Raw genomic sequence first — 57,671 nt, forward strand, 5'->3', positions numbered from 1 at the left:
CGACCTGGTCGACCTCGACGGCGCGTACCTGTCCTGGCTGGGCGGCGCGGACGCCGCCCTGATCCGTCCGGACTTCTACCTCTTCGGCGCGGCGACCGGGCCCGACGCCGCGGCGACAGTGGTGGCCGACCTGCGCCGGCAGGTCTCCGCCCCCGCCCTGCAGCCCTGACCATCCCCTTCCAGCCCTGAGGAGCTGACATGCTGGAGAACCTCCGCACCCTCGGCCGGGTCGTCCGGACCCTGGCCACCAAGGACCCGGTGACCCGGGTCCGCCGGTTCTACGAGATCCAGTCGCCGGACGTCGAGTTCGCCGCCCGCACCTCCCGCTACATGAACGTCGGCTACTGGGAGGAGGGCGTCACCAGCATCGACGTGGCCGGCGAGGCGCTGGCGAACAAGCTCGCCGACGCCGCCGGGTTCAAGCCCGACGACACCGTCCTGGACGTCGGCTTCGGCTACGGCGACCAGGACTTCGCCTGGCTGCGGGACCGCCGGGTGGCCCGGGTGCACGGCATCAACGTCACCCCCCGGCACGTCGAGCACGCCCAGGAGCGGGCCCGCCGCGAGGGTCTGGCCGACCGGGCCGACTTCCGGCTCGGCACCGCCACCGCCCTGCCGTTCCCGGACGCCAGCGTGGACCGGGTGGTGGCGCTGGAGTCGGCGTTCCACTTCCACCCGCGCAGCGCGTTCTTCGCCGAGGCGCTGCGGGTGCTGCGGCCGGGCGGCACGCTGGCCACCGCCGACATCATCCCGCTGAGCAACGACACGCCGCGCATGTCGATCAACTCGGGTCCGTTGAGCTTCGTCAAGTTCAGCCTGCCGGACGAGAACTGGCACGACCGCCGGACCTACGGCGAGCAGCTCACCGAGGCCGGGTTCGGCAACGTCGAGGTCCACTCCATCGCCGACCGCACCTGGGAGGGCTGGCGGCGGTTCCAGGCCGCCCGCCCCGCCGACCCGGCGTTCCGCGCCGCCGTCGACGGCAGCGCGGTCAAGGGCATGGCCAACCACTGGCGCGACGCCGACCTGATCAAGAAGGAGCTGGGGCTGCTCGACTACGTCATCGCGGTGGCGCAGAAGCCCTGACCGACCGCGGCCCCCGCCGCCCGGGCCGGGCGGCGGGGGCCGGCGCCGGTCGCGGCCCGCCTTGTCAGCCGACCGCCGTGCGGGTCAGCGCCGCCGAGAGGGTACGCAGGATCGCCGGCTGGTGCTGTGCCAGGAAGAAGTGGCCGCCCGGGAAGACGTGCAGGTCGAAGGGGCCGGTGGTGTGCTGCGCCCACGCCTTCGCCTCGTCCACCGTGGTCTTCGGGTCGGCGTCGCCGGTGAACACCGTGACCGGGCAGGTGAGCTTCGGGCCGTCGGCGTACGTGTAGGTCTCCGCCGCCCGGTAGTCGCTGCGGATCGCCGGCAGCGCCGCCCGCAGCATCTCCGGGTCACCGAGGATCGCCGAGTTCGTGCCGCTGAGCTTCCGCACGTCGGCCAGCAGGCCCTCGTCGTCGAGCAGGTGCACGGTCTCGTGCCGGTGGCACGACGGCGCCCGCCGGCCGGACGGGAACAGGTGCGCCACCGGCGCACCGGTCGCCGCCTCCAGCAACCGTGCCACCTCGAAGCCCAGCGTCGCGCCCATGCTGTGCCCGAAGATCGCCAGTGGACGGTCCGTCCACGGGCGCAGCACGTCGGTCACCTGCCGGGCCAGCTCGCCGATGGTCGGCACGCAGGGCTCCTGGCGGCGGTCCTGCCGGCCCGGGTACTGCACGCTGAGCACCTCCACGGCGGGCGACAGCGCCCGGGACACCGGGAAGAAGAAGCTCGCGGACCCGCCGGCGTGCGGCAGGCACACCAGGCGCGGGGCGCCCGCCGGGGCCGGGTGGAACCGGCGTACCCACAGGCCGTTGTCGTGGTCGGTCATCGTCACGCGGTCCTTCCGGCGGTGGCGCCCGCGACGGGCGCCAGGGCGGTCCACCGGACGCTAGCCGCGTCGCCGCCGGCCCGGCCACCCCTAGCCGACCGGCCGTACGGGTTAGGGGTTGTCGCAGCTCAGCGCGACGCCATAGCTTCCCCGCAGAGGGGACCCGTGGCTCCCGGATGACGTGTGCGCGCCGGACAACGGCCGGTCCCCGCCGACCAAGGGCCAGGTTGATGGACACCGAAGAGAAGCTCCGGGAGTATCTGAAGAGGGTCACCACCGACCTGCGGCGGACCCGGCAACGGCTCCGCGACGTCGAGGACTCCGCCCACGAGCCGATCGCCGTGGTCGGCATGGCGTGCCGCTTCCCCGGCGGGATCACCTCGCCGGACGCGCTCTGGGACCTGGTCGCCGCCGGCGGCGACGCGATCGGCCCGTTCCCCGACGACCGGGGCTGGGACCTGGCCACCCTCTACGACCCGGACCGGGAACGCCCCGGCACCTCGTGCGTGCGGGAGGGCGGCTTCCTGACCGACGCCGCCGACTTCGACCCGGCGTTCTTCGGCATCTCGCCCCGGGAGGCCCTCGCCATGGACCCGCAGCAGCGGCTGCTGCTGGAGGTGTCCTGGGAGGCGTTCGAGGCCGCCGGCGTGGATCCCACCGCGCTGCGCGGCGGGCGGGTCGGTGTCTTCGCCGGCCTCACCCACGCCGACTACGCCGCCGGCGCCGCCGACGTGCCCGACGGCGTCGCCGACTACCTCGGGCTGGGCAGCGCCGGCAGCGTCAGCTCCGGCCGGGTGTCCTACGCCCTCGGTTTCGAGGGGCCGGCCGTCACGGTGGACACCGCCTGCTCGTCGTCGCTGGTCGCGCTGCACCTGGCCGTGCGGTCGCTGCGGTCCGGCGAATCCGACCTGGCCCTGGCCGGCGGCGTGACCGTGCTGCCCACGCCGTCGATCTTCGTGGACTTCACCCGGCAGAACAACCTTTCCCGCGGCGCCCGGTGCCGGGCGTTCGCCGACGCCGCCGACGGCACCGCCCTCGGCGAGGGCGTCGGCGTGCTCCTGGTCGAGCGCCTCGCCGACGCCCACCGGCACGGCCACCGCGTCCTCGCGGTGGTACGCGGTTCGGCGGTCAACTCCGACGGCGCGTCGAACGGCCTGACCGCGCCGAACGGGCCGTCGCAGCAGCGGGTGATCCGGGCCGCGCTCGCCGACGCCCGGCTCTCCGCCGCGGAGGTGGACGTGGTGGAGGCGCACGGCACCGGCACCACGTTGGGTGATCCGATCGAGGCGCAGGCACTGCTGGCCACGTACGGGCAGGACCGGTCCACGCCGTTGCTGCTCGGCTCGGTGAAGTCGAACATCGGCCACGTCCAGACCGCCGCCGGCGTGGCCGGTGTGATCAAGATGGTCCAGGCCATGCGGCACGGCACGGTCCCGGCGACGCTGCACGTCGACGCGCCGTCGTCGAAGGTGGACTGGTCGGCGGGAGCGGTGGAGCTGGCCACGTCGGCGCGGCCCTGGCCAGCGGCGACCGACCGGCCCCGCCGGGCCGCCGTGTCCTCGTTCAGCATCTCCGGCACCAACGCCCACGTGATCCTGGAGGCGCCCGAGCCGGTCGCGGACGACGCGGCCGTGGGCACGGCACCGCCGGTCCTGTCGTGGACGGTGTCGGCGCGTTCGGCGCCGGCCCTCGCCGCCCAGGCCGCGCGGCTGGTCGACCACCTCCGGGACCGGGACGACGTGTCGCCGGTCGAGGTCGGCTGGTCCCTGGCGGCCGGGCGTGCGGCGCTGGAGCATCGGGCCGCGGTGGTCGGCGTGGACCGGGACGCGTTGCTGGCGGGCCTGTTGGCGCTGGCCGAGGGCGGGACGGCGCCGGGTGTGGTGTCGGGCGAGGTGGTGTCGGGTCGGCGGGCGGTGGTGTTCACCGGTCAGGGCTCGCAGCGCGCCGGGATGGGCCGGGGGTTGTACGCGGCGTTTCCGGTGTTCGCTGAGGCGTTCGACCGGGTGTGCGGGGCGTTCGAGGGTCGCCTGGATCGGTCGTTGCGGGAGGTGGTGTTCGAGGGCGGGGACCTGCTGGATCGGACGGTCTACGCGCAGGCGGGGTTGTTCGCGGTCGAGGTTGCTCTGTGGGAGTTGCTGTCGTCGTGGGGTGTGCGGGTCGACTACCTCGCCGGGCATTCGATCGGTGAGGTGACCGCCGCGCATGTGGCGGGGGTGCTGTCGCTGGACGACGCGGTCGGGTTGGTGGCGGCGCGCGGTGCGTTGATGCAGGCGCTGCCGGCCGGCGGCGGGATGCTGGCGGTCGGGGCGTCGGAGGAACAGGTTCGCGCGCTGCTGCGCTCGGGTGACGCCACGGCGGGCTCCGCCGCCTCGGCGGGTGGGCCGCTGCGGGCAGCCGAGGGTGTCGGCGCGCAGCCGATTGTGGGCGGCACGGGTGGTGGTGTCGACGTGGCGGCGGTGAACGGTCCGTCGTCGGTGGTGCTGTCGGGCGCTCTGGTGGATCTGGACCGGGTGGCGGGGGAGTGCGTCGCGCGGGGTTGGCGGGTGAAGCGGTTGGCGGTGAGTCACGCGTTCCACTCGCGTCTGATGGAGCCGATGCTGGACGACTTCCGGGCCGCGATCGCCGACCTGGACTGGCGGTCGCCGACGCTGCCGATCGTGTCGAACCTGACCGGGCGGCTCGCCGAGCCCGACGACATCGCGACACCCGAGTACTGGGTGCGGCACGTCCGCGAGGCGGTCCGCTTCGCCGACGGCGTCACCACCCTGCACGACCTCGGCGTGACCACGGTCCTGGAGGTCGGGCCGGACGCCACGCTGACCGCGATGGCCGCCGACGTGCCCGCCGACCGGGTCGTGCACCACGTTCCGGCGCTGCGCAGGGACCAGAGCGAACCGCTGGCGCTGACCACCGCGCTGGCCCGGCTGCACGTCACCGGCACCCCCGTCGACTGGGCCGCCTGGTACACCGTGGACGGCGACCGGCCCGCCACCGTCGACCTGCCCACCTACGCCTTCCAGCACCAGCGGTACTGGATCGACGCCCGCGCCTCCGGACACGACACCGCCGGTCTGGGCGCCCGCGCCACCGGGCACCCGCTGCTCGACACCGCGCTCGTCACCGCCGCCGGCGACGTCCGCGTCCACGGCGGCCGGCTGTCCGTGCGTACCCAGCCCTGGCTCGCCGACCACGTGGTCCGCGGCCGGGTCGTCGTCCCCGGCACCGCGCTCGTCGAACTGGCCCTGCACGCCGGCGCGCAGGCCGCCTGCGACACCGTCGAGGAACTGACCCTCGCCGCGCCGCTCGTGCTGCCCGACGACGGCGCCCGGGCCCTCCAACTGCACCTGGCCGCCGCCGACGAGCAGGGCCGGCGTCGCATCACCGTCCACTCCCGGCCCGCCGACGACCCGCACGCCGACTGGACCGCCCACGCCGACGGGATCCTCGCCCCCGGCGCCGGCGAGACCGCCGAACCGCTGACCGGGTGGCCGCCATCCGACGCCACCCCCGTGCCGGTCGAACCGGTCTACGCCCGCCTGCGTGACCTCGGCGTCGAACACGGGCCCACGTTCCGGGGGCTGCGCGCCGCCTGGCGTACCCCCGACGGGGCCGCCGCGGAGGTGGAACTGCCCGACGACGCCGACACCGCCGGGTACGCGCTGCACCCGGCGCTGCTCGACGCCGCGCTGCACGTCGTCGGCCTCACCGACGACGACGCCACCGACGACGCCGGGGCCCGCCTGCCGTGGGCGTGGAGCGGCGTCAGCCTCGCCGCCGAGGGTGCCACCCACCTGCGGGTACGCCTCACCCGCAGCGGTCCCGCCACCACGCTCACCCTCGCCGACGCCACCGGCGCGCCGGTGGCCCGCGTCGACTCCCTGGTGTCCCGACCGCTCGCCGCCGAACAGCTCGACGCCGGCGCCGCCGACCTGCCCCTCTACGACCTGCGCTGGAACCCGGTGCCGCCGCCGGCCCGACCGGCCGCCGGGATCGTGCCGCTGGACCCGGCGACGGGCCTGGCCGCGCTGGACGACGACGCCCGGCTGGTGCTCGTGCCCGCCGGTGACGCCCCGGCAAGCGACCCGCTCGCCGCCACCCGCGCCCGGCTGGCCGCCACCCTCGCCCTGCTCCAGGAATGGCTCGCCGACGACCGGTTCGCCGGCCGCCGGCTCGTGGTGTGCACCCGGGGCGCGGTACCCGCCGACGGCACGGTCACCGACCTCGCCGGCGCCGCCGTGTGGGGGCTGGTCCGCGCCGCCCAGCTCGAACACCCCGGCCGGCTCGTCCTCGCCGACCTCGACGGCGACGACCCCGAGCTGCTGGGCCGCGCGCTCGCCGCCGACGAGCCGCAGGTCGCGCTCCGCGACGGCCGGCTGCTCGTGCCGCGCCTCGCCCCGGCCGAACCCGACCCGACCGGCGCCGTCGACCTCGTCCCCGACGGGACGGTCCTGGTCACCGGCGCCACCGGCGCGCTCGGCGGCCTCGTCGCCCGGCACCTCGTCACCCACCACAAGGTCCGCCACCTGCTGCTGGTCGGCCGCCGCGGCGCCGACGCGCCCGGCGCCGCGGACCTGCTCGCCGACCTCACCCGTCTCGGCGCCCGGGCCCGCCTGGCCGCCGCCGACGTGGCCGACCGCGCGCAGCTCGCCGACCTGCTCGCCGGCGTCCCCGCCGAACACCCGCTCGCCGGTGTGGTGCACGCCGCCGGCACGCTCGACGACGCGGTGGTCACCGCGCTCACCCCGGAGCGGGTCGACGCCGTGCTGCGGCCCAAGGCCGACGCCGCCTGGCACCTGCACGACCTCACCCGCCACCTCGACCTGCCCATGTTCGTGCTGTTCTCCTCGATCGCCGGTCCGCTCGGCGCGCCCGGGCAGGGCAACTACGCGGCCGCCAACGCCTTCCTCGACGGTCTCGCCCACCAGCGGCGCGCCGCCGGACTCGCCGCCACCTCGCTGGCCTGGGGACCGTGGGCCGAAGCCGGCGGGATGACCCGGGACCTGGGCGCCGCCGGCCGGGACCGCCTCACCCGCCAGGGCATCGTCGCGCTCACCACCGACCGGGCGCTCGCCCTCCTCGACGCCAGCCGGCGCGGCCGGCGTCCGCTGCTGCTCCCCGTCCACCTCGACCTGGCGACGCTGCGTACCCGCGTCGGCCGCGACCAGCTGCCGGCGCCGCTGCACGGCCTCGCCGGCGGGCCCGCGCGCCGCGTCGCCGCGGCCGGCGGCGGCCTGCGCGACCGGCTCGCCGGGGCGTCCGCCGAGGACCGCGCCCGCCTGGTCGCCGAGCTGGTCGCCGGCCAGGTCGCCGACGTGCTCGGGTACGCCTCGGCAGCGGCGGTCGGCCCCGAGCGTTCCTTCACCGAACTCGGCTTCGACTCCCTCACCGCGGTCGACCTGCGTAACCGGCTCACCACCCGGACCGGTCTCGCGCTGCCGGCCACGCTGGTCTTCGACCACCCCACCCCGGCCGCCCTCACCGGGCACCTGCTGACGCGGCTCGGACCGGCCCCGGCCGCGCCCACCCTCCTCGACGAGCTGGACCGCCTCGAGGCGGCGTTCGCCGCCACCCCGGCCGACACGCTCGCCGAGCTGACCGCCGACGAGGAGACCCGCGCCGCCGTGGCGGCGCGCCTGCGGGCCCTGCTCACCCGCTGGGACGGCGACGGCGGCGAGGTCGCCGCCACCCTCGACGACGCCAGCGACGACGAACTGTTCGACTTCATCGACAGCCGCTTCGGCCGGTCCTGACCCGCGACAGGTGAATCCCGATGGCGAACGAAGCCAAGCTCCGTGAGTACCTCAAACGCGTCACCGCCGACCTGCACGAGACCAGCGAACGGCTGAGGGCCGCCGACGCCAAGGACCACGAGCCGATCGCGATCGTCGGGATGAGCTGCCGCTACCCCGGCGGTGTCCGGTCGCCCCAGGAGTTGTGGGACCTCGTGGCCGGCGCCGGCGACGGCATCACCGGGTTCCCCACCGACCGGGGCTGGGACACCGAGCGGGCGTACGACCCGACGGGGGAGCGGCGGGGCAGCACGTACGCCCGGGAGGGCGGCTTCCTGCATGACGCCGGGAACTTCGACCCGGAGCTGTTCACCATCTCCCCGTACGAGGCGCTGGCGATGGACCCGCAGCAGCGGCTCATGCTGGAGGCGTCCTGGGCGGCGATCGAGGACGCCCGGATCGACCCGCTGTCGTTGCGGGGCAGCCGGGTCGGCGTCTTCGCCGGCATGATGTACCACAACTACGCGGCGACCCTCGACGACGTCCCGGACACCCTGGACGGTTTCATCGGCGGCGGCACCGCCAGCAGCGTCCTGTCCGGCCGGGTCGCCTACACCCTCGGCCTGGAGGGCCCGGCGCTCACCGTCGACACCGCCTGCTCGTCCTCGTTGGTCGCGCTGCACCTGGCCGTGCGGTCGCTGCGCGCCGGCGAGTCCGTTCTCGCGCTCGCCGGTGGCGTCACCGTGATGACCACGCTGGAGACGTTCGTCGACTTCAGCCGGCAGCGCGGCCTGGCCCCCGACGGTCGGTGCAAGTCGTTCGCCGAGGGCGCCGACGGCACCGGCTGGTCCGAGGGCGTCGGCGTGCTGCTCCTGGAACGACTCACCGACGCCCGCCGGCACGGCCACCGCGTCCTCGCCGTGGTGCGCGGTACGGCGGTCAACCAGGACGGGGCGTCGAACGGGCTCACCGCACCGAACGGCCCGGCGCAGCAGCGGGTGATCCGGGCGGCCCTCGCCTCGGCGCGGCTGTCGCCCGTCGAGGTGGACGTGGTGGAGGCGCACGGCACCGGCACCACGTTGGGTGATCCGATCGAGGCGCAGGCACTGCTGGCCACGTACGGGCAGGACCGGTCCACGCCGTTGCTGCTCGGCTCGGTGAAGTCGAACCTGGGCCACACGCAGGCCGCCGCCGGGGTGGCCGGGATCGTCAAGATGGTCCTCGCCATGCGGCACGGGGTGGTGCCGCCGACGCTGCACGTGGACGCGCCGTCGTCGAAGGTGGACTGGTCGGCCGGGGCGGTGGAGCTGGTGACGTCGGCGCGGCCGTGGCCGGCGACCGATCGGCCCCGGCGGGCGGCGGTGTCGTCGTTCGGCATCTCCGGCACCAACGCCCACGTGATCCTGGAGGCGCCCGAGCCGGTCGCGGACGACGCGGCCGTGGGCACGGCACCGCCGGTCCTGTCGTGGACGGTGTCGGCGCGTTCGGCGTCGGCGCTCGTGAACCAGGCGGCCCGGCTGGTCGATCACCTGCGGGGCCGGGACGACGTGTCGCCGGTCGAGGTGGGCTGGTCCCTGGCGACGACCCGCGCCGCGTTGGAGCATCGCGCGGCGGTGGTGGGTGCGGATCGGGACGCGTTGCTGGCCGGGTTGTCGGCCCTCGCGCAGGGCAGGTCCGCTGCCGGTCTGGTATCGGGTGAGGTGGTGTCGGGTCGGCGGGCGGTGGTGTTCACCGGTCAGGGCTCGCAGCGCGCCGGGATGGGCCGGGGGTTGTATTCCGCGTTTCCGGTGTTCGCGGCGGCGTTCGACCGGGTGTGCGCGGCGTTCGAGGGTCGCCTGGATCGGTCGTTGCGGGAGGTGGTGTTCGCGGGCGGGGACCTGCTGGATCGGACGGTCTACGCGCAGGCGGGGTTGTTCGCGGTCGAGGTCGCTCTGTGGGAGTTGCTGTCGTCGTGGGGTGTGCGGGTCGACTACCTCGCCGGGCATTCGATCGGTGAGGTGACCGCCGCGCATGTGGCGGGGGTGCTGTCCCTGGACGACGCGGTCGCGTTGGTGGCGGCGCGCGGTGCGTTGATGCAGGCGCTGCCGGCCGGCGGCGGGATGCTGGCGGTCGGCGCGTCCGAAGACCAGGTGCGGGCGCTGCTGCGGCCGGGTGTCGCTACGGCTGCGGGCGCCGATCCGGCGGACGGGCCGCTGCGAGGACCCGACGGTGCCGTGGCGGAGCCGGTGGTGGCCGGCGCGGGTCCGGGTGGCGGCGTCGACATCGCGGCGGTGAACGGCCCGTCCTCGGTGGTGCTGTCCGGCGCCGTCGCCGACCTGGACCGGGTGGCGGGGGAGTGCGCGGAGCGGGGTTGGCGGGTGAAGCGGTTGGCGGTGAGTCACGCGTTCCACTCGCGTCTGATGGAGCCGATGCTGGACGGGTTCCGGGCCGCGATCGCCGACCTGGACTGGCGGACGCCGACGCTGCCGATCGTGTCCAACCTGACCGGGCGGCTCGCCGAGCCCGACGACATCGCGACACCCGAGTACTGGGTGCGGCACGTCCGCGAGGCGGTCCGCTTCGCCGACGGCGTCACCACGCTGCACGACCTCGGGGTGGGCACGGTCCTGGAGGTCGGGCCGGACGCCACGTTGACCGCGATGGCCGCCGACGTTCCCACCGACCGGACCGTGCACCAGATCCCGGCGCTGCGCCGCGACCAGGACGAGGTGACCGCGCTGACCACCGCGTTGGCGCGGCTGCACGTCGCCGGCACCCCCGTCGACTGGACGGCCTGGTACAGCGTCGACGGCCGCCGGCCCGCCACCGTCGACCTGCCCACCTATGCCTTCCACCACCGGCGCTACTGGCTCGACGCCCGCACCCGCCACCCCGACGCGGACCCGGACGACGCCGCGTTCTGGCGGGTCGTCGACGACGAGGACGTGGACGGCCTGGCCACCGCGCTCGCCGTCGACCCCGACGCGCCCCTCGCCACCGTGCTCCCCGCCCTCTCCGCCTGGCGCCGCCGCCAGGAGGACGACGCCACCCTCGACTCCTGGCACTACCGCGTCACCTGGCAACCGCTCGCCGAGACCGGTCGCGCCGACGACGGCGACCTGCTGCTCGTCGTACCGCAAGGGGCGGACGGACCGGCCCGGCAGTGGGCCGACGCGCTGGCCGGGCCCGGCGTCCGGACACTGACCGTGCCCGCCGGCCACGGCCGCGCCGACCTCGCCCGCGACCTCGGCGCGCTCGCCGCCCCCGGCGCCGTGCTGTCCCTGCTCGGCCTGACGTCCGGAACACACCCGGACAGCCCCTCCGTGCCGGTGGGGCTCGCCGACACCGTCACGCTCGCCCAGGCGCTCGGCGACGCCGGCGCCGCCGCGCGGCTCTGGGTCGCCACCCGCGCCGCCGTCGCCGCCGACCCCGACGACACCGCGGTCGACCCCGACCAGGCGCTGCTCTGGGGCCTCGGCGGCGCACTGCGCGCCGAACACCCGCACCGCTGGGGTGGGCTCGTCGACCTGCCCCCGACGGCCGACCCGCCCGCCGCCACCCGGGTGCGCCGGCTGCTCGACGGCGACCCGGCCGAGGACCAACTCGCGGTACGCGGCACCGGGGCGTACGCCCGGCGGCTGGTCCGGGCCGGACGGCCGGCCGGCGCCGGGCGGAGCTGGACGCCGCGCGGCACCGCGCTGGTCACCGGCGGCACCGGCGCGCTCGGCGCGCACGTCGCCCGGGCCCTGGCCGCCGCCGGCGTCGACCATCTCCTGCTGGTCAGCCGGCGTGGACCCGACGCGCCCGGCGCCGCCGACCTGGTCGACGAGCTGACCGCGCACGGCACCCGGGTCACGGTCGCGGCCTGCGACGTCGCCGACCGCGACGCGGTACGCGACCTGCTCGCGACCGTCCCCGCCGACGCGCCGCTGCGCACCGTCGTGCACACCGCCGCCGCCCTGGACGACACCGTCACCGACGCGCTCACCGTCGGCCGGATGGCCACCGCGCTGCGGGCCAAGGTCGACGCCGCCCGCCACCTCGACGAGCTGACCCGCGAGCACGACCTGACCGCGTTCGTGCTCTTCTCCTCCCTCGCCGGCACCATGGCCGGACCCGGGCAGGGCAACTACGCGCCCGGCAACGCCTGGCTCGACGCGCTCGCCCGACGCCGCCGCGCCGACGGGCTGCCCGCCACCTCCCTCGGCTGGGGACTCTGGGCCGACGGCGGGGTCAGCGCCGGCGAGTTCGAACGTCGGATGGCGCGCGGCGGCGTCCGGGCCATGGACCCCGCCCGCGCCGTCCGTTCCCTGCACCGGGCGTTGGACCGGGACGAGACCCACGTCGTCGTCGCCGACGCCGACTGGGACCGGATCGCCGCCACCGCCGGCCCCCGGCCCGACCCGCTGATCCGCGACCTGCTGACCGCGCCGGCCGTCGCCGGCACCGACCGGGCCACCAGGCTGCGCGGACGGCTGGCCGCACTCACCCCGGCCGAGCGGCGGGACACGCTCGGCGACCTGGTCCGCGCCGAGATCGCCGCCGTGCTCGGCCACGACGACGCCGACGCGGTGCCGGCCCGGCGCGCGTTCCGCGACCTCGGTTTCACCTCGCTCAGCGCCGTCGAACTGCGCAACCGGCTCGCCGCCGCCACCGGCCTCACCCTGCCGGCCACGCTCGCCTTCGACCATCCCAACCCCGAGGCCCTGGCCGCCCACCTCGTGACCGAACTGTCCGGCGGGTCGGCCGCCACCACCGACACACCGGTACGTCCCGTCGACGACGACCCGATCGCCGTCGTCGGCGTGGCGTGCCGCTTCCCCGGCGGGGCGGACTCCCCGGACGCGTTCTGGCGGCTGCTCGCCGACGGCGTCGACGCCATGTCCGACCTGCCGACCGACCGGCACTGGGACCTGGGCGCGCTGCCACCCGACGTGACCCGCGGCGCGTTCCTGGCCGACGCCGCCGCGTTCGACGCCCACTTCTTCGGCATCTCGCCCCGCGAGGCGGTCGCCATGGACCCGCAGCAGCGGCTGCTGCTGGAGACCGCCTGGGCGGCGATCGAGGACGCCCGGATCGACCCGGCCGGCCTGGCCGGCCAGCGCGTCGGTGTCTTCGCCGGCACCAACGGGCAGGACTTCGACCACCTCATCCGCTACGGCGGCGAACACCTCGCCGGCTACGGCGCCACCGGGGCCTCCGCCAGCGTGCTCTCCGGCCGGGTGTCGTACGCGTTCGGCTTCGAAGGGCCGGCGGTCACCGTGGACACCGCCTGCTCCTCCTCCCTGGTGGCGCTGCACCTGGCCGCCCAGTCGCTGCGCGCCGGGGAGTGCGACCTGGCCCTGGCCGGTGGCGTGACCGTGATGGCGACCCCGGGCGCGTTCGTCGAGTTCTCCCGGCAGGGCGGCCTCGCCGCCGACGGCCGGTGCCGGTCGTTCGCCGAGGGCGCGGACGGCACCGGCTGGGGTGAGGGCGTCGGCGTGCTGCTGGTGCAGCGTCTCTCCGACGCCCGCCGTGACGGCCGGCGGATCCTCGCCGTGGTGGCCGGCTCCGCGATCAACTCCGACGGCGCGTCGAACGGCCTGACCGCGCCGAACGGGCCGGCGCAGCAGCGCGTCATCCGCGCCGCGTTGGCCGACGCGCGCCTGTCCCCGGGCGACGTGGACGTGGTGGAGGCGCACGGCACCGGCACGACGCTGGGTGATCCGATCGAGGCGCAGGCGCTGCTGGCCACGTACGGGCAGGAGCGGGCCGAACCGTTGCTGCTCGGGTCGGTGAAGTCGAACGTCGGCCACACCCAGGCCGCCGCGGGCGTGGCCGGTCTGGTCAAGATGGTCCTCGCGATGCGGCACGGGGTGGTGCCGCCGACGCTGCACGTGGACGCGCCGTCGTCGAAGGTGGACTGGTCGGCCGGAGCGGTGGAGCTGGTGACGTCCGCGCGGCCATGGCCCGTGACCGGCCGGCCGCGGCGGGCGGCGGTGTCGTCGTTCGGCATCTCCGGCACCAACGCCCACGTGATCCTCGAAGCACCCGAGCCGACCGTGCCCCGGCTGACGCCGACATCGGGTTCGTTCCCCGTCACGCCGTGGCTGCTCTCGGCCCGGACGGCCCCCGCCCTCGCCGACCAGGCCGCCCGGCTGGCCGACCACCTGCGGGCGAACGACGACCTCCCACCGGCCGAGGTCGGCTGGTCCCTGCTCACCTCGCGCACCGCGATGGAACACCGCGCCGCCGTGCTCGGCGCGGACCGGGACGCATTGCTGGCCGGTCTGTCCGCCCTCGCCCAGGGCGGGACGGTGCCGGGTGTGCTGACCGGTGAGGTGGCGTCCGGCCGTCGGGCCGTGCTGTTCACGGGTCAGGGTTCGCAGCGCGCCGGCATGGGCCGGGGGCTGTACGAGGCGTTTCCGGTGTTCGCTGAGGCGTTCGACCGGGTGTGCGGGGCGTTCGAGGGTCGCCTGGACCGGCCGTTGCGGGAGGTGGTGTTCGACGGCGGGGAGCTGCTGGACCGGACGGTCTATGCGCAGGCCGGGTTGTTCGCGGTCGAGGTTGCTCTGTGGGAGTTGCTGTCGTCGTGGGGTGTCGGTGCCGACTTCGTCGCGGGGCATTCGATCGGTGAGGTGACGGCCGCGTACGTGGCGGGGGTGTTGTCGCTGGAGGACGCGGTCGCGTTGGTGGCGGCGCGGGGGTCGTTGATGCAGGCGTTGCCCGGCGGTGGCGGGATGCTGGCGGTGGGCGCGTCGGAGGATGAGGTTCGCGCGCTGCTGCGGTCCGGTGACGCCACGGCGGAGGTTGCCGAGTCGGCGGACGGGCGGCTGTGGGGAGTCGACGGTGCCGGGGCAGAGCCGGTCGTGGGTGGCCCGCCGGTCGTCGCCGGCACCGGCAGCCAGTCGGCGAGCGTGGCCGGGTTGGGTGGCGTCGACGTGGCGGCGGTGAACGGTCCGTCGTCGGTGGTGCTGTCGGGCGCTCTGGTGGATCTGGACCGGGTGGCGGGGGAGTGTGTCGCGCGGGGTTGGCGGGTGAAGCGGTTGGCGGTGAGTCACGCGTTCCACTCGCGGTTGATGGAGCCGATGCTGGACGGGTTCCGGGCCGCGATCGCCGGCCTGGACTGGCGGTCGCCGACGCTGCCGATCGTGTCCAACCTGACCGGGCGGCTCGCCGACCCTGACGACATCGCGGGCCCGGACTACTGGGTGCGGCACGTCCGGGAGGCGGTCCGCTTCGCCGACGGCGTGGCCACGCTGCACGACCTCGGGGTGAGCACGGTCCTGGAAGTCGGGCCGGACGCCACGTTGACCGCGATGGCCGCCGACGTCCCGGCCGACCGGACCGTGCACCACATCCCGGCGTTGCGCCGTGACCAGGACGAGGTGACCGCATTGACCACCGCGTTGGCGCGGCTGCACGTCGCCGGCACCCCGGTCGACTGGACGGCCTGGTACAGCGTGGACGGCCGCCGGCCCGCCACCGTGGACCTGCCCACGTACGCCTTCCAACGCACCCGGTACTGGCCGGAGCCCACACCCACGACACGAACCGGCACCGACCTCGACGACCGGTTCTGGGCGGCCGTCGAGCAGGAGGACCTCAGCGGCCTCGGCGCCGAGCTGCGGCTCACCCCGGACCAGCCGCTGCGGGACCTGCTGCCGGCGCTGGCGCGCTGGCGGCGGACGGGACGGGAGCACGCCGCCGCCGACTCGTGGCGCTACCGGGTGCGGTGGCGGCCGCTCACCTCCGTACCCCGGCCGGCCCTGACCGGGACGTGGCTGGTGCTGGCCGGGCCCGGCCGGACCGACCCCCCGCTGGTCGACCGGATGACCGGGTACGGCGCCCACGTCGTGCCGGTGACCCTCGACGGTGCCACCGACCGGCAGAGCCTCGCCGACCGGCTCCGCGCCGCCGCCGTCGGCGGTGCCGTCGCCGGGGTGCTGTCGCTGCTCGACGCGGCCCCGGAGACGGCGCTGACGGTCGCGCAGGCCCACACCGACAGCGGCGTCGGCGGACGGCTGTGGTGGCTGACCCGCAACGCCGTGGCCGTCAGCGCCACGGACACCCCCGCCGAGCCCGCCGCGGCGGCGACCTGGGGCCTGGGCCGGGTGGCCGCGCTGGAGGAGCCGGGCCGGTGGGGTGGCCTGGTCGACCTGCCGGCCGAGGTCGACGAGCAGGCCGTGCGGCGGGTGTGCGCCGTGCTGGGCGGTGTCGAGGATCAGGTGGCGGTGCGGTCGTCGGGGGTGTTCGGGCGGCGGTTGGTCCGGGCGTCCGGGGATCCGGTGCGGCGGGAGTTCCGGTTCGCCGGGACGGTGCTGGTGACCGGTGGTACTGGTGCGCTGGGCGGTCGGGTTGCCGAGTGGGCGGCCGGCGTCGGTGCGGAGCATCTGGTGCTGACCAGCCGGCGCGGCGAAGACGCCCCCGGCGCGACCGAACTGGCGGAGCGGCTGCGGAAGCGCGGTGTGCGGGTGACGGTGGCCGCGTGTGACGTGGCGGACCGGGACGCGTTGGCCGGGCTGCTGGACGGGCTGGCCGCGGCCGGCGATCCGGTCCGGGCCGTCGTGCACGCCGCCGGCGCGCCGCAGTTCACCCCGCTCGCCGCCGTCACCACCGACGAACTGCGGGACGTGCTGCGCGCCAAGGTCGACGGCGCCGGCCACCTCGACGCGTTGCTGCCCGACGGGCTGGACGCGTTCGTGGTGTTCACCTCCATCGCCGGGGTGTGGGGCTCCGCCGGCCAGGCCGGCTACGCCGCCGCCAACGCGTACGCCGACGCGTTGGTGGCCCGCCGCCGCGCGCGCGGCGCCGCCGGTACCGCCGTGGCCTGGGGACCCTGGGCCGGCGGCGGCATGGCCGCGCGGGGCGAGGCGCGGGAGGCGCTGGCCCGGCGCGGCCTGCCCGCGATGGACCCGGACCTCGCGGTCACCGCGCTGCACCGCGCGCTCGACCGCGACGACACGACGGTGGTCGTCGCCGACGTCGCCTGGGACCGGTTCGCCGCCACGTTCACCGCCCTGCGGTCCAGCCCACTGCTGGACGACCTGCCCGAGGCCCGACCCGCGCCGGTCGCGCCCGGCGAGCGGACCACCCCACTCGCCCGCCGGCTCGCCGCCCTCACCCCGAGCCGGCGCGACGGCCACCTGCTCGACCTGGTCCGCGCCCAGGCCGCGGCCGTGCTCGGCCACCCGAGCGCCGACGCGGTGGCCGCCGACCGTGCGTTCCAACGGCAGGGCTTCGACTCGCTGACCGCCGTCGAGCTGCGCAACCGGCTCGCCACCGAGACGGGCCTGGCGCTGCCCAGCACGCTCGTGTTCGACCAGCCGACCCCGGCGGCCCTCGCCGCCTACCTCGCCGCCACGCTGACCGGCGAGCCGGCGGCGGCGGACGGACCGGCGGCCCGTGTCGCCGTCGACGACGACCCGATCGTGGTCGTCGGCATGGCCTGTCGCCTGCCCGGCGGCGTCACCAATCCCGACGAGCTGTGGGACCTGCTCGCGGCCGGACGCGACGGCATCTCCGACTTCCCCCTCGACCGCGGCTGGGACCGGTTCCTCGCCGGCCGGCTCACCGACACCTCGTTCCCCCGGCAGGGCGGATTCGTCTACGACGCGGGCGCCTTCGACGCCGACTTCTTCGGCATCTCTCCACGCGAGGCCCTCGCGATGGACCCGCAGCAACGGCTGCTGCTCGAAGCCGCCTGGGAGGCGGTCGAAAACGCCGGCATCGACCCCGCCCGGCTCCGCGGGGAACGCGTCGGCGTCTTCGCCGGCGCCGGCTTCCAGGGGTACGCCTCGACGGCGATGGGCCGCGACCAAGAGGTCGGCGGGCACCTGCTCACCGGCACCGCCACCAGCGTGCTCTCCGGTCGGGTCGCCTACACGCTCGGCTTCGAGGGGCCCGCGCTGACCGTGGACTCGGCCTGCTCGTCGTCGCTGGTCGCGCTGCACCTGGCCGCCCAGTCGCTGCGCAGCGGCGAGTGCACGCTCGCGCTCGCCGGTGGCGTGACCGTGATGGCCTCACCGGCCACCTTCGTCGAGTTCTCCCGGCAGGGCGGCCTCGCCGCCGACGGTCGATGCCGGTCGTTCGCCGAGGGCGCGGACGGCACCGGCTGGGGTGAGGGCGTCGGCGTGCTGCTGGTGCAGCGTCTCTCCGACGCCCGCCGCGACGGCCGGCGGATCCTCGCCGTGCTGCGCGGCTCGGCGGTGAACTCCGACGGCGCGTCGAACGGGCTCACCGCCCCCAACGGACCGGCGCAGCAGCGCGTCATCCGCGCGGCGCTGGCGAACGCCGGGCTGTCCCCGTCCGACGTGGACATGGTGGAGGCGCACGGCACCGGCACCACGCTGGGCGACCCGATCGAGGCGCAGGCGCTGCTGGCCACGTACGGGCAGGAGCGCGCCGGCACGCCGCTGCTGCTCTCCTCGATCAAGTCCAACATCGGCCACGTCCAGGCGGCCGCCGGAGCGGCCGGTGTCATCAAGGCGGTCCTCGCGCTGCGGCACGGCCTCGTCCCGGCCACCCTGCACGTCGACCGGCCGTCGTCGAAGGTGGACTGGTCGGCCGGCGCGGTCGACCTGGTCACCTCCGCGCGGCCGTGGCCGGCGGTGGACCGGCCCCGCCGGGCGGCGGTGTCCTCGTTCGGCATCTCCGGCACCAACGCCCACGTGATCCTCGAAGCACCCGAGCCGGCCGGCGACGGCGGCTGGGCCGGCGCGATGGAGACGGCCGTCCCGTGGCTGGTGTCGGCGCGATCGACGGAGGCCCTGGCCGCCCAGGCGGCCCGGCTGGCCGCCCACCTCCGGGACCGGGACGTGTCGCCGGTCGAGGTCGGCTGGTCCCTGGCGACCGGCCGTGCGGCGCTGGAGCATCGGGCCGCGGTGGTCGGCGTGGACCGGGACGCGTTGCTGGCCGGGCTGTCCGCGCTGGCCGAGGGCGGGACGGCGCCGGGTGTGGTGTCGGGTGAGGTGGTCTCCGGCCGGCGGGCGGTGCTGTTCACCGGTCAGGGCTCGCAGCGCGCCGGCATGGGCCGGGGGCTGTACGCCGCGTTCCCCGTGTTCGCGGACGCGTTCGACCGGGTGTGTGCGCTGTTCGACGGTCGGCTCGACAGGCCGTTGGGGAAGGTGGTGTCCGAGGGCGGGGACCTGCTGGACCGGACCGTCTACGCGCAGGCCGGGTTGTTCGCGGTCGAGGTGGCGTTGTGGGAGTTGTTGTCCTCGTGGGGCGTCGGCGCGGACTTCGTGGCGGGGCATTCGATCGGTGAGGTGACCGCCGCGCACGTGGCCGGCGTCCTGACCCTGGACGATGCGTGCGCGTTGGTGGCGGCGCGGGGGTCGTTGATGCAGGCGTTGCCGTCCGGCGGCGGGATGCTGGCGGTCGGGGCGTCGGAGGATCAGGTCCACGAGCTGCTCCGGTTGGGCGGGGCCGCTCGACGGGCGTCCGCTCCCGTCGACGCGGTGGACATCGCGGCGGTGAACGGCCCGTCGTCGGTGGTGCTGTCCGGTGCCGTCGCTGACCTGGACCGGGTGGCGGGGGAGTGCGTGGAGCGGGGTTGGCGGGTGAAGCGGTTGGCGGTGAGTCACGCGTTCCACTCGCGTCTGATGGAGCCTATGCTGGACGGGTTCCGGGCCGCGATCGCCGACCTGGACTGGCGGTCGCCGACGCTGCCGATCGTGTCGAACCTGACCGGGCGGCTCGCCGAGCCCGACGACATCGCGACACCCGAGTACTGGGTGCGGCACGTCCGGGAGGCGGTCCGCTTCGCCGACGGCGTCACCACCCTGCACGACCTCGGCGTGACCACGGTCCTGGAAGTCGGGCCGGACGCCACGCTGACCGCGATGGCCGCCGACGTTCCCACCGACCGGACCGTGCACCAGATCCCGGCGCTGCGCCGCGACCAGGACGAGGTGACCGCGCTGACCACCGCGTTGGCGCGGCTGCACGTCGCCGGCACCCCGGTCGACTGGACGGCCTGGTACAGCGTCGACGGCCGCCGGCCCGCCACCGTCGACCTGCCCACCTACGCGTTCCAGCACCGGCGCTACTGGCTGATCGACCAGGACGGCCCGGTGGGCGGCACCGCCGAGGCGGCCGACGACGGCTTCTGGGCCGCCGTCGAACGGGCCGACCTCACCCCGCTCGATCCCCGGTTCCGCACCGACCAGCCCGTCGCCGACCTGCTGCCGGCGCTCGCCCGGTGGCGGCGGGCCGGCCGGCGACGCGCCACCGCCGACGCCTGGCGGTACCGCGTCGACTGGCAGCCCGTACCGGAGACGACCACGCCGGCGCTGGCCGGCACGTGGCTGCTGCTCGTGCCGTACGCCGGGGTCGACGACGCGGTGGTCGCGGCTTTGACCGACGGGATGACGACGGCCGGCGCGACCGTACGGCCGGTGCCGGTCCACGGGCCGGCGGACGACCGGGACCTGCTCGCCAAGGCGCTGCGCGACGGCGACGTGGCCGCCGGGGTGGTGTCCCTGCTCGCGCTCGCCGGCGCGGGCCCCGGCGCCGCGCTGGCCACCGTCCAGGCCGTCGCGGACGCCGGCCTGTCCGGGCCGGTGTGGTGGCTGACCCGGGGCGCGGTCGCGGTCGGCGCGTCCGACCGCCCGGTCGACCCGGTCGCCGCCGGCACCTGGGGCCTCGGCCGGGTGGCCGCGCTGGAGGAGCCCGGTCGCTGGGGTGGCCTGATCGACCTGCCGGCCGAGGTCGACGAGCAGGCCGTGCGGCGGGTGTGCGCCGTGCTGGGCGGTGTCGAGGATCAGGTGGCGGTGCGGTCGTCGGGGGTGTTCGGGCGGCGGTTGGTGCGGGCGTCCGGTGACTCGGCGCGGCGGGAGTTCCGGTTCGCGGGCACGGTGTTGGTGACCGGCGGTACCGGCGCGCTGGGCGGTCGGGTCGCCGAGTGGGCGGCGGGCGTCGGTGCGGAGCATCTGGTGCTGACCAGCCGGCGCGGTGAAGACGCCCCCGGCGCGACCGAGTTGGCGGAGCGGCTGCGGGAGCGGGGCGTGCGGGTGAGCGTGGCCGCGTGTGACGTGGCGGACCGGGACGCGCTCGCCGGGCTGCTGGACGGGCTGGCCGCGGCCGGCGACCCGGTCCGGGCCGTCGTGCACGCCGCCGGCGCCGCCCAGGCCACCCCGCTGGCCACCATGACCGGCACCGAGCTGGCCGACGTGCTCCGGGCCAAGGTCGACGGCGCGGCCCACCTCGACGCGCTGCTGCCCGACGGGATGGACGCGTTCGTGGTGTTCTCCTCCATCGCCGGGGTGTGGGGCTCCGCCGGCCAGGCCGGCTACGCCGCCGCCAACGCGTACCTCGACGGGCTGGTGGCCCGCCGCCGGGCACGCGGCGCCGCCGGCACCGCCGTGGCCTGGGGGCCGTGGGCCGGCGGCGGCATGGCCGCGGGCGAGCAGCGCGACCAGCTCGCCCGGCGCGGCCTGCCCGCGCTCGCCCCGGACCTCGCGGTCACCGCGCTGGGAAGCGCACTCGACCGGGACGACGCGGCGGTGGTCGTCGCCGACGTCGCCTGGGACCGGTTCGCGCCGTCGTTCACCGCCCGCCGGCCCAGCCCGCTGCTCGCCGGCATCCCCGAGGCCGCCACCGACCCGGCCGGGCCGCCGGCCACCGACGCGGGCGCGCCGAAGGCGCTGCGCGACCGGCTCGCCGCCGCCGGCGCGGTGGAGCGGGAGCGGACGCTGCTCGACCTGGTCCGCGCGGCGGCGGCCACCGTGCTCGGGCACCGCACCCCGGCCGCGATCCGGGCCGGGCGCGGCTTCCTCGACCTCGGCTTCGACTCGCTCACCGCCGTGGAACTGCGCAACCGGCTCACCGCCGAGACCGGCCTGACAATGCCCACCACGCTGGTCTTCGACCACCCCACCCCGGCGGCGCTCGCCGCGCACCTGGGCCGGGAACTGCTGCCCGCCGGCCCCGCCGACCCGGTCACCGACGGCATCGACCGGCTGGCACGGCTGCTCGACGCGGTGCCCGACGACCGGCGCGCCGCGGACGTCACGCGCCGGCTGGAGGACCTGCTGTCGCGCTGGCGGGGCGGCCCGGCCACCCCGCCGCCCGCCGACGACCTGGCCGCCGCCGACGAGGACGACATCTTCGCCATCATCCGACAGGAGTTCGGCAAATCGTGACCGGCAGCAGCGGGCGGTTGCTCGCCATCAGCGACCTGCACGTCGGGTACGCGGAGAACCGCGCGCTGGTCGAGCGGCTGCGCCCCGACCACGACGACGACTGGCTGATCGTCGCCGGCGACGTCGGCGAGTACCTGCACGACGTCGAGTGGGTGCTCGGCCTGCTCGCCGACCGGTTCGCCCGGGTCGTCTGGGCGCCCGGCAACCACGAGCTGTGGACGCCCCGCGACGACCCGGTGCAACTGCGCGGCGAGGCCCGCTACCGGCACCTGGTGGACCTGTGCCGGCGCCTCGGCGTGCGCACGCCCGAGGACCCGTACCCGGTGTGGGACCCCGACGGCGACCCGGTGCTGGTGGTGCCACTGTTCGTCGGGTACGACCACTCGTGGCGGCCCCCGGGCACCTGGAACCGGGCCCAGGCGCTGGCGCGGGCGTACGAGACCGGGGTGGTGTGCACCGACGAGATCCTGCTGCACCCCGACCCGTACCCGAGTCGCGACGCGTGGTGCCGGGCCCGGGTCATCCGCACCGAACGGCGCCTCGACGCCGAGCGCGGCGGCCTGCCCACCGTGCTGGTCAACCACTACCCGCTGGTCCGCGAACCCACCCGGATCCTGCGGCACCCCGAGTTCGCCCAGTGGTGCGGCACCGACCTCACCGCCGACTGGCACCTGCACTACGAGGCCCGCGTCGCCGTCTACGGGCACCTGCACATCCCGCGCAGCACCCGCTACGACGGGGTGCGGTTCGAGGAGGTGTCCGTCGGCTACCCGCGCGAGTGGCGCCGCCGCGCCACCCCGCCCGGACGGCCCCGGGCGATCCTGCCCACCCTCGCCGGGCAGCTCCGCTGACCGTCCCGCCGGGACCGTCGCGACCGACGCCGGGCACCCCGCCGGCGAGGTGAATGAGGGGTCCGTAGGGGTTGGGGTCGCAGCTCAGCGCTCAGTAGCGTCCATGCACGGTGACGGGCCGGGTGCCGGTGTACCCCCGTCACCGTCGGCCGTCCCCGGTCACCGGTGTGCCGCACCGGCGGCCATCTCGGTGTTCGACGGAATCGATCGGCAGCAAGTTCGGGCGGGTGGATCATGGCGGACGAAGAGAAGCTCCTCGAACATCTCAAGTGGGTGACCACCGAGCTCCGCCAGGCGCACCGGCGCCTGCGCGAGCTGGAGGAACCGGAACCGATCGCCGTGGTCGGCATGGCCTGCCGCTTCCCCGGCGGAGTCGCGTCCCCGGAGCAGCTCTGGGACCTGGTCGTCGGCGGCGCCGACGCGACCGGCCCGTTCCCCACCGACCGCGGCTGGGACCTGGCCAGGCTGTACGACCCGGACCCGGACCACCCCGGCACCTCGTACAGCGACCGGGGCGGATTCCTCGCCGACGCGGGTGACTTCGACCCCACGGTGTTCGGCATCAGCCCGCGCGAGGCGCTGGCCATGGACCCGCAGCAGCGGCTGCTGCTGGAGACCACCTGGGAGGTGTTCGAGCGGGCCGGCGTCGACGTCGGCACGCTGCGCGGCAGCCGCACCGGGGTGTTCGTGGGCACCGCCGGCCAGGACTACGCGTCGGTGCTGCGCCGCCTGCCCGAGGGCGCCGAGGGGTACGTGCTGACCGGCACCGCCGCCAGCGTCATCTCCGGCCGGCTGGCCTACACGTTCGGCCTGGAGGGGCCGGCCGTCACGATCGACACCGCCTGCTCGTCGTCGCTGGTCGCCCTGCACCTGGCCAGGCAGGCGCTGCGCGACGGCGAGTGCACCCTGGCCGTCGCCGGCGGCGCCAGCGTGATGGCCACCCCGGGCGGCTTCGTCGAGTTCTCCCGGCAACGCGGGCTGGCCGCCGACGGACGCTGCAAGGCGTTCTCCGCCGCCGCCGACGGCACCGGCTGGGCCGAGGGCGTCGGCCTGGTCATGGTCGAACGCCTCAGCGACGCCCGGCGGCTCGGCCACCCGGTCCTGGCCGTGATCCGGGGCAGCGCGGTCAACTCCGACGGCGCCAGCAGCGGCCTGACCGCGCCCAACGGCCCGGCCCAGCAGCGGGTCATCCGCCAGGCGCTGGCCAACGCCGGCCTCACCCCGGCCGACGTGGACGTGGTCGAGGCGCACGGCACCGGCACCACGCTCGGCGACCCGATCGAGGCGCAGGCGCTGCTCGCCACGTACGGGCGGGACCGGCCCGCCGGACGACCGCTGCGGCTCGGCTCCCTCAAGTCCAACCTCGGCCACACCCAGGCCGCCGCCGGCGTCGCCGGCGTGATCAAGATGGTGCTCGCGCTGCGGCACGGCCTGCTCCCGGCCACCCTGCACGCCGACGAGCCGACCCCGCACGTCGACTGGTCGACCGGCGACGTCGCGCTGCTCACCGACGCGCAGCCGTGGCCGGCCGAGCCCGACCGGGTCCGCCGGGCCGCCGTCTCCTCCTTCGGCATGAGCGGCACCAACGCCCACCTGCTCGTCGAGGAGGCCCCGCCGGCCGAGCCCGCCCCCGCCCCGGCGGCCACCGCGGACCGGCCGGTCGTGCCGGTCCTGCTCTCCGCCGCCCACCCGGCCGCGCTCGCCGCCCAGGCCGAGCGCTGGGCCGCCTGGCTGGACGCCGGGCCCGCGCCCCGACCCCGGGACGTCGGGTACGCGTCGGTCACCACCCGGGCCACCCTGGACCGGCGGGCCGTGCTCGCCGTCACCGGCACCGACGGGTTGCGCGCCGCGCTGCGCGCGCTCGCCGCGGGCGAGCCGTCCGGCGCGCTGGTCACCGGCGAGGCGACCGACCGGGGTCCGCTCGCGGTCCTCTTCTCCGGGCAGGGCGCGCAGCGCGCCGGGATGGGTCGGGAGCTGTACGCGACGTTCCCGGTGTTCGCCGCCGCGCTGGACGAGGTGTGCGGGCACCTGGACCGGGCGCTGCCCCGGCCGCTGAAGGAGGTGCTGTTCGCCGCCGCGGGCACCGCCGACGCCGCGCTGCTGGACCGCACCGCGTTCACCCAGGCCGGGTTGTTCGCGGTCGAGGTGGCGCTGTTCCGGCTGGTCGAGTCGTTCGGCGTCACCCCGGACCTGCTGGCCGGCCACTCGATCGGCGAGGTCACCGCCGCACACCTGGCCGGCGTGCTGTCGCTGGAACACGCCTGCCTGCTGGTGGCCGCGCGCGGCGCGCTCATGCAGGCGCTGCCCGACGGCGGCGGCATGCTCGCGGTCGCCGCCACCGAGGCGGACGTGCGCGCCGACCTGGACGACCACACCGACCGGGTGGGCGTCGCGGCGGTCAACGGCCCGTCGTCGGTGGTGGTCTCCGGCGCCACCGAGGCGCTGGACGACCTGGCCCGGCGGTGGACCGACCGAGGCGTACGGGTGCGGCGGCTGGCCGTGTCGCACGCGTTCCACAGCCCGCTGATGGAACCGATGCTGGACCGCTTCCGCGCGGTGCTGGCGAAGCTGACCTTCCACGCCCCGACGCTGCCGGTGGTGTCCAACCTGACCGGCGCCCTGGCCGAGGGCGACGACCTGCGCACGCCCGACTACTGGGTACGGCACGTCCGCGAGGCCGTCCGCTACGCCGACGGCGTCACCGCGCTGCGCGCGGCCGGCGCGGACACGTTCCTGGAGATCGGCCCGCGCAGCGTGCTGACCGCGCTGACCGTCGAGGCGCTGGCCGACGACGACGCCGGGCTCACCGTGGCCGCCCAGCGGCACGACCGGCCCGAGGTCGAGGCGCTGCTGGCCGCACTCGCCGAACTGCACACGCACGGCGTAGACGTCGACTGGACGCCCTGGTTCGACGGCACCGGCGCCCGCCCCGTCGACCTGCCCACCTACGCGTTCCAGCGGCAGCGGTTCTGGCCGGACGCGCCGGCCTGGCAGGCCGGCGACGTGTCCGGCGCGGGACTCGGCGTCGCCGGGCACCCGCTGCTCGGCGCGGCCGTCCGGCTCGCCGGCGACGACGAGGTGGTGCTCACCGGCCGGCTCTCCGTCGCCACCCACCCGTGGCTGGCCGACCACGTGGTCGGCGACGCCGTGGTGGTGCCCGGCACCGCGCTGCTGGAGCTGGTCGTCCGGGCCGGCGACGAGGTCGAGGCCGCCCGGATCCGGGACCTCACCGTCGCCACCCCACTCACCCTCACCGCCACCGACGCGGTACGGGTGCAGGTGCGCGTCGGCGCCGCCGACGACACCGGCGCCCGGCCGGTGACCGTGCACGCTCAGCCCGAGGACGACCCGGACGCCGAGTGGGTGCGGCACGCCGACGGTGTGCTGGAACCCGCCGCCGCCGACGGGCCGACCCTCGGCGAGTGGCCGCCGGCCGGGGTGTCCGAGGTGGACGTGACCGGCTGGTACGACGCGTTCGCCGCGCACGGCCTGGCGTACGGGCCGGCGTTCCGGGGGGTCCGCCGGGTCTGGTCCGGTCCGGACGCCGCGTACGCCGAGGTGACGCTCCCCGACGGCGTCGACCCGACCGGCTTCGGGGCGCACCCGGCGCTGCTCGACGCGGCCCTGCACCCGATCGGCCTGCTCGACGCCGGCATCGGGGGCGGCCCCCGGGTGCCGTTCGCGTTCGAGGGCGTGCAGCTGCACGCCGCCGGCGCGACGGTGCTGCGGGTGCGGCTGACCCGCGCCGGCTCGTCGGTGCGGCTGGTCGCGGTCGACGCGGCCGGCGCGCCGGTGGTGTCGGTGGACGCGCTGGCCCTGCGGGAGCTGACCGGGACCGCCGCGGCGGGTGCGGCCGACCGGTCCCTGTACGCGCTGGCCTGGCCGGTCGAGGAGGTCACCGCGCCGGTCACCCCGCCGACCTGGGCGGTGCTGACCCCGCCCGGCTCCGACCCGCTCGACGCCGCGCCCCGGCCCGGCCATCCGGACGTGGCGGCGCTGGTGGCCGCCGTGGCCGCCGGCGCCCCGGCCCCCGACGCGGTGCTGCTGCCGCTCACTTCTGCACCGGCTCCGACCGGACCAGCTCCGACCGGACCGGCTCCCACCGGCGCGGGGGACGCCGCCGGCGACCCGAGCGGTCCGGCCGGTGTCGACGGTCCGGCCGGACCGGACGGCTCCGGGCTGCCGGAGCGGGTCCGGGCGGTGACGGCGGCGGTGCTGGTCACCGTGCAGGAGTGGCTGGCCGCCGACGCGCTCGCCGACACGCGGCTGGTGGTGCTCACCCGGGGCGCGGTCGCCGCCGGGGACGAGGAGGACCGGGTCACCGACCTCGCCGGCGCGGCGGTGTGGGGGCTGCTGCGCTCGGCGCAGTCGGAGCACCCGGGCCGGATCGTGCTGGCCGACCTCGACGGCGAGGTCGACGCCGGGGCGTTGTCCGCGCTTGCCGGGGTGGTCGCCGACCCCGCGCCGACCGGCGGTCAGGTGGCGCTGCGCGGCGGCGCGGTGCGCGTACCCCGGTTGGGTCGGCCGGCCGACGACGAGCTGCGGCCGCCGGACGGCCTCTGGCACCTCGCGCCGGTCGCGCCCGGCACGATCGACGGCGTCGCGCCGGTGCCCGCCGCCCCCGCCGCGCCAGGGCCCGGGCAGGTCCGCGTCGCCGTGCGGGCCACCGGCGTGAACTTCCGCGACGTGCTGGTCGCGCTCGGCATGTATCCGGACCCGGACGCCCGGATGGGCAGCGAGGGCGCGGGCGTGGTCCTCGACGTCGGGCCGGACGTGACCGACCTGGCACCGGGCGACCGGGTGCTGGGCATGTTCGAACCGGGCTTCGGCCCGCAGGTGCTCGCCGCGCGCGAGCGGGTGGCCCGGATCCCGGCCGGCTGGTCGTTCACCGAGGCCGCCTCCGTCCCGCTGGTGTTCCTGACCGCCTGGTACGCGTTGCGGGACCTGGCCGACCTGCGGGCCGGTGAATCGGTGCTCATCCACTCCGGTGCCGGTGGGGTGGGGATGGCGGCGATCCAGATCGCCCACCACCTGGGTGCGACGGTGTACGCGACGGCGAGTCCGGGGAAGTGGGACACGCTGCGCCGGCTGGGGGTCGCGGACGGGCGGATCGCATCGTCGCGGACCACGGAGTTCGAGGCCGCGTTCCTGGCCGCGTCCGACGGCGCCGGCGTGGACGTGGTGTTGGACGCGCTGGCGGGGGAGTTCGTGGACGCGTCGCTGCGGTTGCTGCCGCGCGGCGGCCGGTTCGTGGAGATGGGCAAGACCGACGTCCGCGACCCCGACCTCGTCGCGGCCCAGCACCCCGGCGTGGCCTACCGGTCGTTCGACCTGAACGAGGCCGGTGGGGAGCGGATCGGGCGGATGCTGGCGGAGCTGCTCGACCTGTTCGAGCGGGACGCGCTGTCGCCGTTGCCGGTGCGGGCGTGGGACGTGCGGCAGGCGCGGACCGCGTTGCGGCACATCAGTCAGGCCCGGCATGTGGGCAAGGTGGTGCTGACCGTTCCGGCCGCCGTCGACCCGGAGCGGGTCACGCTGGTCACCGGCGCCTCGGGCGCGCTGGCCGGCGTCGTCGCCCGTCACCTGGTGGCCACCGGGCAGTCCCGCAACCTGCTCCTCGCCGCCCGCCGTGGTCCGGCCGACGACCCGGCCTACGCGAGCCTGGTGGACGAGCTAACGGCCGCGGGTGCGTCGGTGCGGTCCGTCGCCGTGGACGTGGGGGACCGGGCGGCCGTGGCCGACCTGCTGGACGGCGTCGACCTGACCGCCGTCTACCACTGCGCCGGGATCGTCGCCGACGCCACCGTCGCCGGGCTCGACGACGCCGCGCTCGAGCGGGTGATGCGGCCCAAGGTGGACGCCGCCTGGGCGCTGCACCAGGCCACCGCCGACCGGGACCTGACCGCGTTCGTGCTGTTCTCCTCGATCGCGGCCACGCTCGGCTCACCCGGGCAGGGCAACTACGCCGCCGCCAACGCGTTCCTCGACGCCCTCGCCACCCACCGCCGCGCCCACGGACTGCCCGCCACCAGCATCGCCTGGGGCATGTGGGCCACCACCAGCGCGATGACCGCCCACCTCGACCGGGACGACGCGCGGCGACTGCGCCGCCTCGGCATGACCCCGCTCACCGCCACCGAGGGCGCCGCCCTGCTCGACGCCGCCACCCGCCGCGCGCTGCCCGCCGTCGCGGCGGCCCGGCTGCGGCTCACCGGCGACGCCGGCCGCTACCCGGCGATCCTGCGCGGCCTGGCCCGCGCCGGCGCCCGCCGGACGGCACAGGACACGGCGACCGGCGAGGCGGGCTGGGCCGAACGGCTGGCCGCGCTCACCCCGGACGAGGCCCGCGAGCGCCTGGTCGACCTGGTCCGCGCGCAGGCCGCCGCGGCGCTGGGCCACCCGAGCGCCCACGCCGTGCCGGAAACCCGCGCGTTCAAGGAACTGGGCTTCGACTCGCTGACCTCGGTCGAGCTGCGCAACCGGCTCGCCGCGGCCACCGGGCTGCGGCTGCCCGCCACACTCGTCTTCGACCACCCCACCCCGGCCCGCGTCGCCGACCACCTCCACGCCCGGCTCGCCACCGCCGAACCCGCCGCGTCGACCGCCCGCGCGGCGGGCCCGGCCGGCACCGACGAACCCCTCGCCGTCATCGGCATGGCCTGCCGCTACCCGGGCGGCATCTCCACCCCGGACCAGCTGTGGGACCTCGTCGCCGCCGGCGCGGACGCCATCGGCGGCTTCCCGACCGACCGGGGCTGGGACCTCGACGCGCTCTACGACCCGGACGCCGAGCGGGCCGGCACCTCCACCACCCGCCACGGCGGATTCCTCGCCGACGCCGGCGACTTCGACCCCGCCTTCTTCGGCATCAGCCCCCGCGAAGCCCTCGCCATGGACCCGCAGCAACGGCTGCTGCTGGAAACGTCCTGGGAGGCGTTCGAGTCCGCCGGCCTCGACCCGACCACCCGCGCCGGCACCGCCACCGGCGTCTTCGTCGGCGCCGCCTCCTCCGGATACGCCGCCACCGGCGCCGACGGCCTCGAAGGCCACCTGCTCACCGGCACCGCCGGCAGCGTCGCCTCCGGCCGGGTCGCCTACGCGTTCGGCCTGGAAGGTCCGGCCGTCACCGTCGACACCGCCTGCTCCTCGTCGCTGGTCGCGTTGCACCTGGCCGCGCAGGCGCTGCGCTCCGGCGAGTGCGACATGGCGCTCGCCGGTGGCGTCGCGCTGATGGCCACCCCCGGCATGTTCTCCGAGTTCTCCCGCCAGGGCGGGCTGGCCCCGGACGGGCGGTGCAAGGCGTTCGGCGCCGCCGCCGACGGCACCGGCTGGGGTGAGGGCGCCGGTCTGCTGCTGGTCCAGCGGCTCTCCGACGCGCGGCGGGAGGGCCGCCGGATCCTCGCCGTGGTGCGCGGCACCGCCGTCAACTCCGACGGCGCGTCCAACGGGCTCACCGCGCCGAACGGTCCGTCGCAGCAGCGGGTGATCCGGCAGGCCCTGGCCAACGCGCGGCTGTCGCCGTCCGAGGTGGACGTGGTCGAGGCGCACGGCACCGGCACCACCCTCGGTGACCCGATCGAGGCGCAGGCGCTGCTCGCCACGTACGGCCAGGACCGGGAGACCTCGCTGCTGCTCGGCTCGATCAAGTCGAACATCGGCCACACCCAGGCCGCCGCCGGTGTCGCCGGCCTGATCAAGATGGTCCTCGCCATGCGGCACGGGATCGTCCCCGCGACGCTGCACGCCGACGAGCCGTCCCCGCACGTCGACTGGACCGCCGGCGCCGTCACCCTCGTCACCGCGCCCACCCCCTGGCCCGCGCTCGACCGGCCCCGCCGCGCCGCCGTCTCCTCGTTCGGCATCTCCGGCACCAACGCCCACGCCGTCATCGAGGCCGCCCCCACCGCGGCACCGGCCGACCCCGCGCCCGCCACCGGCCCAGGCCTGGTCGGCGCCGACGCGGTGCCGCTGCTCGTCTCCGCCCGCACCGCCCGCGCCCTGCCGGCCCAGGCCGCGCGCCTGCACGAGCACCTCGCCGCGCACCCCGACCTCGACCTGGCCGACCTCGGCTGGTCGCTCGCCACCGGCCGCGCGCACCACCCCTACCGGCAGGTCACCGTCGTCGCCGACCGCGCCGCCGCGCTCGCCGCGCTCACCGCCGCCACGCCGCCGGCCCAGCCCGCCGACGGTACGCCGAAGGTCGTCCTCGTCTTCCCCGGCCAGGGCTCACAGTGGCCCGGCATGGCGCTCGACCTGCTCGACCGCTCCCCGGTCTTCCGGGACCGGATGCGCGAGTGCGCCGCCGAACTGGCCGACCTCGTCGACTGGACGCCCGAGGACGTGCTGCGCGGCGCCCCCGGCGCCCCACCGCTGGACCGGGTCGACGTGGTCCAACCGCTGCTGTTCACCGTGATGGTCTCCCTCGCCGAGGTGTGGCGCTCCTGCGGCGTACGCCCCGACGCCGTGATCGGCCACTCCCAGGGCGAGATCGCCGCCGCCTGCGTGGCCGGCGCGCTCACCCTGCCCGACGCGCTGCGGCTCGTGGTGGCCCGCAGCCGGGGCCTGCTCGCCCTCACCGGCCGGGGCGGGATGGTCTCCGTGCCGCTCTCCGCCGCCGACACCGCCGACCTCATCGCCCCCTGGGGCGACCGCCTCGGCGTCGCCGCGCTCAACGGCGCCGCCGTCACCGTCGTCTCCGGTGACGCGGACGCCGTCGACGACCTGCTCGCCGCCTGCGCCGACCGGGAACTGCGGGCCCGGCGCATCGCTGTCGACTACGCCTCCCACTGCGCCCACGTCGACGCGGTCCGCGACGACATCACCGCCGCGATCGGCACGCTCCACCCCCGTCCGAGCCGGATCGCGTTCCACTCCACCGTCACCGGCGAACCGATCGACACCGCCGACCTCGACGCCGAGTACTGGTTCCGCAACCTGCGGGAACCGGTCCGCCTCGCGCCGGTCGTGGACGCGCTGATCGACACCGGTCACCGGGTGTTCGTCGAGGTCAGCCCGCACCCGGTGCTCAAGGTCGTGGTGCAGGACGCGCTCGACCGGGCGCCCGCCGGCCCGCCCGGCGTGGTCGTCGGATCGTTGCGCCGCGACGAACACGGCCCCCGCCAGCTGCTCACCGCCCTCGGCGCCCTGCACACCGCCGGCGTGCCCGTCGACTGGGCGGCCGTGTTCGCCGGCTCCGACGCCACCCGGGTCGACCTGCCCCCGTACGCCTTCCAGCGGGAACGCTTCTGGCCCGAGCCCGGCACGGCGGCCGGTGGTGACGTCACCGGCGCCGGCCTCGGCGCCGCCGGGCACCCGCTGCTCGGCGCGGCGGTGCGACTGGCCGACGCCGACGAGGTGGTCCTGACCGGCCGGCTCGCGCTGTCCGCCCAGCCGTGGCTGGCCGACCACACCGTCGCCGGCGCCGTGCTGCTGCCCGGCACCGCGCTGGTCGAGCTGGTGGTCCGGGCCGGCGACGAGGTCGGCGCCCCCCGGGTGCGCGAACTGACGCTGGTCACCCCGCTCACGCTGCCGGACACCGGCGGACTGCGGGTACAGGTGCGGGTCGGCGCCCCCGACGACGCCGGCGCCCGCCCGGTGACCGTCCACGCCCAACCCGCCGACGACACCGACGACGGGTGGACCCGGCACGCCGAAGGGCTGCTGGAGCCGGCCGCCGCCGACGAGCCCACGCCGGGCCCCTGGCCGCCCGCCGGCGCGACCGAGGTGGACCTCACCGGCTGGTACGACACCCTCGCCGGGCACGGCCTGGCCTACGGGCCCGCGTTCCGGGGCCTGCGCCGGGCCTGGACCGACGACGACACCGTCTACGCCGAGGTGGCCCTGCCGGACGGGCCGGCCGAGCGGGCCGGCCGGTTCGAGGTGCACCCGGCGCTGCTCGACGCCGCGCTGCACCCGATCGGCCTGCTCCCCGGCGGTGACGCCACCTCCGGGCCACGCGTGCCGTTCACGTTCGAGGGCGTGCAGGTGCACGCCGCCGGCGCGGCCGTGCTGCGGGTGCGGTTGCGCCGTACCGGCTCGGCGGTGCGGCTCGTCGCGGCCGACGAGACCGGCGCGCCGGTGGTCTCGGTGGACTCCCTGGTGCTCATGGAACTGGGTGACGCCACGGGCCGTCCGACCGCCGCCGACCGGTCCGTCCTGGAGGTCGCCTGGTCGGTCCGGGACCTCCCGCGCACCGGCGGACCCCGGTCCTGGGTGACGCTCGTCGGAGTCGGAACCGATGCGACGGGCACCGACGCCGGAACGGCGGTCACCGCCGGTGCGGCGGGTCCGGATGCCGCCGGCTCGGCTTCCGCGACGGGCGCGGGGGATCACGCCGCCGCGTACCCTGACGTGACCGCGCTGGCGGCGGCCGTCGAGGCCGGCGCGCCGGCCCCCGAGGCGGTGCTGCTCCCGGTTCCGGCCGGGAACGACGCCGACCTGCCGACGCGGGTCCGGTCGGTCACGTCGACGGTGCTGGCCACCGTGCGGGACTGGCTGGCCGCCGACACCCTCGCGGACTCACGCCTGGTGGTGGCGACCCGGGGCGCGGTGGCGGCCCGCGACGAGGAGGACGTCACCGACCTGGCCGGCGCCGCCGTGTGGGGGCTGCTGCGTTCGGCACAGTCCGAGCACCCGGACCGGATCGTGCTGGTCGACCTCGACCGGGACGCCGACCCCGACACGCTCGCCCCGCTCGCCGCGGCCGGCGGGCAACTCGCGCTGCGCGACGGCGACGTCCTGGCACCCCGCGTCGTCCGCCCGGCCGGGGACCGGCTCGTCCCGCCGGCCGGCGCCTGGCACGTGGCCGCCGTCGACCCCGGCACCATCGACGGCGTCGACGTGCGCACCTCCGACGCGCCCGCGCTGGCCGCCGGTGAGGTGCGGGTGGCGGTGCGGGCGGCGGGGGTGAACTTCCGGGACGTGTTGATCGCGTTGGGGATGTATCCGGATCCGGCTGCGGTGATGGGTAGTGAGGGCGCGGGGGTGGTCCTGGAGGTCGGGCCGGGTGTGTCGGGTCTGGTGCCGGGTGATCGGGTGTTCGGGTTGTTCGAGCCGGGTTTCGGTCCGCAGGTGGTGGCGCGGCGGGACCGGGTGGCGCGGATGCCGGAGGGCTGGTCGTTCGTCGAGGCGGCGTCGGTGCCGGTGGTGTTCCTGACGGCGTGGTACGCGTTGCGGGATCTGGCCGGTCTGCGGGCCGGTGAGTCGGTGCTCATCCATTCGGGTGCCGGTGGGGTGGGGATGGCGGCGATCCAGATCGCCCGTCATCTGGGTGCGCAGGTGTATGCGACGGCGAGTCCTGGCAAGTGGGACACGCTGCGTGGGTTGGGCGTCGAGCAGGAGCGGATCGCGTCGTCGCGGACCACCGAGTTCGAGCGGACCTTCCTGGCGGAGTCCGACGGCGCCGGCGTGGACGTGGTGTTGGACGCCCTGGCGGGGGAGTTCGTGGACGCGTCGTTGCGGTTGTTGCCGCGCGGCGGCCGGTTCGTCGAGATGGGCAAGACCGACGTCCGCGACCCCGACCTCGTCGCGGCCCAGCACCCCGGCGTCACCTACCGGGCGTTCGAACTCAACTCCGCCGGCGGCGAGCGCCTCGGGCAGATGCTCACCGAACTCCTGGAACTGTTCGAGCGGGAAGCGCTGCGACCGCTGCCCACCCGCACCTGGGACGTCCGGCAGGCGCGCACCGCGCTGCGGCACATCAGCCAGGCCCGCCACGTCGGCAAGGTCGTGCTCACCGTCCCCGCCACCGCCGACCCGGACCGCGTCACACTGGTCACCGGCGCCAGCGGCACCCTCGCCGGCCTGGTCGCCCGACACCTGGTCACCACCGGACAGTCCCGCAACCTGCTCCTGGCCGCCCGCCGCGCCCCCGCCGACGACCCGGCCTACGCCGCGCTGATCGACGAGCTGACCACGGCCGGAGCGACCGTACGGGCCGTCGCGGTGGACCTCTGCGACCCGGTACGCGTCGTCGACCTGGTCGCCGGGGCGGACCTCACCGCCGTCTACCACTGCGCCGGCGCCATCGCCGACGCCACCATCACCGGACTCGACGACGACGCGCTCGACCGGGTGATGCGGCCCAAGGTGGACGCCGCCTGGGCCCTGCACCAGGCCACCGCCGACCGGGACCTGACCGCGTTCGTGCTGTTCTCCTCGATCGCGGCCACGCTCGGCTCACCCGGGCAGGGCAACTACGCCGCCGCCAACGCGTTCCTCGACGCCCTCGCCACCCACCGCCGCGCCCACGGACTGCCGGCGGCCAGCCTCGCCTGGGGACTCTGGGCCACCACCAGCGCGATGACCGCGCACCTCGCCGACGGCGAGCACCGCCGCGCCATCCGCGCCGGCAGCGCCCCGCTCACCGACACCGAAGGCCTGGCCCTGCTCGACGCGGCCGGCCGCCACGGCGGCGCACACGTCGTCCTGATGAAGGTGCCGACCAGCCCCGACCCGGCCCGCGTACCCGCGCTGCTGCGCGACCTGATCCGCCCCGCCCGGCGGCGGGCCGCCGCGCGTACCGGAGGGGACCTGTCGCTGGCCGACCGGCTCGCGGCGCTCAGCCCGGGCGCCCGGCGCGGCCACCTCCTCGACCTGGTCACCGCCGCGGCGGCCGCGGTGCTCGGACACCGCGGCGCCGACGGCGTCGACCCGCAGCGCCCGTTCCGGGAACTCGGCTTCGACTCGCTCACCTCGGTCGAACTGCGCAACCGGCTCGCCGCCGCCACCGGGCTGCGGCTGCCCGCCACCGTCGCGTTCGACCACCCCACCCCCGTCGTGCTCGCCGACCACCTCGACCGGGAGATCGGCGGGTCGGCCGCGCCGGCCGCCACGCCCGTGTCCGGCGTGACCACCGCCGTCGACGAGCCGATCGCCGTCGTCGGCATGGCCTGCCGCTTCCCCGGCGACGTCCGCACCCCCGAGGACCTGTGGGACCTGGTCACCGCCGGCGCCGACGTCATCGCGCCGTTCCCCACCGACCGCGGCTGGGACCTCAGCGTCCTCGGCGACGACGCCGACCGGCCGGCGCCCCGCCACGGCGGTTTCCTCTACGACGCCGCCGACTTCGACGCTGCCTTCTTCGGCATCAACCCGCGCGAGGCGCTCGCCATGGACCCGCAGCAGCGGCTGCTGCTGGAGACGTCGTGGGAGGCGCTGGAACGCGCCGGCGTCGACCCCCTCACCGTCCGGGGCAGCGCCACCGGCGTCTACGTCGGACTGATCTACCACGACTACGCCGGCGCCGCCGTCGGCGCCGGCGATGACCTCGACGGGTACGTCGGCAACGGCAGCGCCGGCAGCGTCGCCTCCGGCCGCATCTCCTACCTGCTCGGCCTGGAGGGCCCGGCCGTCACCGTCGACACCGCCTGCTCCTCGTCGCTGGTCGCGCTGCACCTCGCCGCCCAGGCGCTGCGCCAGCAGGAGTGCGGGCTCGCGCTGGCCGGCGGAGTCACCGTCATGTCCACCCCCGGCATGCTCGCCGAGTTCTCCCGCCAACGCGGCCTGTCCCCGGACGGGCGGTGCAAGGCGTTCGGCGCCGGCGCCGACGGCACCGGCTTCGCCGAGGGCGTCGGCATGCTGCTGCTGCAACGCCTCTCCGACGCGCAACGCGACGGCCGCCGGATCCTCGCCGTGCTGCGCGGCAGCGCCGTCAACCAGGACGGCGCGAGCAGCGGCCTCACCGCCCCCAACGGGCCGTCCCAGCAGCGGGTCATCCGCCAGGCCCTGGCGAACGCCCGCCTCGACCCCTCCGACGTGGACGTGGTCGAGGCGCATGGCACCGGCACCGCCCTCGGCGACCCGATCGAGGCGCAGGCGCTGCTGGCCACGTACGGCCAGGACCGGGAGACCCCGCTGCTGCTCGGCTCGGTCAAGTCGAACATCGGGCACACCCAGGCCGCCGCCGGCGTCGCCGGCGTGATCAAGATGGTCCTGGCCATGCGGCACGGCCTGGTCCCGCCGACGCTGCACGCCGACGAGCCGTCCCCGCACGTCGACTGGACCGCCGGCGCGATCACCCTGGCGAACCGGGCGCAGCCCTGGCCCGCCGTGGACCGGCCCCGCCGCGCCGCCGTGTCGTCGTTCGGCATCTCCGGCACCAACGTGCACGCCGTCCTGGAACAGGCGCCCGAACCCGCCCCCGCCCCGGCCGCGCCCACCCCCGGCGACCTCGGCGTTCCGTGCGTGCTCTCCGCCCGCACCCCGGACGCGCTGCGCGCCCAGGCCGGCCGGCTGGCCGCCTGGGTCGAGGCGAACCCGGCGGTCCCGCTGGCCGACCTCGGCCACGCCCTCGCCACCGCACGGTCCGCGTTCGAACACCGGGCCGTGCTGCTGCCCCGCGACCGGACGGGCCTGCTCGCCGGCCTGACCGCCGTCGCCGCCGATGAGCCGTCCTCCGCCGTGGTGCGCGGCGCCACCCGCACCGGCCGGCTCGCCGTCCTCTTCTCCGGCCAGGGCGCGCAGCGCCCCGGCACGGGCCGCGAGGCGTACGAGGCGTTCCCCGTCTTCGCCGCCGCGCTGGACGAGGTCTGCGACCACCTCGACCCGCTGCTGCCCCGGCCGCTGCGGCCGGTGCTCTTCGCGCCCGAGGGCGCGCCGGAAGCCGCGCTGCTGGACCGTACCGAGTTCACCCAGCCCGCGCTCTTCGCCGTCGAGGTGGCGCTGTACCGCCTGGTCGAGTCGTTCGGCGTCACCCCCGACGTGGTCGGCGGCCACTCGATCGGCGAGATCACCGCCGCGCACGTCGCCGGGGTGCTCTCCCTGCCCGACGCCGCCGCCCTGGTCGCCGCGCGGGGCCGGCTCATGCAGGCGCTGCCCGACGGCGGCGGGATGCTCGCCGTCGCCGCGCCCGAGTCCGAGGTCGCCGCTGCCGTCGCGGGCCGCGCGGACGTCGGGATCGCCGCGGTCAACGGCCCGGCGTCGGTGGTGGTCTCCGGGGCCGGTGACGCCCTGGCGGAGGTGGAGCGGGCCTGGCGGGAACGCGGTGTGCGGGTCCGCCGGCTGACCGTCAGCCACGCCTTCCACAGCCCGCTGATGGCGCCGATGCTGGACGACTTCCGGGCCGTCGTCGACGGCCTCACCCTCGACGCGCCGCGCCTGCCGGTGCTGTCGAACCTGACCGGCCGGATCGCCGAACCGGACGAGCTGCGCGACCCCGACCACTGGGTGCGGCACGTCCGCGAGGCGGTCCGCTTCGCCGACGGCATCAGCCACCTGCGGGAGCGCCACGTCGGCACCTACCTGGAGGTCGGGCCGGACTCGGTGCTCTCCGGGATGGTCCGGGACTGCCTCGGCGACGACCCGGCTCCGGTGGTCGTGCCGACCCTGCGCGCCGGACGCACCGAGGCGTCCGCGCTGCTCACCGCCCTCGCCGAGGTGTACGCCGCGGGAACGCCGGTGGACTGGACCGCGCTGACCGGCGGCGGCGTGCCGCTCGACCTGCCCACCTACCCGTTCCAGCGTCGACGGTACTGGCCCGACGCCGCCACCTGGCGCACCGGCGACCTGTCCGGCGCCGGACTGGCCGCGCCCGGGCACCCGCTGCTCGGCGCGGCGGTGCGGCTGGCCGGCGCGGACGAGCTGGTGCTGACCGGCCGCCTCGCGCTGGCCGCGCAGCCCTGGCTGGCCGACCACGTCGTCGGCGGCTCCGTCCTGGTGCCGGGCACCGCGCTGGTCGAGCTGGTGGTGCGCGCCGGCGACGAGGCCGGCGCCCCCCGGGTACGCGACCTGACCGTCACCGCGCCGCTCGCGCTGCCCGCCACCGGCGGCGTCCGCGTGCAGGTGCGCGTCGGCGCGGCCGACGAGGCCGGCAACCGGGACGCCGCCGTGTACGCCCAACCGGACGACGACACCGACGCGCAGTGGGTGCGCCACGCCGAGGCGGTGCTGGAACCGGCCGCCGCCGAGGAGCCGGGCCTGACCGCCTGGCCGCCGGCCGGCGTCACCGAGACCGACCTGACCGGGTTCTACGACGTGCTGGTCGGCCACGGCCTGACGTACGGGCCGACGTTCCGGGGCCTGCGCCGGGTGTGGACCGGCCCGGACCAGGTCTACGCCGAGGTGGCGCTCACCGACGCGGCGGTGGACGGGTTCGCGGTGCACCCGGCGCTGCTGGACGCCGCGCTGCACCCGATCGGGTTGCTGCTTCCCGCCGACGGCGGCGGCCCGCGCGTGCCGTTCGCGTTCGAGGGCGTCCAGGTGCACGCCGCCGGCGCCCGGCTGCTGCGGGTCCGGTTGACCCGTACCGGCTCCGGTGTCCGGCTGGTCGCGGCCGACGAGACGGGCGCGCCGGTGGTGTCGGTCGACGCGCTGGTCCTGCGGGAACTGGCCGGCGCCCCCGCACCGGACGCGGCCGCGCGTTCCCGGTTCGTGGTGACCTGGCCGGCCGAGGAGATCGACCCGGCCGACCGCGAGGTGACGTGGACGGTGCTGACCGCCGCGCTGCCGCGCGACGCCGCGCCCGCGCCGGACGGCCGGACCCGCCGCGCGGCCGGTCGGGGCGCGGGACGCGGGAAGGCCCGCCCGAATGCGCCGGCGCCGTTGCCGGGTGGATGGTTCGACACGGCCGTGCCCGCGCGGTTCCCGGACGTGGCCGGGCTGGTGGCGGCCGTCGCCGACGGCGCGCCGGCGCCCGACGCGGTGCTGCTGCCCGTCGGACCCGTCGGCTGGGTCGGCGCGGCCGACGACGTGGCCGGCGCGGCCGACCTGTCGGGCTCGGCCCTAGCCGACGTGTCAGACCCGGCCGCAGCCGGCGTCTCAGGTCCGGCCGGCGGCGACCTGTCGGGCTCGGCCGAAGCCGGCGTGTCGGGCCCGGCCGGCGACGATCGGCGCGGCTCGGGCCGTGGCGACCTGCCCGGGCGGGTGCGGGCGGTGACGACGGCGGTGCTGGCGACCGTGCAGGCGTGGCTGGCCGCCGACGAACTGCGCGACTCCCGGCTCGTGGTGGTGACCCGGGACGCGGTCACGACCGGCGACGACGACCGCGCCGCCGACCCGGCCGGCGCGGCCGTCTGGGGACTGCTGCGCTCCGCCCAGTCCGAGCACCCCGACCGGATCGTGCTCGCCGACGTCGACTCCGCCCTCGACCGACGCGCGCTCGGCGTGCTGGCGACCGTCGCCGACATGCCGTCCACCGTGGGCGGTCAGCTCGCGCTGCGCGGCGACCGGGTGTGCGTACCCCGGTTGGCGCGTCCGGCCGGCAGCGAGCTGGCGCCACCGGCGGCCGGCGCCTGGCACGTCGCGGCCGCGCACCCCGGCACGCTCGACGGCGTCGAGATCGTGCCGGCCGTCCCGGAGGCGCTCGCCGCGGGTGAGGTGCGGGTGGCGGTGCGGGCGGCGGGGGTGAACTTCCGGGACGTGTTGATCGCGTTGGGGATGTATCCGGATCCGGCTGCCGTGATGGGTAGTGAGGGCGCCGGGGTGGTCCTGGAAATCGGGCCGGGCGTGACCGGTCTGGTGCCGGGTGATCGGGTGTTCGGGTTGTTCGAGCCGGGTTTCGGTCCGCAGGTGGTGGCGCGGCGGGACCGGGTGGCGCGGATGCCGGAGGGCTGGTCGTTCGTCGAGGCCGCGTCGGTGCCGGTGGTGTTCCTGACCGCCTGGTACGCGTTGCGGGACCTGGCCGACCTGCGGGCCGGTGAGTCGGTGCTCATCCATTCGGGTGCCGGTGGGGTCGGGATGGCCGCGGTCCAGATCGCCCACCATCTGGGTGCGACGGTGTATGCGACGGCGAGCCCCGGCAAGTGGGACACGCTGCGTGGGTTGGGCGTCGAGCAGAACCGAATCGCATCATCGCGGACCACGGAGTTCGAGGCCGCGTTCCTGGCCGCGTCCGACGGCGCCGGCGTGGACGTGGTGTTGGACGCGCTGGCGGGGGAGTTCGTGGACGCGTCGTTGCGGTTGTTGCCGCGCGGCGGCCGGTTCGTGGAGATGGGTAAGACGGACCTGCGGGACCCCGAGGTGGTGGCTCGGGATTATCCGGGCGTCGCCTACCGGTCGTTCGATTTGAACGAGGCCGGTGGTGGGCGGATCGGGCGGATGCTGGCGGAGCTGCTCGACCTGTTCGAGCGTGGGGCGTTGCGGCCGTTGCCGGTGCGGGCGTGGGACGTGCGGCAGGCGCGGACCGCGTTGCGGCACATCAGTCAGGCCCGGCATGTGGGCAAGGTGGTGTTGACCGTTCCGGCCGCCGTCGACCCGGAGCGGGTCACGCTGGTCACCGGCGCCTCCGGCGCGCTGGCCGGCGTCGTCGCCCGGCACCTCGTGGCCACCGGGCAGTCCCGCAACCTGCTCCTGGCCGCACGCCGCGCCCCGGCCGACGACCCGGCGTACACCGCGCTGGTCGACGACCTGACGGCGGCCGGCGCGACCGTGCGGACCGCCGCCGTCGACGTGTCGGACACCGCGCAGGTCGCCCGGCTGCTGGACGGCGTCGACCTGACCGCCGTCCACCACTGCGCCGGAGTGCTCGACGACGCCACGGTCGCGTCGCTGGACGCCGAGTCCGTGGCGCGGGTGATGCGGCCCAAGGTGGACGCCGCCTGGGCGCTGCACCAGGCCACCGCCGACCGGGACCTGGCCGCGTTCGTGCTGTTCTCCTCGATCGCGGCCACGCTCGGCTCACCCGGGCAGGGCAACTACGCCGCCGCCAACGCGTTCCTCGACGCCCTCGCCACCCACCGCCGCGCCCACGGACTGCCCGCCACCAGCATCGCCTGGGGCATGTGGGCCACCGACGGCGGCATGGCCGGGCGGCTCGACGCCGACGACCGCACGCGGCTCGGCCGGATCGGCATGACCGGGCTGACCGCCACCGAAGGCACCGCACTGCTCGACGCCGTCACCGCCGCCGCGCCGCCGACCGGGGTCGCCGCGCGGCTCCGGATCACCGGCGACCCCGCGCAGCTCCCCCCGATGCTGCGGCTGCTGGCCCCCACCGGCGGACGCCGACAGGCCCGCACCGGCGACGGGACCGCCACCGGCTGGGTCGAACGGCTCGCCGGGCTCACCCCGGACGAGGCCCGGGAGCGCCTGGTCGACCTGGTGCGCGCGCAGGCCGCCGCGGTGCTGGGCCACCCGTCGGCGCAGGCGGTGCCCGCCGTCCGCGCCTTCAAGGAACTGGGCTTCGACTCGCTGACCTCGGTCGAGCTGCGCAACCGGCTCGCCGCCGCCACCGGGCTGCGGCTGCCCGCCACGCTCGTCTTCGACTACCCGACCCCGGAACGCCTCGCCGACCACCTGCACGAGCACCTCGGCCACGACCCGGCCGGCGACACCACCACCGCCACCCGCGCCGTCACCGACGACGACGACCCCATCGCCATCATCGGCATGGCCTGCCGGCTGCCCGGCGGGGTCACCAACCCGGACCAGCTGTGGCACCTCGTGTCCAGCGGCGGCGACGGGATCGCCGAGTTCCCCGCCGACCGGGGCTGGGACCTCGACGCGCTCTACGACCCGGACGCCGACCGCGCCGGCACCTCCAGCACCCGCCACGGCGGATTCCTGCCCGGCGCCGCCGACTTCGACCCGGCCTTCTTCGGCATCAGCCCCCGCGAGGCGCTCGCCATGGACCCGCAGCAACGGCTGCTGCTGGAAACCTCGTGGGAGGCGTTCGAGTCCGCCGGCCTCGACCCGCACGACCGCACCACGACCACCGGCGTCTTCGCCGGCCTCATCCACCACGACTACGCCGGCCGGCTCGACGCCTCCGCCGAACTGGAGGGCTACCTGGTCAACGGCACCGCCGGCAGCGTCGCCTCCGGCCGCGTCGCGTACGTGTTCGGGCTGGAAGGCCCGGCCGTCACCGTCGACACCGCCTGCTCCTCGTCGCTGGTCGCGCTGCACCTGGCCGGCCAGGCGCTGCGGGCGGGGGAGTGCGACCTCGCCCTCGCGGGCGGCGTCACCGTGATGGCCACGCCCAGCGCGTTCGTCGGGTTCTCCCGGCAACGCGGACTCGCCCCCGACGGGCGGTGCAAGTCCTTCGCCGCCGGCGCCGACGGCACCAGCTGGGGCGAGGGCGTCGGGATGCTGCTGGTCGAGCGCCTCAGCGACGCCCGCCGCCGCGGTCACCGCGTCCTCGCCGTGGTACGCGGCACCGCCGTCAACCAGGACGGCGCGTCGAACGGCCTCACCGCCCCCAACGGACCGTCCCAGCAACGGGTCATCCGCCAGGCCCTGGCCAACGCGCGGCTGTCGCCGTCCGAGGTGGACGTCGTCGAGGCGCACGGCACCGGCACCACCCTCGGCGACCCGATCGAGGCTCAGGCGGTCCTCGCGACCTACGGGCAGGACCGGGACACCCCTCTGCTCCTGGGCTCGGTCAAGTCGAACATCGGGCACACCCAGGCCGCCGCCGGCGTCGCCGGCGTCATCAAGATGGTTCTCGCCATGCGGCACGGCATCGTGCCACCGACGCTGCACGTGGACGAACCGTCCCCGCACATCGACTGGACCGCCGGGGCGGTCACCCTGGCCACGGCCCCGACGCCCTGGCCCGACCAGGACCGGCCGCGCCGGGCGGCGGTGTCCTCGTTCGGCATCTCCGGCACCAACGCCCACGTCGTCCTGGAACAGCCCGCCGACGCCGATCACCCGGTCGCGACCGGCGACGCCGCCGACGGCCGTCCCGGCGGGCCGGCGGTGCTGCCGGTGCTGCTGTCGGCGCGTACCGACGCCGGGCTCGCCGCGCAGGCCCACCGGTGGGCGACCTGGCTCGCCGCCGACGGGACACCCCGCCCCGCCGACGTCGGCTGGTCCGCGCTCACCACCCGCCCGCCGCTGGACCACCGGGCCGTCCTGGCCGCCGGCGACCGGGACGAGCTGCTCACCGCGCTGCGCGCGCTCGCCGCCGGCACCACCACCGGCGCGGCGATCACCGGTACCGCGCAACCGCGCGGCCACCTGGCGCTGCTGTTCTCCGGTCAGGGCGCGCAGCGCGCCGGGATGGGCCGGGAGTTGTACGCGGCGTTCCCGGTGTTCGCCGCCGCACTGGACGAGGTCGCCGATCACCTGGACGGGATGCTGTCCCGGCCGCTGCGCGACGTGCTGTTCGCGGAGCCGGGCTCGGCCGAGGCGACCCTGCTGGACCGGACCGAGTTCACCCAGGCGGGGTTGTTCGCGGTCGAGGTGGCCCTGTTCCGGCTGGTGGAGTCGTTCGGGGTGACGCCGGACTTCGTGGGTGGTCACTCGATCGGTGAGGTCACGGCCGCGTTCGTGGCGGGGGTGTTGTCGCTGTCGGACGCGTGTGCGTTGGTGGCGGCGCGGGGTCGCCTGATGCAGGCGTTGCCGGCCGGCGGTGGGATGCTGGCCGTGGCCGCACCGGAGTCCGAGGTGGCCGACTCGATCGCCGGCCGCACGGACGTCGGAATCGCGGCGGTCAACGGCCCGACGTCGATCGTGATCTCCGGGCCGGCCGGGGCGCTCGACGAGATCGAACGCTCCTGGCGGGACCGGGGTGTGCGGACCCGCGCGCTGACGGTGTCGCACGCCTTCCACAGTCCCCTGATGGAACCGATGCTCGCCGAGTTCCGGACGATCCTCGACGGGTTGACGTTCGCCGCGCCACTGCTGCCGGTGGTGTCCAACGTGACCGGTGCGGTCGCCGATGCGGGGGAGTTGACGGACCCGGACTACTGGGTGCGACACGTGCGTCAGGCGGTCCGCTTCGCGGACGGGGTGGCCGCGCTGCGCGACGCCGGGGTGGACACGTTCCTGGAGATCGGGCCGCAGAGTGTGCTCACGGCGCTGACCGTCGAGATCCTGCCCGAGGGCGACGGGCGAGCGGTCGCCGTGCAACGCCGGGACCGGGACGAGACCGGCGCGCTGCTGGCCGGGCTGGCCGACCTGCACGTGCACGGCGTCACCGTGGACTGGACGCCGTGGTTCGCCGGCACCGACGCCACCCGCGTCGACCTGCCCACCTACGCCTTCCAGCACGAACGGTTCTGGCCCGACAACCCCACCCGCACCGACGCCTCCGACGCCGAGTTCTGGGCCGCCGTGGAGAGCGGCGACCTGACCGCGCTCGCCGGCCACCTCGGCGACGACGACCTGGACACGCTCACTCCCGCCCTGCCCGCGCTCACCACCTGGCGCCGGTCCCGCACCCGCCGCACCGGGGCCGACCGCTGGTCGTACCAGGTCGAGTGGCGCCGGATCGACCTCGACGGACCGTCGGCGGCCGACGGCGCCTGGCTGCTGGTCACCCCGGACGGCGAGCCCGCCGCCGCGCACGTCGGCGCCGCGCTGGCCGGCGCCGAGCTGCGGCGCGTCACCGTCGACCCGGCCACCACCACCCGCGCCGACCTCGCCGCCGCACTCGGCAAGGCCCTCGCCGACGGGCCGGTCGCCGGCGTGGTCTCCCTGCTCGGCCTGCGCGACGAGCCCCACCCGGAGCACCCGTCGCTGCCCGCCGGCACCGCCGCGACGCTGCTGCTGGTCCAGGCGCTGCACGACACCGGCGAGACGCCCCCGCTGTGGTGCCTCACCCGGGGCGCCGTCGCGACCGGCGGCGACGACCCGGTCCGCAGCGCCGGCCAGGGCGCCCTGTGGGGCCTGGCCCGCGTCGCCGGGCTGGAACTGCCCCGGCTGCGGGTCACCCTGCTCGACCTGCCCGACGGCGACACCGACCCGACCCGCCTCGCCGCCGCCCTCACCGCCGCCGGTGACGAGGACCAGCTCGCCCTGCGCCCCGCCGGCCTGTACGCGCGCCGGCTCGTGCGGGCCGCCCCCGCCGCGCGCGACGCCGCCGAGCGGTGGCAGCCCTCCGGCACGGTGCTCGTCACCGGCGGCACCGGCGCACTCGGCGCCCACGTCGCCCGCTGGGCCGCCGGCCACGGCGCCGCACACCTGGTGCTCACCGGCCGCCGGGGCGAGGCGGCGCCCGGCGCGGCCGCGCTGCGCGACGAGCTGACCGCTCTCGGCGTCCGCGTCACCGTCGCCGCCTGCGACGTGGCCGACCGGGACGCCGTCGCTGCGCTGCTCGCCCGCCTCGACGCCGACCCGGCGCCGCTGACCGCCGTGGTGCACGCCGCCGGCCTCAACGACGTCGCCCCGCTGCTCGACACCGACCTGGACCGGCTGGCCGCCGTGTCGGCCGGCAAGACCGCCGGCGCGGCCCACCTGGACGAGCTGCTCGGCGACCGTCCGCTCGACGCGTTCGTGCTGTTCGCCTCCATCGCCGGCGTCTGGGGCAGCGGCGGACAGGCCGGCTACGCCGCCGGCAACGCCTACCTCGACGCGCTGGCCGAGCGGCGGCACGCGCGCGGCCTCGCCGCCACCTCGGTGGCCTGGGGACCGTGGGCCGACGGCGGCATGGCCACCGACGACGCCCAGCGGGAACTGGCCCGGCGCGGCCTGCGGGTCATGGCCCCCGCCGACGCGGTGCACGCCATGCGCGTCGCCGTCGGCCGGGGCGGACCCACGCTGACCGTTGCCGACGTGGACTGGGCGACGTTCGCCCCGGCGTACGCGTCGACCCGGCCCCGGCCGTTCCTGGCCGACCTGCCCGAGGCCCGGCAGGCGGTGCGGGACGCCGCCGAGGCGCCCGCCGACGGTGGCGCGGCGCTGCGCGAGCGGCTGCGCGACCTGACCGGCGAGGACCAGGACCGCCGGCTCACCGACCTGGTCCGCGCCGAGGCCGCCGCCGTCCTCGGCCACGGCGGCCCGGAACGGGTCAAGCCCCACCGGGCCTTCAAGGACCTCGGCTTCGACTCGCTGACCGCGGTCGAGCTGCGCAACCGGCTCAACCGGGCCACCGGCCTGTCCCTGCCCACCACGCTCGTCTTCGACCACCCCGACCCGTCCGCGCTCGCCGGCCACCTGCGCGCCACCCTGCTGCCCGACACGCCCGTCGGGCCGGCGGCCGACCCGGCCGAGACCGCGGTACGGCAGGCGCTGGCCACCATCCCGCTCGCCCGCATCCGCGAGGCCGGACTGCTGGACCTGCTGCTCGGTCTCACCGCCGACGACGGTCCCGCCGCCGAACCGGACGGGGCGGAGGTCGACCTCGACGAGATGGACACCGACACCCTGATCCGGCTGGCCCTCGACGGCACCGAGTCCTGACGCCCACGTACGGAGTAGATGATGTCCACGTCCGCAGACAAGGTCGTCGAGGCGCTTCGGGCCTCCCTCAAGGAGACCAGCCGGCTCAAGCAGCTCAACCAGCAGTTGACCGCGGCGGCCCGGGAGCCGATCGCGATCGTCGCGATGTCCTGCCGCTACCCCGGCGGGGTGTCCACCCCGGAGCAGCTGTGGGACCTGGTCGACGGCGGCGGTGATGCGATCGGCGGCTTCCCCACCGACCGGGGCTGGGACCTGGCCAACCTCTACGACCCGTCCGCCGACCGGTCCGGCCGCTCCACCACCCAGCAGGGCGGCTTCCTCTACGACGCGGCCGGGTTCGACGCCGAGTTCTTCGGCATCTCGCCCCGCGAGGCCCTCGCCATGGACCCGCAGCAACGGCTGCTGCTGGAGACCTCCTGGGAGACGTTCGAGAGCGCCGGCATCGCCCCGTCCTCGGTACGCGGGCAGAAGGTCGGCGTGTTCGTCGGCACCGCCGCCAACGGCTACGGCGTCGGCGCCGACGGCGGCGCGCTGGACGCCGACGAGGGCTACCTGCTCACCGGCACCGTCACCAGCGTCGTCTCCGGCCGGATCGCCTACGCGCTGGGCCTGGAGGGGCCGGCCGTCAGCGTGGACACCGCCTGCTCCTCGTCGCTGGTCGCGCTGCACCTGGCCGCGCAGGCGCTGCGGGCCGGCGAGTTCGACCTGGCCCTCGCGGGCGGCGTGACCGTGATGGCCAGCCCCAGCGCGTTCGTCGGCTTCTCCCGCCAGCGCGGGCTCGCCTCCGACGGGCGGTGCAAGTCGTTCGCCGCCGCAGCCGACGGCACCGGCTGGGCCGAGGGCGTCGGTCTGCTGCTCGTCGAACGGCTCAGCGACGCCCGCCGCCACGGCCACCCGGTGCTCGCCGTGCTGCGCGGCAGCGCGATCAACTCCGACGGCGCGTCCAACGGACTCACCGCCCCGAACGGGCCGTCGCAGCAGCGGGTCATCCGCCAGGCGTTGAGCAACGCCCGGCTCGACACCGGCGACGTCGACGCGGTCGAGGCGCACGGCACCGGCACCACGCTCGGCGACCCGATCGAGGCCCAGGCGCTGCTCGCCACGTACGGGCAGGACCGGGACGGGCGCGACCCGCTCTGGCTCGGCTCGGTCAAGTCGAACCTCGGGCACAGCCAGTCCGCCGCCGGCGTCGCCGGTGTGATCAAGATGGTGCAGGCGATGCGGCACGGGCGGCTGCCCGCGACGCTGCACGTCGACACGCCGTCCCCGCACATCGACTGGTCCGCCGGCGCGGTGTCCCTGCTCACCGAGGCCCGCCCGTGGCCGCGGGTGGAGCGGCCGCGCCGGGCCGCGGTGTCCTCGTTCGGCATCAGCGGCACCAACGCCCACGTCATCCTGGAACAGGCCGACCCCGCGCCCGCCCCGACGCCCGACGACGAGCGGCCCGCCCTGGTCGCCGGCCCGGCCACCGTCTGGTCGCTGTCCGCCCGCTCCGCCGAGGCGCTGCGCGAGCAGGCCGCCCGCCTGGCCCGCCACGTCCGCGACCACGCCGACCTCGACCCGGCCCGACTGGCCTGGTCACTGGCCACCACCCGGTCGGTCTTCGAGCACCGCGCGGCCGTGGTGGCCGCCGACCCGGCGCAGCTGCTCGCCGGTCTCGACGCCGTCGCCGCCGGCACGCCCACCGCCGCCGTCGTCAGCGGCCAGGCCGGCGAGGCGGGCGAGGGACCGGTCTGGGTGTTCCCCGGCCAGGGTGCCCAGCACGCCGCCATGGCCGCCGAGCTGATCGGCGCCTGCCCGGTCTTCGACGACGCCCTCGCCGAGTGCCAGGCCGAACTGGACCGCTGGCTCGACGTCGACGTGGCCGCCGTGCTCACCGGCGCCGACGACACCTGGCTGACCCGCTCCGAGGTGGCCCAGCCGGCGCTGTTCGCCGTCGGCGTGGCCCTGGCCCGGCTGTGGCGGCACGCCGGCGTGAGCCCGCGCGCCGTGATCGGCCACTCCCAGGGCGAGATCGTCGCGGCGCACGTGGCCGGCGCGCTGACGCTGGCCGACGCGGTGACGGTGCTGGCGCTGCGGCTGCGGGCGCTGGCCGACGTCGCCGGCACCGGGACCATGGCCGCGGTCGACCTGCCGGCCGCCGAGCTGACCGCCCGCCTGCCCGAGGGCGTCACCGTGTCCGTGGTCAACGGCCCCGCCACCACCGCCGTGGCCGGGCCGTCGCAGGCGGTCGCCGACCTGGTCGCCGCGCTGGTCGCCGACGGGGTACGGGCCCGACTGGTGGCCGTGGACTACGCCTCGCACTCCCCGGCCGTGGCGCCGGTCGCCGACCGTCTCCGCACCGAACTGGCCGGCCTGACCCCCCGCGACGGCGACGTGCCGATCATCTCCACGGTCACCGGCGACTGGCTCGCCGGCGCCCGGCTCGACGCCGACCACTGGGCCGACAACCTGCGCCTGCCGGTGCTGTTCGACGCCGCCGTGCGGACCGCGATCGCCGCCGGACACACCGACTTCGTCGAGGTGTCCCCGCACCCGGTGCTCACCATGTCGGTGGCGGCCGTCCTGGACGACACCGGCACCACCGGCCGCGCGCTGTCCACGCTGCGCCGGGGCGAGGACGCCCGGCTGCGGCTGCTGACCAGCCTCGCCCACGCCCACGCCGAGGGACTGCCGGTCGACCTGCGCCGGGTCCTCGCCCCCGCGCCGGTCCTCACCGGCCTGCCCACGTACGCGTTCCAGCGCCGGCGCTACTGGCCGGAGCGGATGGCCGCCGGCAACGCCGGGCCGGTCGGACCGGACGTGGTCGACGTGGAGTTCTGGTCGGCGGTGGAACGCGCCGACGTCGCCGCCCTCACCGCCGGGGACGCCGACCCGCAGGTGCTCGCCCCGGCGCTGCCGCTGCTGTCGTCGTGGCGCCGCGCCCGCCTCCAACGGGCCGTGCTGGACGGCTGGTCGTACCGGGTGGTGTGGCAGCCGGCCGCCCCGGCGACCGGCGCCACCGTCACCGGTGACCTGCTGGTGCTGCGCCCGGCCGACGACGCCCGCGTGGACGCCTGGCTGGAGTCGCTCGCCGCCGCCCTGCCCGACGGGGCGGCACTGCGCACACTGGCCGTCGACCCGGCCCGCGCCACCCGGGCGGAGCTGGCGGCCCGGGTCGCCGACGAGCCGGGGGGACCGGCGGTGATCGTGTCCCTGCTCGGGTTGGCCGAGACCGACCATCCCGGGCACCCCGGCGTCCCCACCGCCGTGGTCGCCACCACCCGGTTGGTGCAGGCCCTGCAGGACGCCGGCCTGACCGCGCCGCTGTGGTGCCTCACCCGGGGCGGGGTGGGCACCGGCCCGGCCGAGCCGGTGGCCAGCGCCGCCCAGCACGCCCTGTGGGGCCTGGCCCGGGTGATCGGCCTGGAACACCCCCGGCAGTGGGGCGGCGTGCTCGACCTGCCCGCCGACCCCGACGCGGCGACGTGGACCGAGGTCGTCCGCGTCCTCGGCGGTGGCGCGGGCGACGAGGACCAGGTCGCGGTGCGCCCCTACGGCACGTTCACGCGCCGGCTGGCCCGCACCACGGCCCGCACCTCCGGCCAGCTCACCGGCTGGCAGCCGCGCGGCACGGTGCTGATCACCGGCGGCACCGGGGCGATCGGCGCGCAGGCCGCCCGCTGGCTGGCCGCCAACGGCGCCGAGCACCTGGTGCTGACCAGCCGCCGTGGCCCCGACGCCGCCGGCGCCCGCGAGCTGGTCGACGAGCTGACCGCCGACGGGGTACGGGTCAGCGTGGTCGCCTGCGACCTCGCCGACCGGGACCAGGTCGCCGCGCTCGTCGCCGGGCTGGACGACGTCGCGCCGCTGACCGCCGTGCTGCACGCCGCCGGCGTCACCCGGCTCACCGCCCTGGTCGACACCGACCTGGACGTGTTCGACCACGTGATGGCCGGCAAGGTCGCCGGCGCCGCCCACCTCGACGAGCTGCTCGGCGACCGGGACCTCGACGCGTTCGTGCTGTTCGCCTCCATCTCCGGCGTGTGGGGCAGCGGCGGCCAGGGCGCGTACGCGGCCGCGAACGCCTTTCTGGACGCGCTGGCCGAGCGGCGCCGCGCCGCCGGCCGCACCGCCACCTCGATCTCCTGGGGCGCCTGGGCCGAGGGCGGCATGGCCACCACCGAGGAGGCGCAGCGGCTGCTCAGCCGGCGCGGCCTGAACCCGATGCAGCCCGCCGCCGCGCTGCTCGCCCTGCGCCGGGCGGTCGAGCACGGCGAGACCACGCTCGTCGTCGCCGACGTCGACTGGGCGCAGTTCGCCCCCGCGTACGCCTCCGCCCGGCCCCGGCCGTTGCTCGCCGACATCCCGGAGGCCCGGGCGGCGCTGGCCGAACGGCCCGCCGACGACGTCGACGACCGGGCCGCCGCGCTGCGCCGGCACCTGCTCGACCTGGCCCCCGCCGACCGGGAACGCCGCCTCACCGACCTGGTCCGCGACCACGCCGCCGCCGTGCTCGGCCACACCGGCACCGACGCGGTGCGCCCCCGGCGCGCGTTCCGCGACCTCGGCTTCGACTCGCTGACCGCCGTGGAGCTGCGCAACCAGCTCACCGCCGCGACCGGGCTGGCGCTGCCCACCACCGTCATCTTCGACTACCCGAGCCCGGCCGTGCTGGCCGGCCACCTGGCCACGCTGCTGCGGCTGCCCGACGGAGACGGCGTCGCCGCCGACACCCCGGCCGGCGCGCCGACCGTCGACGAGCCGATCGCCATCGTCGGGATGAGCTGCCGCTACCCGGGCGGCGTCAGCGACCCCGACGGGCTGTGGGAGCTGGTCGCCGAGGGCCGCGACGGCATCACCGAGTTCCGCACCGACCGGGACTGGGACCTGGACCGGCTCTACGCCACCGACCCGGACGCGCCGGGCCGCTCGTTCACCCGCCACGGCGGGTTCATCGACCGGGCCACCGAGTTCGACAGCGAGTTCTTCGGCATCTCACCGCGCGAGGCCCTCGCGATGGACCCGCAGCAGCGGCTGCTGCTGGAGGCCACCTGGGCGGCGTTCGAGCAGGCGGCGGTCGCCCCGGACACGCTGCACGGCACTTCGACCGGCGTGTTCGTCGGCGCGTCCCCGTCCGGCTACGGCGCCGGCGACGAGACCCGCGACCTGGACGGCTACCGGCTCACCGGCGGCGCGCACAGCGTCATCTCCGGCCGGGTCGCCTACACGTTCGGCCTGGAGGGCCCGGCGGTCACCGTGGACACCGCCTGCTCGTCGTCGCTGGTGGCGCTGCACCTCGCGGTGCAGTCGCTGCGCCAGGGCGAGTGCGACCTGGCCGTCGCCGCCGGCGTGAACGTGCTGGTCACCCCGGGCGCGTTCGTCGAGTTCACCAGGCAGGGCGGGCTGGCCGCCGACGGCCGCTGCCGCTCCTTCGCCGCCTCCGCCGACGGCACCGGCTGGTCCGAGGGCGTCGGCGTGCTGGTCGTGGAGCGGCTCGGCGACGCCCGCCGCAACGGCCACCGCGTGCTCGCCGTCGTCCGCGGCTCCGCGGTCAACCAGGACGGCGCGTCCAACGGCCTGACCGCCCCCAACGGGCCCTCCCAGCAGCGGGTCATCCGGGCCGCGCTCACCGCCGCCGGCCTGACCACCGCCGACGTGGACGCGGTCGAGGCGCACGGCACCGCGACCACGCTCGGCGACCCGATCGAGGCGCAGGCGCTGCTGGCCACGTACGGGCAGGACCGGGCCGGCGAGCCGCTGTGGCTGGGCTCGATCAAGTCCAACATCGGCCACAGCCAGGCCGCCGCCGGTGTCGCCGGGGTGATCAAGATGGTGCAGGCGCTGCGCCACGGCGTCCTGCCCCGCACGCTGCACGTGGACGAGCCCACCCCGCACGTCGACTGGTCGGCCGGCGCGGTCGAGCTGCTGACCGAGGCCCGGCCGTGGCCGGAGACCGGCCGACCGCGCCGGGCCGCCGTCTCGTCCTTCGGCGTCAGCGGCACCAACGCCCACGTCATCGTCGAGCAGCCGCCGGCGGTCGCGGACGAGCCGGCCGACCGGCCCACGCCGCCGCTGGTGCCGGTGCTGCTGTCGGCGCGCGGCGACGGCGGGCTGGCCCGGCAGGCCGCCCACTGGGCGGACGCGCTGGTCGCGCCCGACCGGCCCGACCTCGCCGACGTCGCCCGTGCGTCACTGACCGCGCGGACCGCGCTGGAGCACCGGGCGGTGCTGCTCGCCGCCGACCACGACGACCTGGCCGCCGGGCTGCGCGCGCTCGCCGCCGGCGAGCCGGCCGACAACCTGGTCACCGGCCGCGCCACCGACCGGGGTCCGCTGGCGGTGCTGTTCTCCGGTCAGGGCGCGCAGCGCGCGGGGATGGGCCGGGAGTTGTCCGCGGCGTTCCCGGTGTTCGCGTCCGCCCTCGACGAGGTGTGCGGTCACCTGGATCCGTTGCTGCCGCAGCCGCTGCGGCCAGTGCTGTTCGGCGACGGTGACCTGATCGACCAGACGCAGTTCACGCAGGCCGGCCTGTTCGCGGTCGAGGTGGCGCTGTTCCGGCTGGTCGAGTCGTTCGGGGTGACCCCGGACTTCGTGGGTGGGCACTCGATCGGTGAGGTGACGGCCGCGTTCGTGGCCGGGGTGTTGTCGCTGTCGGACGCGTGTGCGTTGGTGGCGGCGCGGGGCCGGTTGATGCAGGCGTTGCCGGCCGGCGGCGGCATGCTGGCGGTCGCCGCGTCGGAGGCCGAGGTGGCGGCGTCGATCGCGGGTCGGGCGGAGCTGGGTGTCGCGGCGGTCAACGGTCCGACGTCGACCGTGGTCTCCGGGTCGCTCGACGCACTGGACGAGATCGAGCGCTCCTGGCACGACCGGGGCGTCCGGGTCCGTCGGCTCACCGTCAGCCACGCGTTCCACAGTCCGCTGATGGAGCCGATGCTGGCCGAGTTCCGCGGCGTGCTGGACGGGTTGACGTTCGCCGCGCCGCTGCTGCCGGTGGTGTCCAACGTGACCGGTGCCATCGCGGAGCCGGGGGAGTTGACCGACCCGGACTACTGGGTGCGGCACGTCCGCCAGGCGGTCCGCTTCGCCGACGGGATCACCGCGCTGCGCGACGCCGGGGTGGACACGTTCCTGGAGATCGGCCCGCGCGGCGTGCTCACCGCGCTCGTCCGGGACACCGCCGACACCGCGTCGGCCGTCGCCATCCAACGCGCGGACCGCCCGGAGCCGCGCGCGCTGCTCACCGGGCTGGCGGAACTCGTCGCCGCCGGCGGCCACGTCGACTGGACCCCGGTCCTCGGCGACGCCGCGACCGGCCCGGTCGACCTGCCCACCTACGCGTTCGGCGGCGACCGGTACTGGCTGCGCCCGGCCGGCGCCGGCGCCGACGTCACCCGCGCCGGCCTCGGCGCCGCCGGCCACCCGCTGCTGGCCGCCGCCGTCCGGCTGGCCGGCGAGGACGCCGCCGTGCTCACCGGCCGCCTCTCCCTGGCCGCCCACCCGTGGCTCGCCGACCACGTCGTCGCCGGCGCGGTCCTGGTCCCCGGCACCGCGCTCGTCGAACTCGCGCTGCGCGCCGGCGAGGAGTTCGGCCCCTGCCGCATCGGCGAGCTGACCGTCGTCACGCCGCTGGTGCTCCCCGAACGCGGCGCCGTGCCGGTGCAGGTCCGGGTCGGCCCGCGCGACGACACCGGGCGGCGCGCCGTCACCGTCCACTCCCAGCCCGACGACGACCCCGACGGCGACTGGACCCGCCACGCCGAGGGACTGCTCAACGCCGCCGTTCCCACCGACGACGCCGGCCTCGGCGCGTGGCCCCCGCCGCACGCCGCCGAGACCGACCTCACCGGCTGGTACGACGCCCTCGCCGGCCACGGCATGACCTACGGGCCGGCGTTCCAGGGCCTGCGCCGCGCCTGGACGGCCGACGACGGCACCGTCTACGCCGAGGTGACACTGCCCCCGACCGGCCCCGACCGGACCGCCGGGTTCGGCGTGCACCCCGCCCTGCTCGACGCCGCGCTGCACCCCGCCGCGCTGCTGCCCGGCGACGGCACCACCGGACCCAAGGCCCCGTTCGCGTTCACCGGCGTCCAGGTGCACGCCGTCGACGCGGACACGCTGCGGGTCCGGCTCACCCGCGCCGGCACGGGCGTGCGGCTGCTCGCCGTCGACCCCACCGACCGGCCCGTCGTCACCGTCGACGCGCTGGTACTGCGGGAGCTGACCGGCGCCGAGCCGCCGGCCGCCGCCCGGGCCGCCCGCGCGCTGTACCGGGTCGCCTGGCACGCCGAACCGCTCACCCCGCCCACGCCGCCCCCCGTCGCGGTGCTCGGCGCGCCGCTGCCCGCCCTGCCCGACGCCCCCGCCCACCCGGACGTCACCGGACTGCTCGCCGCCGGCGACGTACCCCCGCTGGTGCTGCTGCCGGTGCCGACCGGCCCGACGTCGCCGGCCACGGTCCGGGCCGCCACCACCGGCGTGCTCGCCGCGCTGCGCGACTGGCTGACCACCGACGCGACCGCCGACGCCCGCCTCGTCGTGCTCACCCGCGACGCGATGCCGGCCCGGCCGGACGACCCGGCCACCGACCTGGCCGGCGCCGCCGTCTGGGGCCTGGTCCGCTCCGCCCAGTCCGAGCATCCCGGCCGGATCGTCCTGGCCGACCTCGACCGGGACCCCGACGCCGCCGCCCTGGCGCTGCTCGCGGCCGCCGCCGACGACCCGACCGCGGCGCAGGTCGCGGTGCGCGGCGACACCACCCTCACCCCCCGACTGGTACGCGCCGACGCCCCGCCCGCCCCCGGCCCGCGCACCCGCGGCGGCACCGTCCTGGTCACCGGCGGCACCGGCGCGCTCGGCGGCCTGCTCGCCCGGCACCTGGTCACCGCGTGGGGCGTCGACTCGCTGGCCCTGGTCAGCCGGCGCGGGCCCGACGCCGACGGCGCGGCCGAACTGGCCGGCGACCTGACCGCGCTCGGCGCCCGGGTCCGGGTGCTCGCCGTCGACCTCACCGACCCCGACGCCGTGCGTGACCTGGTCGCCGGGCTCACCGACGGCGACCGGCTCGCCGGGGTGGTGCACACCGCCGGCGTGCTCGACGACGCCGTCGTCACCGGCACCGACGCCGACCGCCTCGCCCGGGTCCTCGCCCCCAAGGTCGACGCCGCCTGGCACCTGCACGAGGCGACCGCCGGCCTCGACCTCGACCTGTTCGTCACCTACTCGTCGATCGCCGGCGTGCTCGGTTCCCCCGGTCAGGGCGCGTACGCGGCCGCGAACGCCTTCCTCGACGCCCTCGCCACCCACCGCCGCGCCCTCGGCCTGCCCGGGCACGCGCTCGCGTGGGGCATGTGGGACACCGACGGCATGGCGGCCGGTCTCGGCGCGGCCGACCGGTCCCGGGTGACCCGCGCCGGACTCGGCCTGATCACCGCCCCGGTCGGCGTCGCGCTCTTCGACGCCGCCGTCACCGCCGACGACGCCACGCTCGTACCGGCCGTGCTCGACCTGCCGGCGCTGCGGGCCGCCGGCGGCGTACCCCCGATGCTGCGCGCCCTCGCCGGCGCCGCACCCGCCCGGCGGCAGGCCGGCGCGGCGGTCGACGGTTGGGCCGGGCGGCTCGCCGCGCTGCCCGCCGACGAGGCCCGCGCCGAGGTCGACCTGCTGGTCCGCGGCCTCGTCGCCCAGGTCCTCGGGCACGGCGGCGCGGACGCGGTGCCGGCCGACCGGGCGTTCCAGGAGCTGGGCTTCGACTCGCTGACCGCGGTGGACCTGCGCAACCGGGTCAACGCCGCGACCGGGCTGCGGCTGCCGTCCACGCTGGTCTTCGACCACCCGAACCCGGCCGCGCTGGCCGCTCACGTGTACCAGCAGTTCGGCGGCGCCACCGCCACCCGGGCCGGCGCCACGGCGGTGACCGGTGTCGACGAGCCGATCGCGATCGTCGGGATGGCCTGCCGCTACCCGGGCGGGATCGACAGCCCCGACGACCTGTGGGAGCTGCTGGCCGCCGGGCGCGACGGCATCGGCGAGTTCCCCACCGACCGGGGCTGGGACCTCGACACCCTGTTCCACAGCGACCCGGACCACCCCGGCACCTCGTACGCCCGGCACGGCGGCTTCCTGACCGGCGCCGCCGACTTCGACAGCGGCTTCTTCGGCATCTCGCCCCGCGAGGCGCTCGCCATGGACCCGCAGCAGCGGCTGCTGCTGGAGGCGTCCTGGGAGAGCTTCGAGTCCGCCGGCGTGGACCCGGCGACCCTGCGCGGCTCCCGCACCGGCGTGTTCGCCGGCCTGATGTACCACGACTACGCGGCCGGGGTGCGCGACCTGCCGGACGGCGTGGAGGGCTACCTGGGCACCGGCACCTCCGGCAGCGTGGTGTCCGGCCGGGTGGCGTACGCGTTCGGGTTGGAGGGTCCGGCGGTCACCGTGGACACGGCGTGTTCGTCGTCGCTGGTGGCGCTGCACCTGGCCGGGCAGGCGCTGCGGTCGGGGGAGTGCGACCTGGCCCTGGCCGGCGGCGTGACGGTGATGGCGAACCCGGGCACGTTCATCGAGTTCTCCCGCCAGCGCGGGCTGGCCGCCGACGGGCGGTGCAAGTCCTTCGCCGCCGCCGCCGACGGCACGGGCTGGGCCGAGGGCGTCGGTGTGCTGTTGGTGCAGCGGCTCTCCGACGCCCGGCGCGACGGTCGGCGCATCCTCGCCGTGGTGGCGGGCACCGCCGTCAACTCCGACGGCGCGTCCAACGGGCTGACCGCCCCCAACGGCCCCTCCCAGCAGCGGGTTATCCGGCAGGCCCTGGCCAACGCGCGGCTGAACCCGTCCGACGTGGACGTGGTGGAGGCGCACGGCACCGGCACCACGCTCGGCGACCCGATCGAGGCCCAGGCGCTGCTCGCGACGTACGGGCAGGACCGCCCGGCGGACCGGCCGCTGCTGCTCGGGTCGGTGAAGTCGAACCTGGGCCACACCCAGGCCGCCGCCGGCGTCGCCGGCATCATCAAGATGATCCTCGCCATGCGGCACGGCGTCGCCC

At 76.7% G+C, this 57,671-nt stretch carries 8 protein-coding genes (2 of these 8 running past the window's edge); 7 read left to right on the forward strand and 1 reads right to left on the reverse strand.

From position 1 onward, the window contains the following. Together ACN27B_RS24030 and ACN27B_RS24035 are read left to right on the forward strand one after the other, a co-directional pair. Positions 1–169, forward strand: the 3' end of a protein-coding gene (locus ACN27B_RS24030; RefSeq protein ID WP_422741577.1) for a bifunctional 3-(3-hydroxy-phenyl)propionate/3-hydroxycinnamic acid hydroxylase. Its footprint begins 1,394 nt before the window's first position; only the last 169 of its 1,563 coding nucleotides appear in the window; its start codon lies off the left edge, out of view; it ends in the stop codon at positions 167–169. A 29-nt stretch (positions 170–198) separates the two neighbouring features. Then, a complete protein-coding gene (locus tag ACN27B_RS24035) occupies positions 199–1,086 on the forward strand; it encodes an SAM-dependent methyltransferase (protein ID WP_355525918.1) in 888 nt (295 codons plus the stop codon). Between the two features lie 64 nt (positions 1,087–1,150). Here the strand turns inward: ACN27B_RS24035 and ACN27B_RS24040 are convergent, their stop codons facing one another. Further along, positions 1,151–1,909: a thioesterase II family protein gene (locus tag ACN27B_RS24040; protein ID WP_422741578.1), complete on the reverse strand. Its 759-nt coding sequence runs from the start codon at positions 1,907–1,909 to the stop codon at positions 1,151–1,153. A 227-nt stretch (positions 1,910–2,136) separates the two neighbouring features. Between ACN27B_RS24040 and ACN27B_RS24045 the strand changes: the two genes are divergently transcribed. The 5 genes from ACN27B_RS24045 to ACN27B_RS24065 form a co-directional block, all read left to right on the forward strand. Further along, entirely contained in the window at positions 2,137–7,659 is a 5,523-nt protein-coding gene (locus tag ACN27B_RS24045; protein WP_422741579.1) for an SDR family NAD(P)-dependent oxidoreductase, read from the forward strand. Positions 7,660–7,679: 20 nt separating this feature from the next. Next, positions 7,680–21,740, forward strand: coding sequence for a type I polyketide synthase (locus tag ACN27B_RS24050; protein WP_422741580.1), 14,061 nt, complete (start codon positions 7,680–7,682; stop codon positions 21,738–21,740). Then, positions 21,734–22,591, forward strand: coding sequence for a metallophosphoesterase family protein (locus tag ACN27B_RS24055; RefSeq protein ID WP_422746057.1), 858 nt, complete (start codon positions 21,734–21,736; stop codon positions 22,589–22,591). The genes ACN27B_RS24050 and ACN27B_RS24055 overlap by 7 nt, the downstream gene beginning before the upstream one ends. A gap of 234 nt (positions 22,592–22,825) precedes the next feature. Next, entirely contained in the window at positions 22,826–46,651 is a 23,826-nt protein-coding gene (locus tag ACN27B_RS24060) for a type I polyketide synthase (protein WP_422741581.1), read from the forward strand. A 21-nt stretch (positions 46,652–46,672) separates the two neighbouring features. After that, positions 46,673–57,671: the 5' portion of a type I polyketide synthase gene (locus tag ACN27B_RS24065; RefSeq protein WP_422741582.1), read on the forward strand. The gene runs 18,614 nt beyond the window's last position; the window shows 10,999 of its 29,613 coding nt (coding positions 1–10,999); it begins with the start codon at positions 46,673–46,675; the stop codon falls past the right edge of the window.

The sequence above is a fragment of the Micromonospora sp. WMMD754 genome, assembly GCF_049315235.1.
In the GTDB taxonomy this organism is placed as follows: domain Bacteria; phylum Actinomycetota; class Actinomycetes; order Mycobacteriales; family Micromonosporaceae; genus Micromonospora; species Micromonospora sediminicola.

What these genes read in the sequence shown, in the direction of transcription:
- ACN27B_RS24035 (WP_355525918.1), top strand. Translation starts at nt 199, where the DNA reads ATGCTGGAGAACCTCCGCACCCTCGGCCGGGTCGTCCGGACCCTGGCC.
- ACN27B_RS24040 (WP_422741578.1), bottom strand. Translation starts at nt 1,909, where the DNA reads ATGACCGACCACGACAACGGCCTGTGGGTACGCCGGTTCCACCCGGCC.
- ACN27B_RS24050 (WP_422741580.1), top strand. Translation starts at nt 7,680, where the DNA reads ATGGCGAACGAAGCCAAGCTCCGTGAGTACCTCAAACGCGTCACCGCC.
- ACN27B_RS24060 (WP_422741581.1), top strand. Translation starts at nt 22,826, where the DNA reads ATGGCGGACGAAGAGAAGCTCCTCGAACATCTCAAGTGGGTGACCACC.